General features: G+C 43.2%; 57 protein-coding genes and 4 pseudogenes (2 of these 61 running past the window's edge). 2 read left to right on the top strand and 59 right to left on the bottom strand.

Features of this window, described 5'->3' with window-relative positions; genetic code table 4:
- The 55 genes and pseudogenes from rpoA to F539_RS00820 all read right to left on the bottom strand — a co-directional run.
- Positions 1 to 935: the 5' portion of a DNA-directed RNA polymerase subunit alpha gene (gene rpoA / locus F539_RS01085; RefSeq protein WP_014325393.1), read on the bottom strand. Its footprint begins 49 nt before the window's first position; only the first 935 of its 984 coding nucleotides appear in the window; its start codon is at positions 933 to 935; its stop codon lies beyond the left edge, outside the window.
- A gap of 5 nt (positions 936 to 940) precedes the next feature.
- Complete coding sequence (gene rpsK / locus F539_RS01080) at positions 941 to 1,306, bottom strand: 30S ribosomal protein S11 (protein ID WP_010874547.1); 366 nt, start codon at positions 1,304 to 1,306, stop codon at positions 941 to 943.
- Entirely contained in the window at positions 1,306 to 1,680 is a 375-nt protein-coding gene (gene rpsM, locus F539_RS01075) for a 30S ribosomal protein S13 (protein ID WP_010874546.1), read from the bottom strand. The genes rpsK and rpsM overlap by 1 nt, the downstream gene beginning before the upstream one ends.
- Positions 1,680 to 1,793, bottom strand: a complete 114-nt coding sequence (gene rpmJ, locus F539_RS01070) for a 50S ribosomal protein L36 (RefSeq protein WP_010874545.1) — start codon at positions 1,791 to 1,793, stop codon at positions 1,680 to 1,682. The genes rpsM and rpmJ overlap by 1 nt, the downstream gene beginning before the upstream one ends.
- A 10-nt stretch (positions 1,794 to 1,803) precedes the next feature.
- Positions 1,804 to 2,040 (bottom strand): translation initiation factor IF-1, encoded by a 237-nt coding sequence (gene infA / locus F539_RS01065; RefSeq protein WP_010874544.1) that lies wholly within the window; start codon positions 2,038 to 2,040, stop codon positions 1,804 to 1,806.
- Complete coding sequence (map, locus tag F539_RS01060; RefSeq protein WP_010874543.1) at positions 2,040 to 2,786, bottom strand: type I methionyl aminopeptidase; 747 nt, start codon at positions 2,784 to 2,786, stop codon at positions 2,040 to 2,042. The genes infA and map overlap by 1 nt, the downstream gene beginning before the upstream one ends.
- Entirely contained in the window at positions 2,786 to 3,433 is a 648-nt protein-coding gene (locus F539_RS01055) for a nucleoside monophosphate kinase (RefSeq protein WP_010874542.1), read from the bottom strand. The genes map and F539_RS01055 overlap by 1 nt, the downstream gene beginning before the upstream one ends.
- Entirely contained in the window at positions 3,427 to 4,860 is a 1,434-nt protein-coding gene (secY, locus tag F539_RS01050) for a preprotein translocase subunit SecY (RefSeq protein WP_014325391.1), read from the bottom strand. The genes F539_RS01055 and secY overlap by 7 nt, the downstream gene beginning before the upstream one ends.
- Entirely contained in the window at positions 4,860 to 5,315 is a 456-nt protein-coding gene (rplO, locus tag F539_RS01045) for a 50S ribosomal protein L15 (RefSeq protein WP_014325390.1), read from the bottom strand. The genes secY and rplO overlap by 1 nt, the downstream gene beginning before the upstream one ends.
- Positions 5,316 to 5,318: 3 nt before the next feature.
- A complete protein-coding gene (gene rpsE / locus F539_RS01040; RefSeq protein WP_010874539.1) occupies positions 5,319 to 5,978 on the bottom strand; it encodes a 30S ribosomal protein S5 in 660 nt (219 codons plus the stop codon).
- 3 nt (positions 5,979 to 5,981) lie between these two features.
- On the bottom strand, positions 5,982 to 6,332 hold the full coding sequence (gene rplR, locus F539_RS01035; RefSeq protein WP_010874538.1) for a 50S ribosomal protein L18: 351 nt from the start codon (positions 6,330 to 6,332) through the stop codon (positions 5,982 to 5,984).
- Positions 6,333 to 6,887 (bottom strand): 50S ribosomal protein L6, encoded by a 555-nt coding sequence (gene rplF / locus F539_RS01030; RefSeq protein WP_010874537.1) that lies wholly within the window; start codon positions 6,885 to 6,887, stop codon positions 6,333 to 6,335.
- A gap of 6 nt (positions 6,888 to 6,893) precedes the next feature.
- Positions 6,894 to 7,322 (bottom strand): 30S ribosomal protein S8, encoded by a 429-nt coding sequence (rpsH, locus tag F539_RS01025; protein ID WP_010874536.1) that lies wholly within the window; start codon positions 7,320 to 7,322, stop codon positions 6,894 to 6,896.
- A complete protein-coding gene (locus F539_RS01020) occupies positions 7,316 to 7,501 on the bottom strand; it encodes a type Z 30S ribosomal protein S14 (protein ID WP_010874535.1) in 186 nt (61 codons plus the stop codon). Before F539_RS01020 ends, rpsH begins: the two co-directional genes overlap by 7 nt.
- A 1-nt stretch (position 7,502) precedes the next feature.
- Positions 7,503 to 8,045 carry a 50S ribosomal protein L5 gene (gene rplE / locus F539_RS01015; RefSeq protein ID WP_014574904.1) on the bottom strand — a complete coding sequence of 181 codons (543 nt, stop codon included), beginning with the start codon at positions 8,043 to 8,045 and terminating at the stop codon, positions 7,503 to 7,505.
- A 2-nt stretch (positions 8,046 to 8,047) separates the two neighbouring features.
- Positions 8,048 to 8,383 carry a 50S ribosomal protein L24 gene (gene rplX, locus F539_RS01010; protein ID WP_010874533.1) on the bottom strand — a complete coding sequence of 112 codons (336 nt, stop codon included), beginning with the start codon at positions 8,381 to 8,383 and terminating at the stop codon, positions 8,048 to 8,050.
- A complete protein-coding gene (rplN, locus tag F539_RS01005; protein ID WP_010874532.1) occupies positions 8,383 to 8,751 on the bottom strand; it encodes a 50S ribosomal protein L14 in 369 nt (122 codons plus the stop codon). The genes rplX and rplN overlap by 1 nt, the downstream gene beginning before the upstream one ends.
- A 3-nt stretch (positions 8,752 to 8,754) precedes the next feature.
- Positions 8,755 to 9,012 (bottom strand): 30S ribosomal protein S17, encoded by a 258-nt coding sequence (gene rpsQ / locus F539_RS01000; RefSeq protein WP_014574903.1) that lies wholly within the window; start codon positions 9,010 to 9,012, stop codon positions 8,755 to 8,757.
- Positions 9,012 to 9,347, bottom strand: coding sequence for a 50S ribosomal protein L29 (gene rpmC, locus F539_RS00995; RefSeq protein WP_010874530.1), 336 nt, complete (start codon positions 9,345 to 9,347; stop codon positions 9,012 to 9,014). Before rpmC ends, rpsQ begins: the two co-directional genes overlap by 1 nt.
- The gene (gene rplP, locus F539_RS00990) at positions 9,347 to 9,766 is read right to left on the bottom strand and encodes a 50S ribosomal protein L16 (RefSeq protein WP_010874529.1); all 420 of its coding nucleotides are present in this window, start codon (positions 9,764 to 9,766) and stop codon (positions 9,347 to 9,349) included. The genes rpmC and rplP overlap by 1 nt, the downstream gene beginning before the upstream one ends.
- The gene (rpsC, locus tag F539_RS00985; protein ID WP_010874528.1) at positions 9,766 to 10,587 is read right to left on the bottom strand and encodes a 30S ribosomal protein S3; all 822 of its coding nucleotides are present in this window, start codon (positions 10,585 to 10,587) and stop codon (positions 9,766 to 9,768) included. The genes rplP and rpsC overlap by 1 nt, the downstream gene beginning before the upstream one ends.
- A gap of 1 nt (position 10,588) precedes the next feature.
- Positions 10,589 to 11,068 (bottom strand): 50S ribosomal protein L22, encoded by a 480-nt coding sequence (gene rplV, locus F539_RS00980; protein ID WP_014574902.1) that lies wholly within the window; start codon positions 11,066 to 11,068, stop codon positions 10,589 to 10,591.
- Position 11,069: 1 nt separating this feature from the next.
- On the bottom strand, positions 11,070 to 11,333 hold the full coding sequence (rpsS, locus tag F539_RS00975; RefSeq protein ID WP_010874526.1) for a 30S ribosomal protein S19: 264 nt from the start codon (positions 11,331 to 11,333) through the stop codon (positions 11,070 to 11,072).
- A complete protein-coding gene (gene rplB, locus F539_RS00970; RefSeq protein WP_010874525.1) occupies positions 11,333 to 12,196 on the bottom strand; it encodes a 50S ribosomal protein L2 in 864 nt (287 codons plus the stop codon). The genes rpsS and rplB overlap by 1 nt, the downstream gene beginning before the upstream one ends.
- Positions 12,196 to 12,909 carry a 50S ribosomal protein L23 gene (locus tag F539_RS00965; RefSeq protein ID WP_010874524.1) on the bottom strand — a complete coding sequence of 238 codons (714 nt, stop codon included), beginning with the start codon at positions 12,907 to 12,909 and terminating at the stop codon, positions 12,196 to 12,198. The genes rplB and F539_RS00965 overlap by 1 nt, the downstream gene beginning before the upstream one ends.
- Before the next feature lie 2 nt (positions 12,910 to 12,911).
- Positions 12,912 to 13,550, bottom strand: coding sequence for a 50S ribosomal protein L4 (gene rplD, locus F539_RS00960; protein WP_014325387.1), 639 nt, complete (start codon positions 13,548 to 13,550; stop codon positions 12,912 to 12,914).
- Positions 13,550 to 14,413 (bottom strand): 50S ribosomal protein L3, encoded by an 864-nt coding sequence (rplC, locus tag F539_RS00955; protein ID WP_014574901.1) that lies wholly within the window; start codon positions 14,411 to 14,413, stop codon positions 13,550 to 13,552. The genes rplD and rplC overlap by 1 nt, the downstream gene beginning before the upstream one ends.
- Before the next feature lie 13 nt (positions 14,414 to 14,426).
- Positions 14,427 to 14,753 (bottom strand): 30S ribosomal protein S10, encoded by a 327-nt coding sequence (gene rpsJ, locus F539_RS00950; RefSeq protein WP_010874521.1) that lies wholly within the window; start codon positions 14,751 to 14,753, stop codon positions 14,427 to 14,429.
- 93 nt (positions 14,754 to 14,846) lie between these two features.
- Positions 14,847 to 15,272 (bottom strand): MPN163 family protein, encoded by a 426-nt coding sequence (locus tag F539_RS00945; protein WP_349675614.1) that lies wholly within the window; start codon positions 15,270 to 15,272, stop codon positions 14,847 to 14,849.
- A 159-nt stretch (positions 15,273 to 15,431) separates the two neighbouring features.
- Entirely contained in the window at positions 15,432 to 16,394 is a 963-nt protein-coding gene (locus tag F539_RS00940; RefSeq protein ID WP_014574899.1) for an MPN162 family protein, read from the bottom strand.
- A gap of 121 nt (positions 16,395 to 16,515) precedes the next feature.
- Positions 16,516 to 17,853, bottom strand: a complete 1,338-nt coding sequence (locus F539_RS00935) for a DUF2130 domain-containing protein (protein WP_014325384.1) — start codon at positions 17,851 to 17,853, stop codon at positions 16,516 to 16,518.
- Positions 17,854 to 18,006: 153 nt separating this feature from the next.
- Entirely contained in the window at positions 18,007 to 19,140 is a 1,134-nt protein-coding gene (locus F539_RS00930; protein WP_010874517.1) for an MPN160 family protein, read from the bottom strand.
- Positions 19,127 to 20,401 (bottom strand): CNNM domain-containing protein, encoded by a 1,275-nt coding sequence (locus tag F539_RS00925; RefSeq protein ID WP_010874516.1) that lies wholly within the window; start codon positions 20,399 to 20,401, stop codon positions 19,127 to 19,129. Before F539_RS00925 ends, F539_RS00930 begins: the two co-directional genes overlap by 14 nt.
- 25 nt (positions 20,402 to 20,426) lie before the next feature.
- A complete protein-coding gene (gene ribF, locus F539_RS00920) occupies positions 20,427 to 21,236 on the bottom strand; it encodes a riboflavin biosynthesis protein RibF (protein WP_010874515.1) in 810 nt (269 codons plus the stop codon).
- 12 nt (positions 21,237 to 21,248) lie between these two features.
- The gene (locus F539_RS00915) at positions 21,249 to 22,457 is read right to left on the bottom strand and encodes an MPN157 family protein (protein ID WP_017532796.1); all 1,209 of its coding nucleotides are present in this window, start codon (positions 22,455 to 22,457) and stop codon (positions 21,249 to 21,251) included.
- A gap of 15 nt (positions 22,458 to 22,472) precedes the next feature.
- Positions 22,473 to 22,823, bottom strand: a complete 351-nt coding sequence (rbfA, locus tag F539_RS00910; RefSeq protein ID WP_010874513.1) for a 30S ribosome-binding factor RbfA — start codon at positions 22,821 to 22,823, stop codon at positions 22,473 to 22,475.
- Between the two features lie 2 nt (positions 22,824 to 22,825).
- The gene (gene infB, locus F539_RS00905) at positions 22,826 to 24,679 is read right to left on the bottom strand and encodes a translation initiation factor IF-2 (protein WP_014325382.1); all 1,854 of its coding nucleotides are present in this window, start codon (positions 24,677 to 24,679) and stop codon (positions 22,826 to 22,828) included.
- Positions 24,666 to 24,935: a YlxR family protein gene (locus F539_RS00900; RefSeq protein WP_015344887.1), complete on the bottom strand. Its 270-nt coding sequence runs from the start codon at positions 24,933 to 24,935 to the stop codon at positions 24,666 to 24,668. Before F539_RS00900 ends, infB begins: the two co-directional genes overlap by 14 nt.
- A gap of 24 nt (positions 24,936 to 24,959) precedes the next feature.
- Positions 24,960 to 26,647, bottom strand: a pseudogene (gene nusA / locus F539_RS00895) (transcription termination factor NusA).
- An 11-nt stretch (positions 26,648 to 26,658) separates the two neighbouring features.
- Positions 26,659 to 30,000: an AAA domain-containing protein gene (locus F539_RS00890; RefSeq protein ID WP_010874510.1), complete on the bottom strand. Its 3,342-nt coding sequence runs from the start codon at positions 29,998 to 30,000 to the stop codon at positions 26,659 to 26,661.
- Positions 30,001 to 30,086: 86 nt separating this feature from the next.
- Positions 30,087 to 32,561 (bottom strand): P68 family surface lipoprotein, encoded by a 2,475-nt coding sequence (locus F539_RS00885; RefSeq protein WP_014325380.1) that lies wholly within the window; start codon positions 32,559 to 32,561, stop codon positions 30,087 to 30,089.
- 282 nt (positions 32,562 to 32,843) lie between these two features.
- The gene (locus F539_RS00880; RefSeq protein ID WP_014574897.1) at positions 32,844 to 33,326 is read right to left on the bottom strand and encodes a DUF16 domain-containing protein; all 483 of its coding nucleotides are present in this window, start codon (positions 33,324 to 33,326) and stop codon (positions 32,844 to 32,846) included.
- 401 nt (positions 33,327 to 33,727) lie between these two features.
- Complete coding sequence (locus F539_RS04705) at positions 33,728 to 34,399, bottom strand: MgpC family cytadherence protein (protein WP_080998167.1); 672 nt, start codon at positions 34,397 to 34,399, stop codon at positions 33,728 to 33,730.
- Between the two features lie 1,158 nt (positions 34,400 to 35,557).
- Positions 35,558 to 35,812 (bottom strand): MPN146 family protein, encoded by a 255-nt coding sequence (locus tag F539_RS00865; protein ID WP_017532795.1) that lies wholly within the window; start codon positions 35,810 to 35,812, stop codon positions 35,558 to 35,560.
- 271 nt (positions 35,813 to 36,083) lie between these two features.
- Positions 36,084 to 36,875, bottom strand: coding sequence for a lipoprotein (locus F539_RS00860; RefSeq protein WP_014574894.1), 792 nt, complete (start codon positions 36,873 to 36,875; stop codon positions 36,084 to 36,086).
- A gap of 165 nt (positions 36,876 to 37,040) precedes the next feature.
- Positions 37,041 to 39,356, bottom strand: a pseudogene (locus F539_RS04150) (P68 family surface lipoprotein).
- A gap of 265 nt (positions 39,357 to 39,621) precedes the next feature.
- Complete coding sequence (locus F539_RS00845) at positions 39,622 to 40,161, bottom strand: DUF16 domain-containing protein (protein ID WP_014325374.1); 540 nt, start codon at positions 40,159 to 40,161, stop codon at positions 39,622 to 39,624.
- A 370-nt stretch (positions 40,162 to 40,531) separates the two neighbouring features.
- Positions 40,532 to 40,657 (bottom strand): annotated as a pseudogene (locus tag F539_RS04650) (hypothetical protein); the annotation flags it as partial.
- Positions 40,633 to 40,713: pseudogene (locus F539_RS04645) on the bottom strand (hypothetical protein); the annotation flags it as partial. The pseudogenes F539_RS04650 and F539_RS04645, both read right to left, overlap by 25 nt.
- Before the next feature lie 4 nt (positions 40,714 to 40,717).
- A complete protein-coding gene (locus tag F539_RS00840; RefSeq protein WP_014574891.1) occupies positions 40,718 to 42,130 on the bottom strand; it encodes an adhesin in 1,413 nt (470 codons plus the stop codon).
- A gap of 79 nt (positions 42,131 to 42,209) precedes the next feature.
- Positions 42,210 to 42,350, bottom strand: coding sequence for a hypothetical protein (locus F539_RS04240; protein WP_015344882.1), 141 nt, complete (start codon positions 42,348 to 42,350; stop codon positions 42,210 to 42,212).
- Positions 42,351 to 42,352: 2 nt separating this feature from the next.
- Positions 42,353 to 42,880, bottom strand: coding sequence for an MPN143 family protein (locus F539_RS00835; protein ID WP_014574890.1), 528 nt, complete (start codon positions 42,878 to 42,880; stop codon positions 42,353 to 42,355).
- Positions 42,881 to 42,996: 116 nt separating this feature from the next.
- Entirely contained in the window at positions 42,997 to 46,452 is a 3,456-nt protein-coding gene (locus F539_RS00830) for an MgpC family cytadherence protein (protein ID WP_053344056.1), read from the bottom strand.
- A gap of 5 nt (positions 46,453 to 46,457) precedes the next feature.
- On the bottom strand, positions 46,458 to 51,362 hold the full coding sequence (gene mgpA / locus F539_RS00825; RefSeq protein ID WP_053344055.1) for an adhesin P1: 4,905 nt from the start codon (positions 51,360 to 51,362) through the stop codon (positions 46,458 to 46,460).
- A 12-nt stretch (positions 51,363 to 51,374) separates the two neighbouring features.
- Complete coding sequence (locus tag F539_RS00820; RefSeq protein WP_010874497.1) at positions 51,375 to 52,349, bottom strand: bifunctional oligoribonuclease/PAP phosphatase NrnA; 975 nt, start codon at positions 52,347 to 52,349, stop codon at positions 51,375 to 51,377.
- A gap of 250 nt (positions 52,350 to 52,599) precedes the next feature.
- On the opposite strand from F539_RS00820, the gene F539_RS00815 reads away from it, so the two are divergent.
- Together F539_RS00815 and F539_RS00810 are read left to right on the top strand one after the other, a co-directional pair.
- Entirely contained in the window at positions 52,600 to 53,091 is a 492-nt protein-coding gene (locus F539_RS00815; RefSeq protein ID WP_014325369.1) for a DUF16 domain-containing protein, read from the top strand.
- A 236-nt stretch (positions 53,092 to 53,327) separates the two neighbouring features.
- Positions 53,328 to 53,903 carry a DUF16 domain-containing protein gene (locus F539_RS00810; RefSeq protein ID WP_014325366.1) on the top strand — a complete coding sequence of 192 codons (576 nt, stop codon included), beginning with the start codon at positions 53,328 to 53,330 and terminating at the stop codon, positions 53,901 to 53,903.
- Positions 53,904 to 54,319: 416 nt separating this feature from the next.
- On the opposite strand, the gene F539_RS04235 is transcribed toward F539_RS00810, so the two are convergent.
- The 4 genes in view from F539_RS04235 to F539_RS00795 are tightly spaced (at most 2 nt apart) and all read right to left on the bottom strand, a layout consistent with a single transcriptional unit that may run on beyond the window.
- The gene (locus F539_RS04235; RefSeq protein WP_014574887.1) at positions 54,320 to 54,478 is read right to left on the bottom strand and encodes a hypothetical protein; all 159 of its coding nucleotides are present in this window, start codon (positions 54,476 to 54,478) and stop codon (positions 54,320 to 54,322) included.
- Between the two features lie 2 nt (positions 54,479 to 54,480).
- Entirely contained in the window at positions 54,481 to 55,440 is a 960-nt protein-coding gene (locus F539_RS00805) for a carbohydrate ABC transporter permease (RefSeq protein ID WP_010874493.1), read from the bottom strand.
- A complete protein-coding gene (locus F539_RS00800; RefSeq protein WP_010874492.1) occupies positions 55,412 to 56,401 on the bottom strand; it encodes a carbohydrate ABC transporter permease in 990 nt (329 codons plus the stop codon). The genes F539_RS00805 and F539_RS00800 overlap by 29 nt, the downstream gene beginning before the upstream one ends.
- Positions 56,394 to 57,671 carry the 3' portion of an ABC transporter ATP-binding protein gene (locus F539_RS00795; protein WP_014325365.1) on the bottom strand. The gene runs 483 nt beyond the window's last position, so 1,278 of the gene's 1,761 nt are visible here — the last part of the coding sequence; its start codon lies off the right edge, out of view; its stop codon occupies positions 56,394 to 56,396. The genes F539_RS00800 and F539_RS00795 overlap by 8 nt, the downstream gene beginning before the upstream one ends.

The following is a 57,671-nucleotide window of genomic DNA, read 5'->3' as shown; positions in this document are numbered from 1 at the left end:
CGTTCCGATTTCTTACCGAGGTTACGGATTTCACGAATATCAGCTAATGACTTGGACAACAACTCTTGTAAGGTGTGGATCCCACTACGCTTCAAACAGTTAAAGGTACGCACGGTAAAGTCCAACTCTTCAATTTGCTTCGCAAACGAACGGACACGGCGTTCTTCGGCTTTCTCTTGGATAATATTCAACGCCTTAATCGATTCGTTGACATTAACAATCGGATTGAGGTGTTCGATCAAGATCTTTGCAGCCATTGCAAAGGCATCCACAGCGGATATGGCACCGTTAGTAGCAATTTTGAAAGTTAAGTGATCAGTAATCTTTTGCTTGGAAGTTTTCAATTCCTGTACTTCATAACCACAGTGTAATACCGGGGAGAAGTTCGAGTCAGTGGCAATAATCCCCAAAGAATTAATCATTTCACGGTTTTCCAAGAAAGTAACAAACCCCCGTCCTTGTTTCACATACACGTTAACTGTTACCTTTTTGTCAGTTTGCAACGAGAACAGGTACAAGTCCTTGTTGACCACTTCAAAGCCAGCTGGGCACTCCAAGTCCTTCGCATACACCGGTCCCGCTTTCTCAGCTGTTACCGTTAACAATGGTCAACGTTCTAGTGGTGGTTCGACCATTTCACCATCTTCAAACAGAAGGTCAGAAATCTTCACTACCAATTGCTTGAAGTTTAACACCACTTCAGTGACATCTTCCTTCATCCCTTCCACAGCAGCAAACTCTTGCTTGGCACCCGAAATTGAGAGTGCAAACACACTGGCACCTGGAATACAGCTCAACAGCACCCGGCGCATAGCATTACCGATGGTAATGCCAAAGCCCGATTCGAGTGGTCCAACTTCAAAGATGCCGTAGTTGGGGTTAGCGCGTGCTTGTTCGTTATTTACCTTTATTTCGTACTTTAAAAACTTTTCCATAAATCTTAGCGTGGTCGTTTTGGTGGTTTGCAACCGTTGTGGGGAATCGGGGTCTTTTCGTTAATTTCAGTAATAGAAAGTCCCGCATTAGCAAAGCTGCGAATGGCGGTATCCTTACCCCGACCTGTACCCTTGACAAAGAGCTTAACGGTCGCCATCCCCATTTCCTTGACGGTTTTGGCCACCTTATCGGCTGCTATGCCGGCTGAGTACGGGGTCTTTTTGCGCGATCCCTTAAAGCCCATGGTACCACTGCTAGCTCAGCACAACACGTTGCCCCCCGGATCACTAGCGGATACAATTGTGTTATTTGGGGAACAGGATACGTGGATAATTCCACTAGATACATTAATCTTTTTCTTCTTAGCCATTACTTGCTTTCAATCTTCTTGTTAGCCACGGTCTTACGTGGACCCTTTCTGGTGCGGGCATTGGTACGGGTACGTTGTCCGCGCACTGGTAAGTTCTTGCGGTGGCGCAAGCCCCTTCATGCTCCAATTTCACTCAAATGCTTAATGTTGAGTGCAATTTCACGACGCAAATCACCCTCAATCTTGTAAGCACTAGCTACATTCCTAATGGCAACAAACTCCTCTTCGGTTAAGTCTTTGACCCGTTTATCGGGGTTAATGTTCGCTTGCTTTAAGATGGCTTGGGAGCGCGAAAGCCCTATACCAAAAATATAGGTTAACGCAATTTCTATGCGTTTCTGGTTGGGAATGTCAATACCTAAAATCCGTGCCATTATCCTTGTCGTTGTTTATGTTTTTGAGTTTTGCAAATAACGCGCACAATTTGGTGGCGCTTAATGATCTTGCAATCTTTGCAAATTGGCTTTACGCTCGCTCTAACTTTCATAGTATTTTAATTATTTTCTACCTATTATTCGACCTAACTTTAAATCATAAGGGGAAAATTCCACTTCAACTAAATCGCCCGGTAAAATTCGTAACCGGCGCATTCGCATTTTGCCCGCTAAGTGAGCATCTACTTCAACGTTGTTTTCCAACAACACGCGAAACTTGTCACCGTGGATGATTTCCAAGATTTTGCCCGTTAAGACGAGTTTGTCCTGCTTTGCTTGGTTATTAAACTTTGGTTGCATTAATTAGTTAAACATTCAAATCCACTTGTGGTGATCACATACATCTGTTCTACATGACAATTGTAACGGCTTTTAGGGGTTAATACATTCCAGCTGTTGTTATGCATTACCATTGCATCACTGTCAGTCATTACCATGGGCTCAATGCACAAGACCATCCCTGGTTCTAACTTAGTACCTGTATCAGGCTTACCATAGTTCAAAATCAGCGGTTCTTCGTGCACCTTAATCCCACAACCATGACCACCAAACTGTTTTAAAAGGTAATAACCCTTAGATTCAAAGTAGGTTTGGATGGCATGGGAAACATTACCAGTGGGGTTATTGGGGCGCAGTTGAGGCTCCACCACAGCAGTAAAACAAGCTTCCGTTACCTCTAACAGCGTTTGCATGGGCTCTGGAGCCTTGGGGCCCAAAACCGTAAAAGCTGCATCGCAAATATAACCGTTAAGGTTAATGCCAATATCCAACGTCAGTTTATCCTTAACACCAAAAACACGGTTGTCCGCTATGCCATGGATTACCGTTTCGTTTAACGAAAGGCAGTTAAATCCCGGGAAATTTTGGTATTTATGAAAGGCACAAGTTGCACCTTTGCTCTCAATAAACTGCTTTAACGCTTGATCAATTGCTGTTAAAGATTTGCCAAGTAGCCTTTCAATTGTAAAATATGCCTTTGCTTCTTGGAAAATCTTACATGCTTGGCGGATCTGTTCGACCTCACGCGCAGACTTTAAATAAACCATTAATGCACTAACTGTTGAACCAAATTGACCTGTTGTTCGAGCGGTAATTGGGCTTCAATGACGGTGAGAATGCCCTGCTTGGTGAAGGCCTCAATTAAGGGTTTAACGGTGTCTTCGTAAAGCGTTAAACGCTTTAAGATTACCGCTTCCGTGTCATCATTGCGCGCTTGTAACGTAGCATGGCAACGATCACACTGATTGGCCTTCAATGGTGGTTTGCTCTGCTTGTTGTATACACTACCACAACTAGGACAAACCAAACGGTTTAAGATCCGCGCTACTAGCACTTGGGGATCACTTAGCTTAAGGTGAAACACCTGGTCTAATTGCAACTTGCTTTGCAAAAACTCGAGTTGGTTTAAGGTACGGGGATACCCATCTAGGATAAAGCCCTTGTGGAGTTCATTTTGGTGGGTAGTGACAAAGTGCCAAAAGGTTTGGTTAGTCAATTCATCAGGGACATACAAACCCTGGTTCATATAGTGCGCTAGCGTTTGACTCAACGCACCCTGCTCTTGCATCACACTGCGAAAGATGTCACCAGTGGAAAGGTGAAACAATCCGGTGGTGTTGGCTACTTGCTTAGCTAGTGTACCCTTACCCACACCCGGAGCGCCTAAAAACAAGAACTTATTTTCCATTACCAGAGGTTACCAATACCAGGGGTTTCAGCGCGCAGTTGTTCCTCCTTGTCTTGTTGGGCTGTTTTTTGCACTTCAATCGCCAAGTTGCGGCGCAGTTGTTGGTAGTTAGTAGCGGTGGCTGCAGAGCGGAGTGCTGACATAAACTCAACCACAGCGGTAACAATGATAATAATCCCCGTACCCCCTAAACTTAAGGAGTTGGGTAAGTGGATTAAGGCTGACACTATGTAAGGAATAATGGCAATCACCGTTAGGAAAGGGGCGCCAATAAAGTTAATCCGCACGAGTACTCTGGCAATGTGTTTCTCAGTATCCTTACCGGGACGAATACCCGGGATAAAACGCCCGGACTTCTCGAAGTTTTTGGCTAACCGTTCTGGATTGATCTGGATGTAGCTGTAAAAGAAGCTAAAGAGAATCACCAAGATACCATACAGGACAATGCCAGTTGGTTTGGACAGTGAAAGATAGTCCTCCACAAACCAGCGTGATTCGGTTTGCGGTTGGAACTGGGCAATCGTCACCGGAATTGACATAATCGAAGACGCAAAGATCACCGGAATTACCCCGGCGGAGTTGACCTTAATTGGGAGGTAAGGTAACGCAGAGGATTCGGTTACTAAACCCTGACCGGATTGTTGAATCGGAATCTTCCGGGTCGCTTGGGTAATAAAGGTAGTGGCAAACAGTAATGCCAAAAACGCCATGAAGTAAATGAAGAAGCTAATGGCAGTGGTTAAGGTTGCGTTAATGGTTACCACTACACCTGATAACACGCTGTAAGCAGCTATAAATCCTTCGGGTAGCTGGGCTAAAATCCCCGAAAGAATTAACAGGGTGATCCCGTTACCAATTCCCTTTTTGGAAATGGTGTCACCTAAAAAGACCGACAGGTAGGTGCCAGCAGTCATGGCAATGATGTAAAACGCGACAAAATCCGAACCGTTGTTTTTTAAGGTAATAGGTGAAGAACCGCCACCGGAATTAGTGGCAATTTGGATCACAGCAAACGATTGCACCAACGCAAACGGTAGCGTAATAATCCGCGTAATCATCTCGATTTTACGCCGACCCACTTCCCCACTGTTCACCAGTTTAGATAACGGGGGAATTAAGTCCGTTGACAACAGCTGCATAATAATTTGCGCCGAAATATACGGACTAATTCCCACCGCAAACAGCGATAGTTGGTTCAATCCACCCCCACCAAGTAGGTTAAACAGTGAGAAGAAATCGTTTGAGTTTTGGTCTAGCCCGGTTTGGTTGACTTGGATGCCGGGGAGCGGAATAATCGCTAAAACACGAAACAAAACCAACAGCACGACCGTTATTAAAAACGAGATCATGAAGTCACGGTTGCGCAACAAAGTGAACAAACGTTGCCCAAAATTCTGTTTTTGTTTAACTGCAGTTGTTGGTTTGGCTTGCATTATTTCTCTAACAGCTTCACACTACCGTTGGCGTTTTCAACCGCTTTCAAAGCTTGCTTGGAAACCTTGTGCACCTCAAAGTGCAACGGCTTTTCGAGCTTAGTGTTGCCAATTAGTTTAATTGGTAATTGGCTCTTTGCGCTAATTACTTGCTTTTCAATTAAGCTAGCGCGGTTAATTTTGTCGAGCTTTAATTTAGCAATTTTATTGAGGTTTAACACCACCCACTCCTGCTTTAAAAAGCCCTTGCGTGCGTTACCAAACTTCGGTAAACGACGGTACAGTGGCGTTTGTCCTCCTTCAAAACCAGGACGGGTTAAACCGGACTTGCGCGCTTTTTGCCCCTTCTGGCCTCGACCAGATGTTTTACCTAAACCCGAGCCGTGCCCACGACCTAAAGTTTTGGTCTTGTGGTTTCGCGCTTTGGGGACACTTTTGAGTTGATTGAGTTCCATTGTCTAAAGTTCGTTGAGGTTTTTGTTACGTAAGATCGCTACCCGACGTGGAGAGAGCTGCTTTAAGATCCCATCCATGGTGGCATGGATCATGTTAATTGGCGTGTTGCGACCGAGGTTCTTGGTGTAAATGTCACTGTAACCAGCGAGCTCAATAATGGCCCGAATGGCACCACCAGCAATAATTCCCGTACCTTGAGGAGCGGGTTTGAGCAACACGCGACTCGCCCCACTACGGCCAATTACTTCGTGGTAAATTGAACCCTTGTGGATTTCAATTGTGTGGAGTGAGTTGTGCGCTGCTTTAATGGCTTTCTTAATCGCATTCGGTACTTCCAAGGCCTTAGCAATCCCATAACCGATCTTGCCCTTGCGGTTACCAACTACGACCAGCACACTAAACCGCATGTTCCGTCCACCCTTAGTGGTTTTAGAAATGCGCTTTAGTTTGACGATGCGTTCTTCAAACTCACTCTTGAAAGCCGGTTTTTGGAAGCGACGGTTTTGGTTGTTACGGTTGTGACCACCACCTTCCTTTTTGGACACGGCTTTCTTAATCCCTTCAGAGGAAGGACGGAGGTTGTGTTTACGCTGTGCGTGGGCTTGGAGGTTAGTGGTTTGCAAGCCGTTACCTTGATTTGCTTTTTGGTTTTGATCAGTCATAAATTAGAAGTTTAACCCCCTTTCGCGGGCTGCTTCGGCCAATGCCGCAATCCGGCCGTGGTACTTACTACCACCAGTGTCAAAGACAACGTTGGTTAGTTTGAGCTTCACTAGTTTATCAGCAATGTCTTGCCCCACTAACTTGGCATTGTCCTTGTTACCATTCTTTAATTTTAAAGCAAGTGAGGAAGAGGACGCTAAAACAATGTTCTGGGAAAAGTCCCACGCTTGCACACTAATATGGTTTAAGGACTTAATCACCATTAACACAACGCGGTTGTCGTGGTTAGTGGCGCGGATCTTCTTCACAATCCTTTTATGGCGTAAGCGCCGTTGTTCTGTTCGTGTTTTCATCTATTTTTTACCCTCCGCGGTTTTACCAGCTTTACGGACAATCACTTCATCAAAGTACAACACTCCCTTACCCTTATACGGTTCGGGTTTGCGTCACTTGCGCACCTCAGTGGCAAACTGACCCACTAACTCCTTACTAATTCCCGAAATGGTAATCTCGGTGTTCTTTTCTACTTTAACTGTTAAGCCTTTGGGAATCTTTTCCTTAATGGGATGGGAGTAACCCAACTGGAGGTTGAGCGTTTCCCCTTCCACGTTAGCACGGTAACCCACACCGACTAAGCGCAGCTTCTTTTCAAAGCCTTGAGTAACCCCAATAATGGCGTTGGTAATTAACGCGTTGTAAGTACCATGGAAGATCTTGGATTGCTTTAACTCGTTGTTCCGCGTAATTTGGAGGTTATTATCCTTCAGTTCAAACTTGAGCGGTAAGTTAGGGGGTAGTTTGAGCTCAATTTGACCCAAAGGACCCTTAACGGCAATGTGGTCCTTCTGGAAGTTAAGGTTGACCTTAGCGGGGTCTAGTGTAATCGTTCTGTTTCCTATTTTTGACATAACTGTTTACCAAACGTAAGCGAGAATCTCCCCTCCAATTTTCTTTAAGCGCGCTACCTTATCAGTCATCACGCCATCACTAGTGGAAATAATGGCAATCCCAAGACCGTTTAAAACTAACGGGAGCTTTTCAAAGGGCCGGTAGATCCGCAGACCCGGCTTGGAAATTTGTTTCACCCCGTTAATGGAGGGAATCCGGCGCTGCGTGTATTTTAAGTTAAAGGTGACAATCCGCTTGGTCTTGCTCTTGTTTTCCAAGACCTGGAAGTTAGCTAAATAACCTTCCTTGACCAAAATTTCCAAGATGGCAATCTTGAGCTTGGAAGCAATTGTGGTTACCGTCATTAACTTCGCTTTGCGCGCATTGTTAATCTTCGTTAGTAAGTCAGCCACTGGATCAAAGTGGGCTTTAATTGGTTTTGTAGTTGTTATCATGATGCTTTTTTAACTCCTGGAATTGCGCCAGCGTATGCTAGTTCGCGGAAGCACAAACGGCACACACCAAAGTGGCTTAAAACTGCCCGGGCTCGACCACAACGCTGACAGCGGGTGTAAGCCCGTACGGCAAATTTGGGGATTCTAGTTTGTTTTACTTTTAATGATTTTTTGGCCATATTATCCTTTTACAAGTGGGAGGTTTAACGCTCTAAGTAAAGCTAATGCTTCGCTGTCCTTATTGGTTGAAGTTACCAGAGTAACGTCAAACCCGCGGATCCGTTTAATGTCGTCATAGACAATTTCCGGGAAAATAATTTGTTCTTTAATTCCAATGGTATAGTTACCCCGACCATCAAAAGACTTTAAAGAAAGGCCGCGGAAATCCCGCACCCGAGGTAGGGCAACATAAATCAGTTTTTCCAAAAAGGCCCACATCCGCTCACCGCGCAAGGTAACCTTACAACCGATTAGTTGACCAGCGCGCAGCTTATAGGTGGAAATGGCGTTTTTAGCCTTAGTAGCAACTGGTTTTTGACCGCTAATGAGGTGGAGTTCGTTTAAGGCTGATTCCAAGAACTTACTGTCGCGAATGACGTCACCCACCCCCATGTTAATCACAATTTTTTCCAAGCGCGGTACTTGCATAATCGAGGAAAACGCAAAGCTCTTTTGCAGCTCTTTGGCAATTGTTTTTTGGTAATGTGCTTTGAGATTATTCATAACTAGAGCGTGTTGTTGGATTTCTTAAAGACCCGGGTCTTCTTATTAGTCTTAGGGTCCATAACGTACTTAATTTTGCCAATTGTTTGTTGTTTTGCCTTTTGGTCAAATAAAGCTAACTTGCTCAAGAAGATTGGCGCTTCTTGTTGCACTTTACCGGTCGATTGTTTAGCAGCGCGCTTTGTGGTTTGGTCCTTCTTTTTGTGGCGTGTTACTTTGTTGAGTCCCTCTACAATTGCTTGTTGGCGCGCGGGCATAATTTTCAAAACAATGCCACTACCACCCTTATTCTTACCGGTAATTACGACTACTTTATCACCTTTTTTAATTCGTTGCATTACACTACCTCCACTGCTAAACTCAAAATTTTGTTGTAACCACGTTCCCGTAGTTCACGCGCTACCGGACCAAAGATCCGTGTGCCTCTTGGTGACTTGTCTTCCTTAATTAACACACAAGCGTTGTCATCAAACTTAAGGTGGGTACCATCCTTACGTTGTTGGCCCTTTTTAGTGCGGACAATTACTGCCCGTAGCACTTGACCCTTTTTGACCATACCGCTAGGGATAGCATCCTTAACTGATACCACTACCACATCACCCAAAAAGGCATAACGTTTCCGGGTGGAACCTAATACCTTAATGATGCCCACTTGCTTGGCGCCCGTGTTATCGGCAACATTTAGTCTTGTCATGAAACTTACCATAGTCTATTTAACCCTCTCAATAATTTTGGCAATGCGGAAGCGCTTGGTTGCAGACAACGGTCGCGTTTCCACAATTTGTACCTTGTCCCCGTCCTTAGCGAGTACTTCACCCTCATTGTGGGCTTGGTACTTCTTGTGTCGCACTACGGACTTATGGTACAAAGGGTGCTTAAACCGTGATTCTACTTGAACCGTAGCGGTCTTGGCGTTTTTAGTACTTTTAACAATCCCAATTAGGACCTTTCTTTGATTACGTTTCATTATTTCTTGCTAGCATCCTCGCGTTTAGCACGTGACTTTAACAGCTTCGCTTTGTTAGCTTCTAGGTGTTGCTTCCAAGCATTCACAGCTGCTTCGTTCGTTTTTTTAGTGAGCAGTTTGTACTTAGCTTGTTCTTCTTGTCAGTTCAACTTACGCTCGGTAAGAATCGTTAAAATGGTAGCCAATAACCGCCTGGTTTGGTTAATTAAGTGCGGTTTGTCTAGCTCCCCGTGTGCTAACTTAAAGCGGTACTCTAACAGTTCCCCTTTGAGCTTAATCACGAGTTTTACCAACTCTTCGGAACTCTTTTGGCGTAATTCTTTTGCAACGGTCATTATGCACTTACCTCCTCGCGTTTGAGAATCTTTCAGGTCACGGGTAACTTGTGACCAGCACGGGTTAAAGCCTTAATCATTTGGCTTTCAGGGATGTTAGCTACCTCAAACATCACCGTGCCCTGTTTTACTACTGCTACCCAGAATTCCGGGTTACCCTTACCAGAACCCATCCGTACTTCTAACGGTTTTTTAGTCTTGGACATGTGGGGGAAGATGCGGATCCACATCTTACCGGTTTTACCCAAACACTTACTAATGGCAATCCGGGCTGATTCTATGGCACGGGCATCGATCCAGTTACCCTTAGTAGCTACTAGACCATATTCACCAAAAGCAACATAGCTGTTGCCCTTAGCCTTGCCCTCGTAACTCACGTTGTGAGGTTTGCGGTACTTTGTTCTTTTTGGTTGTAACATTATTGTTTGTCCTCCTTGTTAGGCTTAGTAAGTGCTTGGATACTGCTGGTCTCCACATCACTACCAGTTAACTTATTAGCACTCAACACCTGGCCCTGGTTAAAGTGGCGTGGTTGTTGGTTTTGGCGGTTTGGTTGTTTCTTTTGTGGGTGGAGAATGTGGGCCGGGGTGCGGTTTAAGCCCTTGGTGTAAATCATGCCGCGATTAATCCATACCTTAACACCAATGACACCGTACGTAGTTTGCGCTTTTTCCAAGGCATAGTCAATGTCAGCACGCAGGGTTGACAGTGGCATATTGCCCTCGATGTACATCTTGTCGCGCGCAATTTCGGCACCGTTTAACCGACCCGATACCAACACCTTAATCCCGTTAGCGCCAGCCTTCAACACCTTAATTAAGGATTGGCGCATTGCCGTTCGTAACGGTACCCGTGCTTCAATCGCGTTGGCTAGATCCCGCGCAATAATGCGCGCTGATAACATAGGGGAGCCAATTTCGTTAATGGTGAGGTCTAAATTGGTGGTACGACCAATAATTTGCTTAATTTGCTTGGTGATCTTTTGGATGTTCTTGTTTTCACTACCAATGAGAAAAGCGGGTTGGGCGGCGTACACAAATACGTCCACGGTTGCTTGAGTACGTTCAATCTCCACGTTCGAAACTTGGGCATTGCGGTAGTTGACAAAGAAGAGGTTACGAATTTTTTCGTCTTCAATTAACCACTTGGCAGTCTGGGCGTGGGAGTTAGCGGTTCAACGCGAAATCCAGTTTTTGTTAATACCAAAGCGCAAGCCGTTGGAGTTTACTTTTTGTCCCATATTACTTTTGTACACCTCCTTGAGTTTTACTTGGCGCTTTTACCACTGGTGTTACTGCTTTTTGACGTGCCATCTTTGCTTTTTGTTGACCTTCGACCCGTTTTTTAACTAGGGCCTTTTGTTGTTTAATTAATTCTTGACGTTCATTCGGGTTATCCGATAGTTTCACCACTAAATTAGAAGAGCGCTTGGTAATCATGTTACTCGAGCCCTTAGCGCGGGGAATAGTGCGCTTCATACTCGGACCTTGGTTAGCCACACACTCAAAGACATAAAGGGCATCCCCATTCATGCCGTGGTTATTGGTAGCGTTGGCAATCGCACTGTTGAGTAGTTTAGCGATTAAGGTAGCCGCTTTTTTGGGTGTATTGGAAAGGATGTTTTGGGCATCAGCGGTTTTCTTACCCACAATGAGTTGACACACTAAGCGGGCTTTTTGGGGTGAGATTCTCACACGGAATTGTTTTGCAAAGGCGATCATACTAACGGTTAGCGGTGTGTTGTTTGAAGTTACGGGTCGGGGAGAACTCACCGAGTTTGTGCCCCACCATGTCATCAGTTACATAAACATTAATGAAGGTCTTGCCGTTATGTACAGCAAAGGTATTACCGACAAATTCGGGGAAGATGGTACTACGACGGGACCAGGTTTTGATCGGACGTTTTTTCTCTTGTTTGTTCATATCGATCACTTTCTTTAAGAGGTGAGCATCAACAAAGGCTCCTTTTTTAGCACTGCGTGACATTAGTATTGTTCTCCTTTCCGGTTACGAATAATTAAGTTAGTGGATGCTTTCTTCATGTTGCGGGTCTTCACACCCATGTGGCGCTTACCCCATGGAGTCCGGGGTGCATCCCGACCCACGGGACTACGACCTTCACCACCACCGTGGGGGTGGTCATTGGGGTTCATGGCCGAACCACGAACGGTTGGACGGATGCCGCGGTGACGGTTGCGACCAGCCTTACCAATGACTACGAGGTTGTGGTCTAAGTTAGAAACTACTCCCACAGTAGCACGGCACTCCTTTAAGAACTTGCGTGTTTCACCACTTAAAAGTTGCAAAATGACATACTTACCAGTTTCGTCTTGACCCAAAATGCGGGCATAACTCCCCGCACTCCTGGCAATTTGACCACCTCCCTTAGGGTGGAGTTCAATGTTATGCACTTGGGTACCTTCAGGGATAAAGGCTAAGGGCATACTAAAGCCCGGTTTAATGTCAATCGGGTGTTCGGAAGCCAAGATCTTATCACCTACCTTAATGCCATCAGGGCTAATGATGTAACTCTTGGCACCGTTAGCGTAAGTAATTAACGACACAAAGCAAGAACGGTTCGGATCGTACTCGATCGACTTAACGGTCGCTTCGATGTTGTCATAGTGCGTTCGTTTAAAGTCAATAATGCGGTACTTGCGCTTGTTGCGTCCACCCTGGTGGCGCACCGTAATTTTCCCTTGGTTGTTGCGACCCCCGTGTTTTTTAAGGGTAACTAACAACGACTTTTCTGGTTTGTTCTTATTGGTGGTTAATAACTTCTTATAGTCAATTACCGTGGAGTGGTGGATCCCACTGTTAGAACGACTAATAATTTTCTTAATAGGCATTACTTTTTAACCTCCTTTTTGGTGGTTTTAGTTTTAGTAGTTTTTGTAGCTGTAGTTTTGGTAGTTTTAGCTGACTTTTCAGTTTTAGTTTCCTTAGCTACTTTGGTTGTTTGAACTGACTTTTCAGCTTTAGTTTCCTTAGCTACTTTGGTCGTTTTAGCTTCTTTTGCTACCTTTGCCGGTTTGGTTGGTTTTTCCACTTTAACCGGCTTTTCTACCTTAACTTCTTTAACTTCTTTAGCTACCTTCACCGCCACGGTTTGTAGAGGGGCGGTGGTTACAGGAGCGGCAGTTGGTTTAATTTGCAACGCTTCCACAGCAGTTTTCACAACAGCTTCTGGACTGTTTTTGGTGTCCTTAATCTCCTTAACAGTACTTTCCTTAAGGGTGGTTTTGTCCGCTGGCTTATCGGTTTTTTCTGGCGCTTCACCAGTAACTGAAATGGCAATACCCTTTGGTAAGGTAATCACAGCCAACTTTTCTAGTTTGCTCAAACCAGGAAAACGGCTCCCACCGCGAATGGTGGTTGGTTTTCTAATTAAGGTGTTAACCTTCAGTGGCTTAATGCCATACACTAATTCAAAAGCTAGTTTAACGCGTGTTTTACTTGCTTTAGGGTTCACCACAAAGACGTACTTCTTGGTTTCACCCATTTGGTTGAAGTACACCTTTTCGGTTAGAACTGGTTTTAGCAGTACGTTCGTTACATCCATGGTTATTTAAATTTGCCCTCCAAAGCTTTTAAAACTTCTTTTTCAACTAAAAGAGCGTTAGCTAACATCAGATCCCTTACAGAAACCTTGTCTAGGTGTTTGACCTGCACGTTTTTAATGTTGCTGGTGCTTTGTTCTAAGTTGGTGTTAAGGGTATTAACTACAAACAACACGTTTTTGTCCAAGAGCTTGGCACTCTTTAAAAATTGCACCATCACCTTGGTTTTACCCTCAGTTTTGTTAAAGAGGTTTTGGTCCACTAGGTGGGTGTTGTCTGAAGCTAACTTTTCACTCCAAACAGTGTGCAAGGCTGCCGTGTGCGCTTTCTTGTTGAGTTTTAAGCTGTAGTTACGATTGGGCTTGGGACCAAACACAATGCCACCACCAACAAAGTGGGGGTTACGGGTTGAACCTTGACGCGCTTTCCCGGTGTGTTTTTGTTTGTAAGGCTTCTTACCACCACCACGGACTTCGCCCTTTGTTAAAATGGAATGGGTGCCTTGGCGTCAGGAAGCTTGTTCTACTAACACGGCATCAAACACCGGTTGTTGTTTGAGTTCCTTAGCAATTAAACCAGGGCTTAGTTTCACTGGTTCAGTTTCAAAGGAACCGTCGATTTTAATTAGTTTAAGCTTAGCCATTATTTATCTTCCCCTTTCTTTTCTACAACTGGTGCTGCTTTTTTAACTTCAGTTGGTTTTGGTTCTACTACTGGAGTGTCTACCTTAGCTTCAACAGTTTGCTGGTTAGCTGCTTGTGCTTTCGCTAACTCCTTGGCTTGTTTCTTTTTGGAAAGCTTGGCCGGTTTTGCTTCCGGTGCCTTTTCGGTTTGAACAGCTAACTCAATTGGTTTCACTACCCCCGGTTTTTTCTTAGCGGTACGGATGAAGACCACACCACCTTCAGGACCTGCGATCGCCCCTGATACTAATACCAACATGTTAGCTTCATCAAAACCAACAATGCGTAAGTTTTGTACCGTTACTTTTTCATGACCATAGTGTCCGGACATCTTTTTGCCCTTAAACACTCTTTGTGCACTCGCACCCCCACGACCAGCTTGGACTGAACCTTGGAAGCGGTGGGGATAACCAGCCCCATGACCTAACGGACCGATCTTAAAGTTCCAGCGCTTAATGGCACCAGTAAACCCACGACCTTTACTAATGGCACTTACATCAACATACTCACCCACTTGGAAGAGATTTTGCGGTGTGATTTGTTGCCCCATTTCAAACCCGGTCATATTGCGGATTTCCTGTAAGTGCTTGGTTGGCTTTAAGTTGTTTTTTTCAAAGAAGCCTTGTTGAGGCTTGTTGAGCTTTTTGTTTTCAACGGTGTCAAAACTCAACAAGGTAGCACTGTACTTGTCCTTAGCCTCATTCTTAACACCTGCTACCTGGTTAGGTTCACAATAAATAACGGTAATAGGTAGGCGCTCATTATTGGTTGTAAACACCTGGCTCATGCCTACTTTAACCCCAAAAATACCACGAATTTCCATACTCTCTCTTTAACTACTTTGAAAATCTTAAAGTTACTCCAACGGGGATCTTGATCCGCTTCAAGCTGTCAATCGCACCTTGGTTAACATCCACCAAGATCATTAAACGTTTGTGGCGGTTTTTTTCAAACTGTTCGCGTGATGCTTTATCCACATGGGGTGAACGGATGATCGTAATTACCTCTTTTTTGGTAGGTAGAGGCAATGGACCTTTAATTTTGACATCGACACCCTTTACTACCTCCACTATCTTTTTCGTAGTGAGGTCTAAAAGGGTGCTGTCATAGGACTCGAGCTTAATCTTGAGCTCAGGGTATTTAACTGCGTTAGCGGCGTTCATATCTCAGTTCTTAAGGGTGAAATTTGATGGTCAAAATGACTACGCTTGTCGGTGTATCCACTTCGACCAAAGCCTTAAGATTGTAGCAAATAATTACTGCTCTAACAACATTTCTTCAAGCATGTGACTCTTTCTTAAACTACCTAAAAAGGAGAAAGGAAGCAGTTCATCAGCCTTAACATCAAGCACTAAGAGTAAATAACGTGACTTTTGCTCAATCTGTTTTAAGCCTTTAATGTACATCGTCAACAGGTAGCTCAAAAAGAGGATGTTGTAAAAAATGATGAAGACAATCGTTGCGATAAAAGCAAAGGCAAACTGTTGGGTGATTTCGGAAATTAAGTAAATAATCAGAATTAAAAAAGCCACAAATAAAAAGACTAAGTTAGTGAGCAGAAAGCTCAAAATAGACCAGAAAAACCGGTCAATCATGCTTTTAGCAGTCACAATTGAACTGACTAATTCCTTATCTTTTTCCAAACTAGTTTGCCGCTTGCAGGCCTTATTATTTTCCCATAATCATTGAAATTAAACAACTTCAAAAAAGTAGTAACCCCGCTTTTTGGCGATCTTATTGTGTCACTTTAAAAGACCCATTTAATTGTTAAAAGAAGCTTACTAACAGCAAAAAAGCTCCAAGCTAAAAGCATTGGGACTTGTTTGCGCTAGTTAAGCCGTTTACTTAGTTGGTTTTGGTGGATTAAAGTCAAAGTCGACAATCGTGTACTCGGTCATACCACCGTATTTTTTGCCTAAATTTTTAAATTCGGTTTCGTTATTGTGTGCCGTTTTGTGGTGCATAGCACCAGTAAATTCCAGGATGTTAAAGCTTTGACCAAACTTGTAAGCCGTGGTACTGAGGCTCAGCTTTTTGTGATGATGTTCGTGTTCCTCCTTCTTCTCCATTTTTTGTTCGGATTTCATTTCCTTAGACATCATTTCAGTTTTGGTCATCATCACCATATCTTTACTGTTCATTGACATTTCAGATTTTGCTTCCTTCTTCTCTTCGTGTTTTTCTTCCTTAAGATCCACAACTAAGAAGAGACCATTAGCAAAAGAAAGGGCACGACCAACGATTACTTCCTCTTCACCTTCGTGGTGATCATGATCATGTTCGTGAGTTTCACCATTTTTATGAGTATGGCCATGTTCATGATTTTTTTCCACGGTCAAGTTACCACCGTCTAAAATCACCTTATCTTCGGTAATGAGTTGGATTTTTTGAGTAGTTGTACTGTTATTAGTCTTAGGTGAGAAAAGTAAACCAGAAAGGTGGTCAACTACTCACAAGATGTAGTCACCAAAGAGGGTATCTAGTTTGTATCCGGATGCTGATTTGTTTTCGGTAGTAGTTGTAGTCTTAATATCAGTATCAGTTTTTTTAAGTTCTATTGAAGCAGCTTTGGTAGAAGTTGCTGTTTTTTCTGCTGTTTTGGTTTCTGCTTTTGCAGCAGTCATAACAGCATTTGCACCTATACTACCCTTTTGAATGTAGTTTTGTCGTTCGTCTTCTTCAACTAGTTGAATCAAGGCAGCGCGTTGTACTTCGTAAGTGTTAGGTGTGGCGCAACTAACAAGGAAAGCACTAGCGGCAACGACGGGTAAAAAATAGCTAGGAAATCGCAGATTTAGTTTCATATATTCAGATAAAAGACGGTTTAATTATATTTGCTTATTTTGAATTTTTAAAAATAAGCCTCTAATTTAAAACCGTTTTTGGAAACTAATTTCTACCCTAAAAAGACTACTTAAAAGAACCTTATTCAAGCTTTTTAACAATGTCTTTATTGAGCTTAAATTCAAACTTACGGATCTTTTCTTCCCAGTTATTTAAACGACTATTTAAGGCCTTTTCATTAGCGGCTTTCAACTTTGTTACTAATCCTTCAATCTTTTCTAGTTCATCAATGTTGTTTTGAAAGACCTTGTTGAGATCAGTAAAGGTTTTTTCAAGTAAGCTTTTCTTTAAATCGCTAAAGCTAGCATTTAAAGCTTCTTTATCTAAGTACTCGCTGTTTACATCAACTTGGGCAAACATCTTTTTGGCCAAAAAGTAAAACAACCGCAACATCACAATGAAGAACATTGGGCGCACTAGGTAAACCTCCACTTCACTGTTCGAGGTATGCATCCGTTGCACTTGGACATCGTTTTCAGTGTTGAGTTCCAATTCACTTACTAAAAAACCGTATTGGCACTTAGCGCGCTTAGCGTCGGCAATCAGTTTTTTGACATGATCTTCGTTTTTAGTGCGACTCTTGCTTTCAGTAAACTCTGTTTTCATTTCACAGCAAATTGAAAAGAAGGGTTCTTTGTCATTATTGGGATTAAATACCTGAAAGATAAAGTCAGCCTTTTCGTTAATATTGCTCTCATCGTCTTCTACACCTATGCTCTTTTTGGCACCCTTAACTAGCTCACTGTAAGGGGCAAACACACAGTTTTGGAACAACTCTTCGTAATTTTTGTAAGCTTCCCAACACCACTTTTCCAATTCCTTCCCTTTTTTGGCAATTGCTCACTTACTAAAACGCTCTTCACGCGTTTTGAGCTCTTCAATGTCCTTTTGGGCTTGTTCTAACTGTTCTAAAAAGTACTGGCGTTGTCTTTCTAATTCTTGTTGATTTTCTTCCTTAGTTTTATTTGCTTTACGTTCGTATTCCAAGTCTTTTTGACTTTCGGTCTCCTTTTTAATGCTTTGGAGCTGCGTTTCTAACTTAACTATTTGTTGTTGATATTCGTTATCCTTTTTACTTTCAGTTTCCCTTTTGATGTTGTTAACCTGATTTTCTAAGTTAGTAATTTGTTGGTATAACTGTTGGATTTGCGTGTTGTGCGCTTGGTTTCAAGCTGCTTCTTGCTTTAAAAAAGTGTTGTCTTTTTCACTCAGTTCTTTGGCCAACTTAGTTTGGTAACGGCTTTGCGCCTCCCTTTCGTATGCCTCGCGTTGTGCCTGCTCCAAAGTGTTTAAGATGTTGCTTTGATCAACCTTAATAATTTGATCTAACCTAATTTGTTGACCCTTTTTGCCATCTTCCTGGAGGCGAATGGTGTTTTTATCGACAATTTCGACCTGTAAGTATTTGACGTCACTCATATGGCATTAACTTTAAATTGTTTGCCAGGTGAAACAATGGTTTAGCTGTTTTCTGCAAATTAACTCCCCTAGAACCCCTATACTATCGTTGTATTACCTTTTTTATATATAAAGGAAATTGCTGATTAAACAAAAAGCTAAATTATTTACCTTTTAATACAAACCAAAGTGGCGCGAAATGTTAAGTATACCCTTCTCGACACTGTAAAAGAACAGTAGTTCAAACAGGTACTTTAAGCTAAAAATGGTGGTAGTAGTGAGTAAGAAATAGATCACGTTAGCACTGTTAATTAGGTCACGGTTAGCTTGACTGTCATAGAAAATCTTATGCCCTACACTACCAAATTTACCCAAAATCAAGAAGTAACCGACATAGAAACCCAAACCCTCAATAAAACCACAGATTAAATTAACTGGAATTAACGCCAAGGCCTTGGCTACCTTCGTTTTGTGGGTGTTGACTAATTGACTAAACTCCTTGTTATTGACAACCGTAGTGGTTTGTTTGACTTCGGCCTTAAAGATGTGGTAGTAAAAGAAATAGAATATTCACAGAACTACCAAGTCATTGCCCATGTAAAAAACGGTACTAATCGGGGTATGAACGGGGTGAAGGAGGAGGTGAATCCATGGAGTAATAATCGCAATTAACGATGTGGAGAGTAACCCAACAAAGCGAATCGCAATAAACAAGATGGCGGTGTTAAAAAAGCGGAACTGGATTGAACTGCCCCACGGTAGAACAATGCCGGGGATTTCCACCATACTGAGCGCTAAATTCAGCGAAATTAACACACCAATGAGACAAAAACGGTACAGTTCATTGCGAAAGGAAAACTTACTTTTACCCAAAAAGTCCTGTTTGAACTGTTGTTTAAAGTGTTGCTTTTCAGCGCTAAACACACAGTGATCCCCTACCTGAAAGTGATCACAATCAGCTTGCAATACCACGGCTTGGGGAGCAGGATTGCTGTTTGCTAGCTTTATGTTTGTTCTATCCACTTTTGGACCTTGGAGCAACTTCCAGCAACCCAGCCCAAACAAGGCAACAGTTAGCGCAAACACGACACTCGCTACCACAAAGGTAACTAACTCTTCGGTCGTTAACACAAAGCGCTCACGTAAGTGGAAGTGATCACCATGATCAATTCGACCACTGGAACTAAACAACACTAAACCGTACGTTAGTAAGGTTAACGATATTAGTAAGGGAATTGCAAGTAACCACAACAAGCGGCTTTGCTTATTGGTTTTTAACTCTAAGATTAAGGCTCTAGTCCACAACATCACTCTTTTTGCGAATTTCGTACCGAATTTGCTCGGGGTTCTCGCTGTCGACAATTGCTTCAGCAATAAACCACGGCGTTTCTAGTTTATTCTGGGTGTTTAACCCATCATTTTCAAACGATGCCAAGTAACGTTGGATCGTCATGTTTTTTGATTTTACTAAATCCCGTTTAATCCACTTGTTAAAGAAAAAGGCGGCTTTTACGTTCGGTAACACTAACCAGGTGTTGTTGTCCAACGTTTGCACTGCCTCCACCTCATCATGTTCATCGTAAATTTCCCCGACTAATTCCTCAATGATGTCTTCCATAGAAACAATCCCGATCGTGTGGTGGTGTTTGTCCTGCACGACCGCTAAGTGGGCCCGGTGTAACCGCATTTGGCGCAAAGCTTGCTTGATGGGTGTGGTGTTACTTACTAAAACAGCTGGATACAATAACTCCTGTAAAACAAACGGCTCGTTGCTCTTTTCGAGTGAACTAAACAAGTCCTTGAGGTGGATAAAACCAACCACTTCATTGCTTGTCTGGTCGAGTACGGGCATTCTGGAAAACTGGCCGTGCAAGAACTTTTCCTTAATGGTCTTGACTGGATCACCTTCATAACAGTACACCACCCGGTTTCACTTAATCATGATTTGGTCAACTAAGACCTGGTCAAAGATTAGGGTCCGTTTAATTAGCTGCCCGTCTTCTTTGGTAAATAACCCGTTTTGCTCAATTTCATCAATAAAGAAGTAAACATCACGGCGGGAAACTGGGGGTGCCTTTTCGTATTTGGCAAAGATAATGCTGGCTAACTTGGTAATTGGTCAAAAAAGGATGTAGAAAAAATACACTACCACCGCAAAGTAGACCAAGACGCGGATGATGTTAATCCGTGCTAAGGTTTTGGGAGTAATTTCACACAGCATTAACAATAACACCCCACTAATTAAGAGGTTCAAGGCACTGGAAATGGCCGGATTCTTAATCGATTGATCTAAAGCCAAAAAGAGGATGTTGGAAACCAAAATGGCGACAATGTTATTGGCCACTAAGATGGTAATTAAACAAGCCGAATAGTTCTTTTGGAAGTGGTTAACAATCTTGGTCGTTAACTTCTTTTGCTTGTTATGCGTTTTGACATAGTTGCTCCACTTGTATGATGTAATTGAGGTAATGGCGGTTTCGTAAGCCGAAACCACGGCACTAATACAAGCCAGGAGGATAATACTGATAATAATTAAGGCCAACAGGCCACCACTGGGGGCACTTTCCATAAGTTAAATTAGGTTTAAATTTTATTTAATTTGTTGATTGAGCAAACCACTTCTGCGCTTGCTTTAAATCACCACTAATCGCTTTTTGCAACGCTTGCACCCCACTAAACTTTTGCTGGGGGCGAATAAACTGGTTGAAGGTAAAGCGTAGTTGTTTACCGTAAAGATCACCACTAAAACCAATTAAGTGGGTTTCACAGACTAACTGGTCGTTTTTGTAACTGATAAACCCTACACCCGGGTAATTGGTTTGGTGGTAAGTCACCGTAATCACATAGCTCCCACAGCGCAACGGCACCATGTACGGCTTTAAGGTAATGTTAGCGGTTGGTCAGCCCAAAAACCGGGCTTGCTGGTTACCACGAATAACCACCCCTTCCCTAAAGTAGGGTTCCAATAACACGGCGTTGGCTTGTTCTATCTGGCCCTGCTTTAACCATTGGCGAATGGTAGAACTGGACAGCGTTTGACTGTCTTTGGGAATAATCGTGGTATTGGGAAATAAACGTCTTAAAAAATCAGCATTCTGGTTGTCTTTACCAAAGCAAAAGTCCGCACCCACGACTAATTGCTGACACCGTAGTGGGCTAATGATTTGATCGAAAAACGCTTGGGCACTAATGTTGTGTTCAATCACATCATAGCTGTGCACCACGGACTGAAAGTGTTGTTGTAACTGCACTTGCCGTTGCTTCGGTTCGTATAGCCAGTCACTTTGTAGACTGGGAATGTTAGCAATTAACAAGGCCACCACTGGACCACTAGCCGCTTGTGCTAACAATTGATGACCCTTGTGTAAACCATCAAAAGCACCGATGATCAAGGTTTGCTGCATAGAACTCAAGCCCTAATTATTCGGGTCTAAAGCCTGAAGGTTGCGTCAGATGTTGTAAATGTCTAAGTTAGCATAAGCAGCAGCCAGTAAACAACAACTAATTACTAAGAAGGTAAGGTTTAACAACATTAACACCCAGATGAAATAGTGCACTGGCCGACTAGCATGCACATCTCTGACCCCAGTCAAGAAGAGCACGAACATCGTAATGAAGGGTAGAGCAATGTTGGCTATCACAAAGATCGCAATCCCCCACAACGCATTGTTAATCGATACTTGTAGTGATACAGCAGGATAGCTTTGTGCTGGGAGGGTCACAAATTTATTCATGATTGCTAACAGTGGAATGAAGAACAGAAGGATTAAACCGTGGATTCAACCCACAATCTTCCAATCACGGTTACGGGTCTTTTTGTCCTTCAGTAAGTTACCAACTTTTTGGTTAAAGGCGCTAAAGTGCTTTTTGGCGGTGGGGTCATCAATAAAGCGATCCTGTTGGTCTTGGAGATTGAGCTTTTGCTTGGGTTGTTTAGCGTCATCTTTCTGGAATGCCTTAAACAAACCAAAGCGTTTTTTGCTTTCCGGTTCTGCTTTTACACCTGGTGGTAGTGGTGCTGCTTTGACTGGGAAAGTAGGTTCTGGTTGTAATGGTACCGTTGGTTGAGCTGACACTGGTTTTTCCACTACCGGCTTAGTCGGTACACCGCCCGGTGGTTTGACCTTAGTTGGTTCTACCTTAGGTGAGGTTGGTTCAGTTTTTACTGGAGTAGCTGGCTTAGCAGGCTCCTTTTTGACATCTTTGTTCTTATCTTTTTTGAAGAAGCCAAATAAACCGCCCTTAGGTTTATCTTTTTTAGGATCAGGTTGTTTAACTCCTGGTGGTAACGGTGCTTCCGTTTGGGGTTTTAACTCTACAGGGGTAACCGTACCCTTATCGCTGTGGGGAATTTTAGCCGGTGCAACATCCGCTTTGACTGTCTTAGGATTGGCTTTCGGATTCAATTCAGCTATCGCACTCTTAAAGGCATCTTTGGGTTTGGCTGCTTTAGCTGGTTTTTCCGTTTTGTCTTTTTTAAAGAAGCTAAACAAACCACCCTTATTTTTGGGTTTGGTGTCAGCTACTTTTTTGGTCTCTTGACTAGAGGTAGCTTTGACTACTCCAGCTTTAGAATCAGTTAGCTTACCAAACGGTGGGTTGACTGGCTTTTTAGGTGGTTTCATTAAACAGTATTAATTTTAATTAGGCTTTGATTTTTTAAGGGAGTTGATGATAGACTCAATGCGCATTGCGTTATCAATTGCTTTGTCCTTGACAAAATGGATTTGCACGGCTTTGGCTAAGTACAAATTGTGTGCTAACACGCGGCTAAACACCCCTTTGGCCTGGTTAAAGGCACCCACCACGCGGTCAATTTGCTCACGGTTATAACAGTCTAGGTAAACTGTTACATGGAGTAAATCATCCGATAGTTTCACGTGGGTTACATGACCGGTTTTGACCGTTTCGTTGTAGATTTCGTGAATAACAGTGCGGTTAATTAAACGAATAATGTCGTTTTCCAGACGTTCCTTTTTGTAACTAGCCATCGTTAACTTTTGGACTTGACCTCCTGCTTTTCGTACACCAAGATAATGTCGCACACCTGAATGTCCTCACACCCATTAATAACAATACCGCAGTTCTTCCCCGCTTCCATCTGGTTGACCGGGTTCTTTTCACTCTTCAATGAGTCCACCCGGCCTTCATAGATGGTTTCGTTACGGCGTAACAGCTTACACAAGGCGCCCCGTTTAACCTTACCTGTTTTAACTAAGGTACCAGCAATGTGCCCCACCTTGGAGTGGTACCAGAGTTGTAACACTTCAGCACGCCCCAGTTCCACGTCTTCGTACACTGGTTCTAACTGGCCCTTTAAGATGTTTTCGATCTCTTCCGCTAACTTAGGGATGTGGTAGTGGACATCGACCTTCACTCCTTGAAGACTAGCAATGTTCTTAACAACTTGACTTAAACCGAGGTTCAAGCTAAACAGTAATGCCCCGGACGCCTTGGCTAACATAATGTCGTTTTCCGAGATTAAACCAACACCTGAGTGGATAATGTTGACGCTCATCCCCGGCACATCAATGCTCTGCATAGCTTGTTTAATGGCCGCTAAACTACCATCACTGTCAACCTTAAAAATCAGATTTAAAACCTTAATTTCCTTGCTCTTAATCTTTTGTTTGAGCACCTCGTTAATTTGGGTGGTATTGAGCTTTTGTTTTTGCTGTTCGCGGAACTTATTGGCAATTAACTTCGCATCCTTTTCATCGTCAAAGACAATGAATTTTTCCCCAGCAACTGGGACAATGTCAAACCCCGAAATTTGTACTGGTTTAGAGGGCATAGCTTCTTGGAGATGGACTCCGTTTTCGTCTTGCATGGTACGAACCTTACCCCAAGCGGGACCCAAGACAACGATGTCACCAATCTTTAGGGTACCACGTTTAACAATAATGGTAGCGGTGGGACCCAACCCCTTGGTGGTTTGCACCTCAATCGCATAACCCGATGAGTGGGCGTTAAAGTTGGCCTTGTAATCTTCCACTTCCGCTACTAACAGAATACTGTCCAAGAGCTCCTGGATCCCCTCTTTGGTTAAGGCACTGCCCTTGACAAAGATGGTATCACCACCCCATTCTTCAGGGACTAAATCAAACTTGTTGAGCTGTTGGATCACCATGTCGGGGTTAGCGGTTGGTTTATCCATCTTGTTAATAAAGACAATGATCGGGGTTTTGGCACTCTTGGCGTGGGAAATCGCTTCCTCAGTTTGTTGTTTTAAGCCATCATCACCCGCTACCACTAAGACAACAATGTCAGTCACTTGAGCACCACGGGCGCGCATGCCGGTAAAGGCTTCATGACCGGGGGTATCAATGAAGGTAATCGTTTTGCCCTCCTGGTTTTTGACCTGGTACGCCCCAATCTTTTGGGTAATGCCACCAAACTCTTTGGCTGCTGTATTAGTTTGGCGAATGGCGTCTAACAAGGATGTTTTCCCGTGATCCACGTGACCCATAATGGTAACGATCGGGGGTCTTGGACTTAACTGGGTGGGATCATCGTCAAACTTAATGTTGGAGATAATGTTGTCGTGGGTGATTTCGGTTTCTACCTTAAAGTCAAAGCCAAAGTTAACACAAGCGTCAGCTAGTTGTTCGGTCGATAACACCGAATTTAAGGTTAAGGGAACCCCATTTAAAAAGAAGTGCTTGATGATGTTGGCCGTCGGAATATTGGTTTTGAGACAAAACTCACTAACAGTGAGTGGTCCCTTATAGACAAAGACACCATCTTTAACACCGGTTTTTACCTGGCGAAACTGTTGTTTGGCACTCGTTTTAGCCCGGTTGTCAAACTTATTCTTTTGAAAATGACGTGGTTTATGCTTTGACATCGCTTTCCCTTTCCTTTAAACAAGCAATAATGTGATCTAGCTCTGCGTCAGAACAGCTTACCTTTAAGCGTTTTTGTAACAGTGCTTTAAAGTTTTTCCGCTCCAGTTTTAAAGCAGCTACACTTAAATAATACCCCCGACCTGGTAGTGTTTGCGCTAAATCCACCCGTAGTTGATGCTCTAATTTTACAAGACGCAAAAGTAGCGGCTTAGCAAAAGACTTTCTGGTAACTAAACATTGGCGCCAACTTTGCATAGTGTGAAATGGTTAGATTAACGACTAGAGATCGTCAAAGTTATCAAAGGTTTGTTTCGTTTGTGGGGTGTTAGTTTTAGCGCTTGACTTTTCTGGTTTAGTCTTACTGTCATCCGCTTCAACCGTAATCGAAAAGACTGATTTTGGTTTAACCACTGGCTTGGGCTTATTGACCTTGGGGATTGGCTTAGGTGTAACGCTTACTGGTGGTGGTACTGGCTCAACTTTAGTTGGTGCGGGAGTTGGTTGGGGTGCAGGGGTTGGGGTTGGAGCAGCTACCTTAGGGGTTGCTTCGAGGTTAAGTTCTTGTTGTAATTGCAACTCGGGTTTAGTTGCTTCCTGCTTGATTTGCTTGACCCGTTTGGCTTCCGCTTGCTTTGCTAGATCGACTATGATCTCATCATCAACCACATTGGCCTTCGAAGTGTAAAACACCTTATCAGATGCGAGCTGTTGGTTGTTGTTGCGTGGATTGTTGGAGATCTTGTCGCGGCGCTTTTTGATGCCAAAAATACCTTGGGGTTGAAAGTTGACCCGGGTGTATTCAATCCCTTGTTCAGCGGCATCTTTTTCGGTGTAAACGTCCACACTACTCCAACCCGTTAGGTTACTAATTAAGCGAATGTTAATTCCTTTAAAACCAAAGACGTTGGCAATCTGGTTGGCGGGTACCACGATTTCAATGCTGGTATCGCGCTCATCGTCTTGAAGGATGTTGTAACCGACCACTTCAGCCGGTAAAACAGCGTTGACCAAGAACTTTAACTTGTCCTCATTTCAGATGACAATATCAATGATCTCACCGTTAAACTCTTCACTAATGCCGCGAATGCGCTCGCCCTTGGGACCCAAAATGGCCGCAATCGGATCAACTACTGGGTCTTTGGAAATCACGGCCACCTTAGACTTGGTACCAGGAGAGCGTTCCATCTTTTTAATTTCGATCGTACCGTTAGCAATTTCGGGAGTGTTGGAATTTAGCAAGAATTCCAGTAAACGCGAATCACTCCTGGAAAGCGTAATTGGTCACATCGAAGATTGCTTTTGGATTTCCTTAATCACAAAGAGGTACTTCTTGCCAATATCTAGCTTTTCGCCCTTACTCAACTCACGTTTAGGCATGTAACCCTTGGTGGTTTCCAAGTTAACAATGTAACCCTTCAATCCACCATCTTTGTTCGTATCAATGTCCTCTACTCTAGCTTCAATTACCTGACCGACTTCATTAATGAAGTCACTCATCACCGTTTTAAAAGCTGTTTCGTTAATCTTTTGGTTGAAGAGTAATACCATTTTGCTAATGAGATCGCCCTTAATGTCTTTGAGTGAAACCGGTTTGCGCAACACCCCGCCAACTTCTAGGTTCGGATTGAGCTTCTTAGCCTCACTTAAAGGCATTTCCAAAAAGTCATCATAATCCTCATTGTTATCATCTACAACATCGAAGAGCTGTTCAATTTGCATTAAGCCCTTGTTAAAGTCAATGTTGACTTCCACATTGACATAGTTCAAATGCTTCTTGTATGTTTGTTCTAATGCTGTTTTAAGACACAAAACAACATCATCGATGGCTAAATTCTTGGTCTCGGCAACGTTCTTAATCAGTTGTAACAAAGGATTGGTAAAGTGATTTGATTGATTGTTCATAATGTGATAAAGTGGGCAAATAAAAAAGAAGTGCCTAGCGACACTTCTCTTAAATGACGAGAAATATATCGTTTAATTATATTTCTTCAAACTCATTTTCGCTGTGAGTTAGACAATTTCTAAGCTTTTGCAACACACCACCTGGATTGAGTTTTCACTCGTCTAACCAAATGTTAACGAGGTTCCATTTCCGCTTTTTCAAAAATTGTTCGCGGTAAATAATGTTTTCACTCACTTCCTTTCTGGAGTGGGGTAAAGCAGGGTTAAAGTCAACCGCTAGGTAAGGGTTTTCGTTAAAGTAAAAGACAAAGCTAAAGCTGTATGCACCCTCATTGACATTGCGTTTAATCGTAAACTGCTCACCAAAAATAAGTTCCAACTCATTAAAGAACTGGTTCTCCAATTCCAATTCGTACTTGGCCTTGGGTGCTTGTTTTTGGGTTGCTTGGAAGTCTAAGCTCTCACCCTGGTTGTTGGCCATTGCCTCACAGTACAGTAAGTATTCCACCAATAACTTACTACCCAAGGAATTGGAGCTCAAACCATTGTAATCACTAGCACGGTTAGTCTTGAACAGTTCAATCCGCTGCTTAGCACGGGTAATCGCTACATTCAAACGGTTCTCCCCACCTTGCTTGGAAATCGGGCCATAGCTGTTGACAGAACGGTCATAGCCCAACGAGAAGATAATAATGTCCCGTTCATCACCCTGAACGTTTTCAATGTTTTTGACAAACAAACCGACATACTCGCCCTGAGCGTTCACCCGGTCACGTCACTCATTGAGTAGCGGATTGTTCTGCTTGTCAATCATGTACTCAATTAACTCGGCCTGATTTTTATTGAAACAGATCACCCCTAATGATTTTTGATATTCCGCAGTTTGGGTCAACTGTTCTAAGCGTTGTACGACATCGCGTGCTTCTTGAAGGTTACGGTTGTTCCGTCAAATACCATCGATGACATCATGGACAATAAAGACCTGCTTGTCAGCGGTTGCTTTATTCATAAAGATGAGCTCGTTGTTATAAATGCGGTTATTAGTAAAGGCAATTAGGTTAGCGGAATCACTGCGGTAGTGGAATTTGAGCAGCGTTAAAATGCGCGAACGGTTCTTCAAAAAGTGTAGTAACGAAGTCGAGTGCACCGCAGCTTCAACGTTACCATCTTCAAACTCTTCATCCACATCATACTCAGCCCGGGCTTGGAAGAAATTGGATGGTTTTAATTGTTTGGTGTCTCCAGCAATAATGTACTTAGCGCCACGGTATAAGATTGGAATGGCACGTTCTAGATAAACCTGGCTAGCTTCATCAATCACCACATAGTCATACAAACGGCGCTGGTTCGGGGTTAATAAGGCGGCTGATTCAAACGTCATAATGTGGACGGGGAATAGCTTTGATAACAGTGCAAAGTTCTTCTTAAACCACCAGGTAATTTCCTTTAAAACAGGGTTTTTGGCTTCCCGACAGATATCCAATAGTTCATTCTTATTGGTTTGGTACAACTCAAAGAAGTTGGCTAAAATGGTAGCTTTGAGAATCCGTTTACAACTAACTACATACTGCTCAATTTTGCTTAAGTAGCTTTGCTTAGCCTTAACCAATTGCTTTTGGGTTTGTACGAGATTTTCCAACAGTGTTTGCGCGTGTGTTTGAATGAATCAAGAAAAGAAAAAAGGCTTGGCGTTTTGTGCTAGTTTGTTAGCTAAATTGAGCTTAATTGTTTCAAACTTAGCAGCCGATTTAAAACGTTGCAAGCTGTTGTACTTAGCAACGTCTTGCTGGAGTTGGTGCAACTGCTTTTGCCCGCGTTCAGTGGGGGTATAGAGCAATACCCGCTTCGGTTTGATTATGCTGTTGTTCTGCTCGAAGTAATCCAACACATAGCACAACACGCGGATGTTCTTTCTTTTTTCCAGTAAGTCTTTTAAAGCGTAGAAGTTATCGATGTTTTGCCAGCGTTTGCTCAGTTCCGCTTTAAACGCTAAGTAAGTTAAGTGTTTTTCTAATCAAACTTGTGAGGAAAATACCCGCACTCATTCATCAAAACGATCGTGTTCCTTGATCTTAATGTAACTGACATCAAGTATTGGAAAACTACTTAGGATTTCCTTGAAGGAATAGCTCTGGTTACCCGAATTAATTTGGGTATCGTAAATGTTTTGAAGGTTAGTGAATTCACTTAGGATCTTATCAACCCACTGCCCGTCAAACACCGGCATTTCGTTAACTAAATCCTTCTTGGAAAAGTTATCGGTAAAGAAGCTTTCATAATCAGCGAACTGGCTGTAAAAGCGCTTCTTCTCACTCGCTACCGAAGCATTAAATAAGGCAATGTGCTTAAAGCTACCTAGCCGGTTGTAAACGACATCTAAGGCAGTTACCTTTTCTGACACAAACAACACCTTCTTTTTGTTTAAAGCGAGGTTGACCAAGATGTTGACAATCGTTTCACTCTTACCAGTACCAGGTGGACCTTCAATAATGACATCCCCATCAAATGCCTGTTTGACAGCGTACTGCTGGAAGATGTCTAAGTGGCTAAAGAGGTAAGTGCCCTTTAAGTTAAAGTTTTCACGAAACTCACGGTTGTCGTATAAGAGATCGCGGCGATCCTTTAACAATTCATCCAAAACATCAGGATCAGTGTTTAGAATTTCGTTAAAGTTTTGGAACAGTTGATCCCCCTTAACGTCAAAGATTCCTAAAAGAACGTTATTAGTGAGGAAGTTAGTCCGTTTTTCAGTGTTAAAGTCACTCTTAGCCTTTTTGGAAAAACTTTTTAACTCCGAGGTGAGTGGCATCCGAAATTGGTATTCCAACTCACGAAAGATTTCCAATGCCTGGTTAATATCAACCTTAGTGGTGTCATAGTTATTTTTAAACAAGCTGTTACGCTTGTTAATTTCAACCCCGATGATGGTCGGATTTAAAAAGATTTCCTCGCGGTTTATTTCCAATCAAAAGCGTTCAAGTCGTGGTGCTACTTTTAACTTAACCCCCACATAGAGTAAAGGAGCACGAAAGACATCGTTAAACTCGTTAATGCCCTCAATTACTGGTAAACCTAAAAAGAGACTTTCCGAACCAGTTTCGCGAAAGTGTTTGCGCGTTTGCTTGTAAAAGCGACTAAGTTCAGTTTGGAAGTGTTTGTAAACATTACCTTCAATGCCAAACAACTGTCGTGCATCCTCGCCATCAATTTCCTTTAACCTTGTTAAGTTAAATTCGAGTTTTTCTTGTTGATTTATAAGATCAACTAACCCATTAATGGAAGTATTCTTTAAATCCGAACAACATTTAATTAGTTCAGCAATATCTAAGATGGTGCTGGTAGTTTGGGCTAGCCAGAAACTAACAGCCTTAGTTTTGGCGTTAACCAGCCGGTTTTTGAGTCACTGTCAGTCGTTCATGGAGTCGTCTAAATTGCTTTAAAGCATTATTTGATTATAAAGCGCTAGCTTTATGAAACCCTTGACTGGACTGCAAAAGTGATTAGCTAAATATCACTACCTAAAGTTGCAATAAAGTTTTGAACAAACTTTTCAAAAGATGCTTTAGAGCTTACTGCTGCGTTAAAAGTGGCACCTATTCCATCACGGAAACGACCACTCCTAAAGTCACTTGGGTCACTGTAACTTACTATTTGATCGGTACTAATACCTCTAAATAGTTCCAAGGCCTTTTCGGTGTAGAGGTTAGTTTGTTTACCTCTACCATTGCTTTTACTATCTTTTTGATCGCTGCCTTCTTTCTTTTCATTCTTTTGCTCAAAAATTTCCTTGAGTGGCAAGATATAAGAAGCCGATTCAGCAAAGAATTCAGCTGCGGTTTTATTAGTTTGTTCTTTACCTTTTCCCTTACCCTCTCAAGTTTGCGGACTGTTTAAGAATCAATCCACAAACTTTTGTGTTTCTGCATTTTCCTTTTCGTTGGCGTGAATTCCAATGATATTCGGACCTTGGGTGATGGTTACTTTGTTAGTGTCAGTACTTTTGTACTTAGAGGGTGCTGGTAAAACAATGGCTTCATTGGACTGCAAAGTATTCGATTTATCGAGTGTTTCTTCAGTGGCACCAACAATAATTTTGCGGTCAAAATTTCGATCAGATGTAAGTTTGTCAATTGGGAAAATGTGTTTGTTGTCTTCGTGAACATTGCCAGTGGTAGTGTAACCGATGATTTTGGGTTGTTTTTGTTCTGTTACACTTTTACTTTGTATTTGTGTCTGTTCTGTGGTAGATTCGCCACTCTTCTTATCTTCTTTTTTAGCCGCACTTTCTAGTTGTTCCACAATAGTTTTGTTATCTATAAGAATTGCATTTTCGCCTTTATTTTTTCCAGATGGAATTGAGTTTTTATAAAGGTAAATAGTTGTTTCTTCACCTCCGTTTTTGCCTTGATTTTGAGCGCCTTCGCCTTTTTTGCCTTGATTTTGAGCGCCTTCGCCTTTTTTGCCTTGGTTTTGGTCTCCACCACTAGTTTTGCCTGTTTCGGCTTTAGTGCTTGATTTGGAACTTGAAGATTTAGATTTATTAGAGCTTTTTATTTTGAAAGTGCCTAAAAGATTGGCTTCATTATTTGTGGTTTGATCGCCACTCTCTCCACCACTTTGACTATTATTTTCAGGCGCATAAATTGCTTGAGTAAATCCAGGAAACTCAATAAAATTACCGCCATCAAACTTCAAGCGCTTTGAGTTTTCACCAGCAAACGAGTAGAAGAAGCCGGAAGTCGAGGAAATACTGTAAGCTAATTGGTGAAACTTTTGGAAGTTCGATGAATAAGAACCACCCTTATTAACAAAGAGACCATTGCTGTCAATCAAGCCTTTGTAATCACCATAAACTTTTTGTAAGTTTTGGTAAGAAGTGCCTTTATTCTTAAAGTTACTAAAGTCAGCCCGACCGTTTGCAACCTTATAAAAGAAGTTGTCATAGTTACCGCCACCTGCAGCAAAAACAGAGGTAAATAAGGAGTTAGGAGTGCTATCGATTCCCAGAACACCTTGAATATCGGTGCCCTTTTTATTGGTGTTAGTGTTTATATTGCTAAATGACTTAGCTACCCTATTAGAAAAGTCAAGCAAATCGTGTCAGTTTTCAAACACACTGGCTTTGAAGGTGTAATCTTTTAAACCACCTTCAACCTCCTGATATTTACCCCAAGTCTTTTCTATCGCCTGGTCGCTTTGATTAGCATCGTTACTATTGTCAGTAGGTTGAGTTTGAGTGCTCATTTGTTTAGAACTACTTAAATTTCTTTTTCTTCTTGAAGAACTCGTTTTCTTACCGTTTTCTTTTGCCTTGTTTTCTATTTCTTCTCAAAGTTTCTTTGTAGATTCATTTTCTTTATCAATCTTCAAAGGTTTTGTTACTCCATTATTATTTGTTGTTCCACTACCAGAAGCTGCTGTTCTTTGCACCGAAGTGACAGAACTAACCTTTCCTTGTGCACTATTCAAAATATAGTGCAAAACGGGTCCATTAATCGATAAAACTTCGGTGGATAAAGAAACCGGAATGCCATAAATGCCCTTTTTGGAAATGGCACTAATACGGTTGTTGAAATCCAAAAAACGGTCAGCTAACTTATCAGTTTTAACCTTATCAAAAGGTAGTTCCATCCCAACACGTCCCAAAGTGGAAACTAAGTCGGGATAGTTCAAGATGAGGTTATAAAAATTAGTCGTGTCTTTAACGTTAACTCGGGTTTGTAGATCAGTCCGCCCGCCATCATAACCGCCAGCAATTTGGGTAATTTCAATGGGGTAATCATTTACGCCTTTAACCTTGTTGTACTTTTCAACAACTTTTTGTAAAGCTGTTGACGCACTTCTGGAAGTTAAAGATGAAGCTAGCTTAATCTTGCCATCATCAACTTGGTTAAATTTGCCCCTTGCCCCACAGGCAGCTAAAATGGCCGAAACGCCCAAAAGACAACTAAAAACAATAGCGCCGTACTTAAATTTCATAAACACTAGAAACCCGAAATTTAGAGAAATATTAACAAAGTTTGTAGATGTTTAACCCTTGAAATTTACTAGTTTGAGTTACTGAAGTAAAAGTATTTTTAAAAGCAAATTTTGACTGTTTTTAATTAATTAAAAGTTGAATGTTTAAATGGTTCTACTCAGTGTGTTATTATTTTTTTTTGAAATTACTTTTAAAACCAATTTTGGTCGTTAAATCGTTTTAGCTTTTTTGTGAATAAAAATACCAAAAACAGTTTAGCTGCTGGTATTTTTAGCTTAAAACTATTTAGGTGGATCGATTTTGTCTAAACGAGTTTCCATTGAATCGAGACGACCATCCATAGAGTCCAAACGAGTTTCCATTGAATCGAGTCGTTTACCAAAATCAGTCAAAGTGTTTCCGATTGATTCCAGACTCTTAAGCACAAGGCTTTCAAAGCGATCCATGCGCGCGTTAAATTCAACTCTTTGTGCTTTTTGCTCCGCTTGAAGTTCTTTAATTTGTTTTCCTTGGAGGAACACAATTTGAACTAGCTGACTAATTTGCTCACCTTGGGCAGCCAAAGTAGTTTCAATCTTTATGAGCCGTTGGTCGTTTGAGTCTTTATATTCGTTAAACTGCTTTTGGGTAACATAACCACTTTTTCGTTTTTCCATATGGTTTAAATTGCCATTAAATTCCATGTCGTAGCTACCATCAGGTAACTCTTCTTCCCAAACATGACAATTATTAATCTTATCTTTGTTGAGTCTTTTCTTAAACAAAGTAAGTGAAATTGTGCGTTTAATGGTGAAGACCTCCTTTATTATTGATTGGAAAAACGTAAAAATGTTTAAGGAGGTGGTTCATCACTGGTCACTGAACGAGTTTGAAACCTAATTGGAAGTTGTTAATTTTTAATTTAAACATTATGAGTCTTTACACTAACTAAATTGCTTAAAGTTAGTAAAGACACCAAAATAACTTCAAAACTTTTTTGAAAGTAAAAGTTCCTATTAATAGTTAGAAGGGATTACAAACCCAAATTGCAAAATATTCAAACTTTTTGACTACTTTGAAAATCTTTCTCAATTTATTTAGTGGGAGCAGGCAGAGTGACTTGTGTTGAAAAAACGAGCCTGCTCCCGCTGATTTAAATAAATTTAGTAAATTCATAGTTTTGCCTCTACATCAAACTAACAGCTTTTGTTAGTTTTCAATCGTCAAAAATATTTTGGAGCTGTCTGCCTTTCACCTTAGGTGGATGGCTTTTTTTATCCCCATAACTGTTGAGTGGACTGGCATTAATTAAGGACGCAATTTTGGCGGAAGCCTTTTGGTCGGACTTGACCGGATAAGTCGTTTGCACTGCCTCCGTATTCTTACTCCCCCCTTTCATCCCACTCACCGGGGTCACATACGCAAAGGTGTCGAGCAGGGTAAACAAGCCGTTAATCGGGCCGTTGAGCCCGGCCGTGTTTTCCACCAAGGCCTTACCCCCCAGCACTGTCCAACCCGGCCGTGGTCGACCAGGTGAGCGCTTGGTTGTAGGTCGAAGCGTTCGTATCAGTCGCATATCATACCCCACCGCGCCGGCTCGAAAGGCCGCAAAGACGAGGTGGTCGGCCACAACGTCAAGGCCACTGATGAGGTAGGCGGGTTGATGTAACAGCGCTTTTTTAAAGTTATGCGAGTCGGTGGCGCTGGTTTCATTGAAACCAAGCTGATTCTCCACAAACTCCTTCTGCTTGTCGGTGCCCCAGTTCAACTCGGTGTGGGCTCATCAAGTACCCCTTCCGGACGTGGTTCGCTCATCCACGACCCAATACCACAAACTCGGTACCGCGTTCGAACCCATCACAACGATCTGGCCATTTAAGTAAGCGAGTTGGGCGGTTGAAGTATGGTATAACTGGGTGATTACATTCGGTAGATCTTCATTTGTGGAAGACGATTGCCGGGTCGCTGCTTGGACTGAAACACCACCAGCAGCACGGGTAGCGATTCCAGTACTTGTTTTCCCCCGCCCACGTTTCCAAAGATGGCACTATCACCCCCATCTGGTGCAGGGCCTGGGTGGTGTTGAGGTATTTTTGGAATTTGTTGTCGGTTGTGCCTTGGCCTTGAGAACCAGAAGAGTCACTTTTTTGGACAGCAACAGTAGTGGAGCGCTGGGCAAGCGATACCAATCCATTGTTATCACCTGATTGCTGACTGTCTGTGACTGCAGCCATTTGACTCCCGGTTGATCCCACCAACGGGGCATCACTTTCCGCCGTTGTTTTTTCCGAACTGTTCCAAGAGCTCTCATCCTTCCCCTTGCCATCCTTGGTCGAATCCAGGGGTTCATACACCGGTCAAGCTTCATTTAGCTTCCGGTACGCGCGGCCCTTATCGAGCTTAAAGCCGGTGACGACTTTGGGTCCGGGGTTGTTTTTAAGGACTTTTTGGGAACGTTGGGAATTCCAACTCGATTCTTGACCCGAACCAAAATGAACCGTATCCTGAGCAGCCCCATTCACCCGGGCTAACCCCGCATTGGGCGTGTAAGGGGTCACGGGTTGTTCGACGAGGAGGTCTTGGAGGGTGGTGTAGAGGGAGCCACTGTTAGTTGTGGTGGAGTCCCCTGCTCCCGATTCGTTTTTAACGTAGGGCAACTCTAACTTAATCTTCCGTTCAAACACCCACGTGGCCCTGGGCGCGGCTTGGAAGATGAGGATGTAGCTGGCGAAGTCTTGGGAGTTAGACCCGGAAGTGTCAGAAGATCCACTCTGCGAGCCATTAAGTGCCTTCTGTGATTCTTGGGTATCAAAACTCAAGGCATTTTGATTCGTATCTTGGTTATTAGAATCCGAACTCGTCCCATCATTAAACTTCACCCTGACCAACGCTGAGCGGACCAGCGCCACTAACTTGGTATCACCCACCCGCTTTCAGTCCACGAGTTCGTATGAGGGGTTTAGTGAAAGAATAAAAATACCAACAGCCATGCATTAACTGCTGGTATTTTATACTGCTAGCTTTTTCTCTGCTCTTTTAAGAATTCAATAAACTGATTTAAAAACAATTCAAGCTCTAAAGACATTTTATCTGGCTTCCTTTGAGTGTTTGAATCTTTGTCTTTAATGTTCATCGTTACATAAATTTCATTAACTCCATCAGCAGTGTATTTATTACTTAATAAATAAGATAAAATTTCAGAATCACTTAATACTTCTATCATTCTTTCAACAGAAGCTTTCTCTGTAACCTTTACTTTTTTAATGGTCAAATCCTCCTTTCTTTTGATTTTTTAAAAAATAACTAACACTTGCAACTCGGTTGCCAACAGGGATCAGACGCTTTGCTGATCAATTTCAAAAATTAAAGATTTGCATTTTGCTCCTCCACTAAATAAATTGAAATGAGCTTTTGGAAGTGTCAACAAAATTGCAAAAAAGTTTTTGATGAAATTAATTTGAATAAAAATAAAAAGCCATCTGTTCAAGGCGAAAAGCAAGTGGCTAAAATTTTTCCAAGTACAACCAAGCAATCACAACAAATTACCTAATTAAATACTCCAAATAACTAAAGAGATTAATATCTGATGAGTACCCTGATGTGTTATTAGCATAGCTATCTAAAAATTGTTTCACACTTTTTTCACTAGCATCATCTTTGCCTTTTAATGATCAGCTAATTGAAGCACCAAACTCAATTCACTCTAAATTTCTTGTAGTTTCTTGTCCATCAATAACTGTTGAGTTTTTTTCTTCAGTTTTAAAATTTGCAGCCTTAAATGATTTGTTGGGATCAGGTTTGATTTTAAGGAAAAGATCGAAATAATGCTTGTCACCTTTCTTAGCAGTGAAACCACCTGAAGAATAATCTCCAAATCAATTAAAGGTATAGCTCAACTTAGCTTTAATTGATAAATCCTTAAAACTTTGGTATGTCATTTGGAAATGATCAACCTTTCGCTCCATTGTAAAAGGATCTTGGGTTTTGGGATAAGCTACTTCAAAATCAAGATCCGCAATACCTATTTCACCTTCTTCAAAGCTCTGTTTTCATGCGTCTAACAACAATTTTGTTGTATCTTTCGGATTAACTCCGTAAGACTTTTTTAAAGAAGTTATTATCTGTTGTTTGCCTTCTGAAGTTTTGATTGTTTTAGATAAATCAATATCTTGTTTAATTGTTTCTTTAAGAAGACTTTTTAGATCAGATTTAAAACTTTTTACAGGATGAACACTTTTTGTGGACTCTACTTTGCTACAAGCACTCAATACTGTTCCTAAAAGCAAAAACAAAGAAGCAAAGGAAGTTCTTGATAAAAACTTCTTTTTGTGCATCAAAAGTGAAAATAGCTTTTCTATTTTACTTTTTTTTTGGAAAACCTTTTGAGGAAAAGGAAATTAATTGAAATTTCGGGTTAACACAATCAACCTTAGCAGTGAACTGCTGTTACTTTTGCCCTTTAGATTAAGCGCAATTGAAAAGAAAAATTTTCTTTAAAATTAACGCTCAAAACCAGACCCTAAAGAAGCTTTAAAGTTTTCAAAAAACTTGTTAAAGTCAACTTTAGAACTGATGGTTGCGTTAAAAGTAGAACCAATAGTATTGCGGAACTTACCACTCCTAAAGTCACTTGGATCATTAAAACCAAGCACTTTTCCATCATTAACTTCTTTGAAGAGATCAAATGTTTGTTTAGTGAAATAGTTAGTGTTAACAGTGCTATCTTTTGTTGCACTTTGATCTGCTTTAAAGTTATTTTTTAAAGGAGTGATGTAAGAGGACTGTTCGGCAAAATATTGAGCAGCAGTTTGCTTTTTAGTTGTAGTTGAACCGCTGTTTTGCACAGATCAACTCTCTTCTTTATTGAGGTATCAGTTAATAAACTTTTGTGTTTCTTTGTCCTCTTTTTCGTTGGCATGAATTCCGACAATATTCGGGCCTTGAGTAATCATGACCTTGTGTGAATCAGTACTTTGGTACTTACCAGGTGCTGGTTTAATAATGGCTTCATTAGCTTGCAATGTGTTTGCTTGATTTAAGGTTTCCACCGTGGCACCGACAATGATTTTGCGCTCAGACTTTTCGTTATTTAGCTTCTTCACATCAAAGATATTTTTCTTATCAGCTTTCAATGAAGCAGTTGTTGTGTAGCCGATAAACTGACTAGTTGTACTTTGGTCAGTTTCACTTTTATTGCTTTGCTTAAAAGTTATAGCTGCAGTGTTAGCTTTATTTTGTGAACTACTAGTTTTAGCGGCAGTTTGTAATTGATTAATGAGTTGATTATCGCTAATTAGAATTGCATCAGTGCCTTCAGTTTTTTCTTTAGGAATCGAATCTTTATAAAGCGAAATTGTCTTTTTATCTTGACCATTTCCTTGTTTACCGTTGCTCTCACCTTTTTTGCCGTTACTCTTTTCCCTAATGTCAAAAGTACCTAAGAGATTGTCGTTATTGGTGCCACCATTCCCATCACCACTTTGACTATTATTTGTCGGTACCTTAATTTCAAGCGTATCGTTAGGATACTCAATGGCACTATCACCAAACTTTAACCGTTTAGCAGTTTCATCAGCAAAAGCATAGTTATAACCAGAGCTAGAACCTACATAAAAAGCTAACTGGTGGAACTTTTCAAAGTTAGATGAGTAAGAGCCATCTTTGCTAGCAAAAAGACCGTTGCTACCGATTAAATTCTTGTAATCGTTGTAAACCTTCTCTAAGTTTTTGTAAGAAGTACCTTTATTTGCAAAATTACGGAAATCAGCCCGGCCATTTTCTACCTTGTAAAAGAAGTTGTCATAGCTACCACCACCAGCTGCAAATACTGAAGCGAACAAAACGTTTGGTGTACTGTCTAGACCTAAAACACCTTGGATGTCAGTGCCTTTTTTATTATCGATACCACTAACTTTATCCTTAAATGATTTCGCTACCCTAGTGGCAAAATCAACCATTTCACTTTAGTTTTCAAAGACGCTTGCTTTGAAGGTATAGCCCTTAAGACCACCATCTACTTCTTGGTAATTGCCTCAAGATTTTTTGATTTCTTTATCACTTTCTGAAGCATTGCCTTCGGTTGTATTTGCAGATCCTTCTTTTAGTTGGATTAAGGATGTACTTTGTTTTGCATCTCTTTTTGTTTGTTCTTGGGTAGTTTTACCGTTAGTTTTAGCGGCTTCTTCAATCTTTTTTCATAGTTCAGTGGTTTGTTGATCGTTATTTACTGTTAACGTTCCTTCGTTACCATTGGAATTACTTGCGTTTTTCTTAGTTACTGCACCATCTTTCTTTTTTGCACTATTCAAAATATAGTGCAATACCGGCCCGTTGATTACTAGGATATCAGTTGACATTGATACCGGAATGCCGTAAATGCCTTTTCTGGAAATACCACTTATGCGGTCATTAAAGCTCAAGAAGTTTTCTGAAAACTGTGATACGTCAACGCTATCTAATGGTAGTTCCATGTTACTGCGACCTAAAGTAGAAATGGTGTCAGAATAATTCAAGATCATGTTGTAAAAGGTTGTTTTATCCTTGACACTCAACCGCGTTTGCAGATCAGATCGACCACCATCATAGCTACCGGCTATTTTGGTTATTTCAATCGGATAATCGTCCTTGGCTTTGCGACTGTTATATTTGTTGAGCACTTCTTTCAGTATCACATCGCGCTTACCGGTAAGTGAAGAAGCTAGCTTAATTTTGCCATCATCAACCTGGTCAAAACGCCCTTTAGCACCACAACTAGCCAACATCACTGCTAGACCTAAAAAGCCACTAAAAGCAACTGCACCATATTTAAATCGCATACTCAAATACCCCTGAAATTTAGGGGAATGATAAAAAATAATATTTGATTTGATGTGTCAAAAATAATTTGGCACATACAAAATAAATAAAGATAGTTTAGCGATTTATATCTAAGGAATTTTTAAAAGGTGGTTGTACCTCAGCATTTTTTAAAAATTATTGACCTTTTTGAGTTTAAACAAATGATTTTTCTCTTCAAAGTGAATAAAAATACCAGCAACTAATCTCTAAGAATAACTGCTCGAATTTTTATTTCCATTAGAACTACTTGGACTCTAGTTTGTCAAGACGGTTTTCCATTGAGTCCAAGCGGCCTTCCATTGAATCGAGTCTTTTGTGGATAGATCCAAGGCTTTCAACTACAAAATTCAAAGTTTCATTAACTTTTTGAATTTGTTGTCCTTGAGCTTCAATTTTCTCGCCCTGTTTTTCAACAGTTTGAGTCAGTTTGTTAATTTGCTCGCCGTGAACTTTTATCTGCTCACCCTGAACCATAACAATTTGAATTAGTGCTTCTAACTTTTGGTTAATGCGTGCTTCCGATTCTTTAAGATCAGTTTTAGTAGCAAACGTGTCGTGCAACTCAACCATCAGATCTTGCTTGAAATCTTTTAATTTCTGATCAAGCTGTTTATGGGTTACGTACCTAGTTTTACCGGGTGTTTTCACGATTTCTTCAAAAACTCCATTTAATGATAATTCAAGCTTACCATCGGGTCTAGTTTTGCAATTTGACTGGTAGTTTTTCGAAGTGTATTTTTGCAAAATAGCAATAATTTCCTTAAGTGAAGGTGAGTAAGACATTAAAAATCACCTCCTTTCTTTGTAAGGTTTGGAAAGTAACTAATACTTGCAGCACTGCTGCCAACGGGGATCAATACCATTGTTGATTCATTTAAAAAATTCAACATATTAATTTTTGTGTCATTGCTAAATAAATTGATCGGTTTATTTAAAGCTGCCAACAAAATTGCAAAAAGTTTTGGCTAAACAAAGGAACAAGTTGCAATTGAACTTGTTTTAAAAAGAGGTGAAGCCTCGCTAATTTAACTAATTTCATACTTTTTGGGTATTCGTTCACTAAATTGCTTAAAGTTGGTAAAGACACCAAAATAACTTCAAAACTTTTTTGAAAGTAAAAGTTCCTATTAATAAGAAAAGTTCCTATTAATAGTTAGTGACCACTCACCCGTTCAACGGGGGAGAGGTCCACACCAGATTGATCTGAGCCTGAAGAACCCCCTCCAGCACCCCCACCACTAAGCACACTGCCAATGTTACCACTACTCGTCCCAAATACCGGTGTCGTTGTTTTGAGCGATTGGGGCTGGGGCTGGGTGGAATGGTCTGTACCAAAGCTTTAGCGCAGCTTGGTGCGAACCTGGTTGGGGTCCAACAGGTTTTTTAAGCCCTGGTCGAGTTGGGTCGTGCTTTCGACTTTCTTAGGTTTAATCAAATGGAGGTAGGGGGAGGTGTTTGAACTTGACCCGGAACCCGAACTTGAGGTTGAAGAGCTGTAAGCACTCGCTTCCACCACACTCATCTGAAACGCCAAAGCATTCGGGTGCGGTGCCAAAGCTGACCCGGAAGCTTCACTTGTAGCTGCTTGCGCGGCCAACTGAGCTTGATCCGCCCACACCCCCTTTAAATCCCACACACTCTCCACGCGGCCCAGCCGGTTGACCCAACTGCCACGAAAGGCCGCTCAGGGCCGCTTGGCCCAAATTAACTCCCTTTGGTCGCTGTCACTGGCATCCAGGCCACTTAACTGGAGGCCCAAATAACCCGCGCGGGGTTTGATAAAGTCCGTGAAGCTGACCAGCCACCCGCCGAGCTGGAAGCTCAAGCTGGTACCACTGACAACGAGGTTACCGACGTCCTGGGGCGTTCAAGCCAACCCGGGGGTGATCAGGGTGGCTTTGGAATCATTATTTTGTTCGGGAATTTTAAAACCGATACCGGGTGAACTGGTCGTGTTGGACCCCGAACCACCCGCTCGCGTGTTCCCAAAATAGGTTTCCACCAACGCCGGATTCAACAACCCATTCACCTCACCGTAAGCGGGGAGGTTCAGTTTGGTTTGGTCCGACTGTAAGTCGGTGTAGGACCATTTTTGGTCGGTGGCTTGGAATTTGTTGGAATCGGACCCACTTCGATTCACCAACACCGGGATGCTGCCCAACAAGCCGCGAAGGAAGAGCTGGGCGCGATGCGCGTTGTTCTTGTTGGTGAATGACAGCGCGTTCGGTCAATCAGCGGTGGGGGTGAGGTTGGGGGGGAGGTTGGTGTAGTTGGTGGCCTCTTGTTGACCGGTCGCATTGCCGTCCTGCGTGGTTAAACTATCCCCACTCTTACTAATCTTATCCTGCTTTAACGAGTCTGGATTCCCCGCGGAGGTACCTGATTGTCCCTGCTGGCCCATCCCCGTAGCGCTTTTAAAGGTGGTGTGGTTTTCGTCACTTTGTCCACTTGAAGCCTTATCATTCCTTCACCCCGCCCCCGTTCAGAGCTGGAGGTTGGCTTGGTCGAGGGTTCTTCAAGGCGAACCGCCCACAGTCGTCGTCTGACTGCCCCCGAGGGTGGCTTGGACATTCGCTTTGAGGCCAACGCCGATGTTGGAAAACGTCGGGAAAAAGGAACGCGAACCACTTGTGTTCGTACTAGTTCCGCTGGACGACCCCGCGCTGGTTTGAGGCGCGGTTATATCATCCACGCCCCGGTGGTTATTCCCATACCTGTACCCATTCCCAATCCAGGGAATATAATCCAACACCTGGTCCAGAACAGACCCCACAAGGTTGAACCCGGTGGAGAAACGGGAAAGCGTGGGGGAGAAGTGGGATCAGGTGGTGCTAACTCTTTCAAGTTGGCTGCATCACTTCTCTCTTAGGTGGTTGATAGCACTTAGCGGACATGCGCTCGCGGCGTTGCTTGGAAACCTTGTTTAACCAGGTCTTGCGCTTTAAGGGTTTATAGTGTTTAATCTTGTGCATTGTTACTGACGGTATTTGTAAGTGCGTTGTCGCGTATTAGCAGCCCGTTTGGCCTGCTTTTGATTAAAGCGCTGGATCATTGGGTTATGTGCAACTTCATTGAGAAAGCTGTGCATATTTTCGTGAAAGAAGCGCTTTTGGGATTGTTTCATTTGCTGCAAGGCTTTGGCCTCTTCTGGAGTAGTTTTACTGTCCTTGTACGTAAAGTACGGTTGAAAACGCTTTTTCGGTTTACTTTCCTTAGAGATTCAACTACCCAAGCTTTTGTTGTACTTAAGGCTGGTTTTATTGACGCCAGGTTGCTTAGAAAGCCAGTCCTGGAAGTTAGGACTACCTTCTTTTTCCAGTAAGACCTGGTTGTCTTCATGCAGCTCTAAGGCATGCTTGAGGGTACGCTTACTACTATGGTTTAAGTAACGGGCGTGCTTTAAGGCATGCCTGAGTTTATGACTACTTTGTTTCTTTGCAACAGGGGAACTCGAACTTAACAACTGAGGGGCTTGAAGCCCATTAAAATCTTTATGACTCATACACCTTCTAAATTGCACTAGGAAGGTAATGTGCCAACAAAAAAGCAAAAAGTTGTAAATATGAAAAAAAACACAACCTTTTTACAGTTGTGCTTCTTTCTGTTGGGGCTTAATCGTTAAGCCTTTTTAGGTGGTTGGACTGGTGGTCTTGGAGCTGTTGGAGCAGCTGGTTTAACTGGTGCTTTAGGAGCAGCGTTATTAGCAGCTTTCAACGCACTAGGAGCTTTTTTGATCACACTCGTTTGGGTGATAATCTTCTTGTACACGCTACCCACAGCGGTTGTCAACGTATCCACCTTTTTAAACACATCAACAAAGCTGGAGTCTTGAAGCTTGCGGACCTTATACATTGGAATTCCAATACCAAGGCCTAAGATGAGCAGGATTAAGAGAATGCCCACCGATGAACCGACTGATACCGGAATGACCCAGGACGGTAAAGCAGCAAAGCCAGCAAAAATCCGGGAAGGGAAATCAATGTTGAGCGGAATTCCAGCAATCTTGGAATCCTCACCATAGAAGTTACCATCCAAGTACTCAATCTTCGGTTTAACCGTTAAGGTAGTATCCGATGTCTTTTCCCCCACTAGCATTGCTCTTTGGTTATCAAAGGCTGGGGTAAACTTAAAGAAGCTTTGGAGGATATCGGGGTTATTGATCACCTCATCAACCGTTTTATCAGTGAGGTTACGCGCTTGCAAAACACTGTTGGCAGCAAAATCCACTCTGCCCCAAATATCGACGATACCTTCGTTGTAAATAGGGACCAAACCGTTGTCACGCCTCTTCACGTTTTCCGATAGCTGATCATCCTTTTCAAACAACCCGTTGGTGTTCTTATAGATATCAACCTTACCGGTCCATGTTTGATCCTTGGTAATCACAGCGGAGAACTCATCGGATAACGGTAGGATGCCTGTGAGGTCGTCCTGACTGGAAGCAATCCCGTTTTGGACAGCCAAAGCAGCTGGGGCTTGGCTTAAGGTTGTGGTATTAGCGTCCTCGTTAAATTCAATTCCGGTACGTGATACGGTAATCACAGCATAACCCTTGCGGTTTTTGACCTGTTGTTGTTTACCATCGTACGTTGGTTTTTCACCATTGTCAAAGGTATAGAACCACAGACCACTTTCAGCAATATAGGTCACATCCTTCAACGTGGTGAGGTCTACGGCACTTTCAGCAGACCCAAATGGGGTATAGGAGAAGGAGATAGGTTCACTGTTTTTGTCAGTAGAATCCAACAGTTTATCAGTATCGGGGTTAAAGTTTAACCTTACAACGCCACCACGCACTAGTAGTACTGCACTATAGTTCGGTTTATGACCCCGTGCTACTGGAGCTGGGTCAACACCGGCTTTAAGACCGGTACCAAAGTTAAGTAACGAGTTGGCAAAGCCATCAGTGGCTTGCGATTCCAAGGTGCTAATCTTCACCCCATTCCGCTGCTCCGCTCGCCTTCTGTTACCCGCTTCGGGGAAATTGGCACTGTAGTAATACGGCACGGGGAGGTAGTGCGAGGCGGTGTTGGTTCACTTGACTTTGGTGTTTGAATTATCATCGGAGGTCGACTGGGCATTTTCCCGTGCGGACTTCAGTTCACTTTCGTTTACAATCCCATACACAAGCAGTTGGTCGGTGCGCGATGGCAAGCGCTCCTCGTTCAACTTAAAGTTAAAGTTAAGGCCCAGGGCATCAAACACGGTCACCCCATCATCCCCATAACTGTTGAGTGGGCTGGCATTAATTAAGGAGGCAATTTTGGCGGTGGCCTTTTGGTCGGACTTGACCGGGTAAGTCGTTTGCACTTCTTCATTATTCTGACTCCCCCCTTTCATCCCACTCACGGGGGTCACATACGCAAAGGTGTCGAGCAGGGTAAACAAGCCATTAATCGGGCCGTTGAGCCCGGCCGTGTTTTCCACCAAGGCCTTGTACCCCCCATCACTGTCCAACCCGGCCGTGGTCGACCAGGCGAGCGCTTGGTCTTTGGTGGAAGCGTTCGAATCAGTCGTCATATCATACCCCACCGCGCCCGCTTTGAAGGCCGCAAAGACGAGGTGGTCTTGGACAACGTCAAGGCCGGCGATGAGGTAAGCTGGCTGAGTTAAGCCTTGACTCTTGAAGTTTGTCAAGGAAGAATTTGAGTCATCTTTAAAACCAAGCTGATTCTCCACAAACTGCTTCTGCTTGTCGGTGCCCCAGTTCAACTCGGTGTGGGCTCATCAAGTCGCCCTCCCGGACGTGGTTCGCTCATCCACGACCCAATACCACAAACTCGGTACCGCGTTTGAACCCATCACAACGATCTGGCCATTTAAGTAAGCGAGTTGGGACGTGGAGGTGTGGTATAACTGTGTTATTACATTCGGCAGATCTTCATTTGTAGAAGACGATTGCCGGGTCGCTGCTTGGACTGAAACACCACCACCAGCACGGGTAGCGATTCCAGTACTTGGTTTACCAGGTCACGTTTCCAAAGATGGCACTATCACCCCCATCTGGTGCAAGGCCTGGGCGGTGTTTAAATATTTTTGGAATTTGTTGTCGGTTGTGCCTTGGCCTTGAGAACCAGAAGAGTCACTTTTTTGGACAGCAACAGTAGTGGAGCGCTGGGCAAGCGATACCAATCCACTGTTATGACCTGATTGCTGACTGTCTGTGACTGCAGCCATTTGACTCTCGGTTGAGCTCACCAACGGGGCATCTCCTTTGGCCTCACTCGCCCCGGAAGTGGTTCACCCATCTTTATCCTTCCCCTTGCCATTCTTCGTCGAATCCAGGGGTTCATACACCGGTCAACTTTCATTCAGCTTCCGGTACGCGCGGCCCTTATCGAGCTTAAAGCCGGTGACGGCTTTGGGTCCGGGGTTGTTTTTAAGGCCTTTTTGGGAACGTTGGGAATTCCAACTCGATTCTTGATCCGAACCAAAATGAACCGTATCCTGAGCAACCCCATTCACCCGGGCTAACCCCGCATTCGGGGTGTAAGGGGTCACGGGTTGTTCGACGAGGAGGTCTTGGAGGGTTTTGTAGAGGGAGCCCTTACCATTGGAACCTTGATCGTCGGAACCCTGACTTTCCTGCTTAACGTAGGGCAACGCCAACTTAATCTTGCGTTCAAACACCCACGTGGCCCTGGGCGCGGCTTTAAAGATGAGGACATAGCTGGCGAAGTCTTGGGAGTTAGACCCGGAAGTGTCAGAAGATCCACTCTGCGAGCCATTAAGTGCCTTCTGTGATTCTTGGGTATCAAAACTCAAGGCATTTTGGTTGGTATTACTTTGATCCGAACTCGTTGTGTCCTGGAATTTCACCCTGACCAACGCTGAGCGGACCAGCGCCACCAACTTGGTATCCCCCACCCGCTTTCAGTCCACGAGTTCGAATGAGGGGTGTAAATGGGCGGCGCGCACGACATCCAGCCCCCCATTGAGCGGTGTCGTAAAGGGCGTGTAGGGGGTGAGGGTGTTGTGGTCTTGGAGGAGGTAGGTGTTGGCTAGTGACAACGTCCCTAGCGGTAAAAGTGGTAAAAACAGTAAATAACGTTTTAACTTTAGCTTCGATTTCATAAATACTAAGCGGGTTTTTTAGGTGGTTGCACTGGTGGCTTAGGAGCCCCTGGCTTTGGTGGTACTGGTGGGCGGGGTGCTCCTGGTTTAGCCGCACTGGTTTGTTTCAAGCGTTTTGGCGCTTGACTGATACCTGTGCGGTTAATGATTTCCTTAAAGACACTACCAACCGCTTTGGTCAACACATCAACCTTTTGGTTTGATAGCGCAAACCCAGCCTTCAAGGCCTGTTTGTTCTTGTGCATTGGGATTCCAATGGCAAGTCCTAAGGTAACACTGAGCACAATCACAACAATAGGTACAGTGATCGCTAACGGCAACACGTAATCAGGTCACTGGTTAAACGGACTAAACAAGGTTTGGGGACCTTGACTGGAGGCCGTTAACAGTGGTAAGAAGTCACCGTTATTCGGATTGACCTGAACGTTGTTGTTTGGTTGGGTATCTTGATCAGGTTTAAAGAACTCTAAGCGGAGACCTAAGCTCTGTTCGTTGGTGTCAAAGCTCAAGACCTTTAAACGAACCATTTTAGGGTTCACACTTGCTGGGATATCAATAAACAGCGGTATGTACTGGTCATACACCAACATAGTTACCGGATCAAACAGATCGGTGACTGGGTGGGTAAACAAGCGGTTGAAGTCAATTTGGTCAGGAGACTTGAACTTCACGCTTTGTGGACCAGTGTCAGCTGTTTGTCCTTCCCCATCTAACAGTTCAGCGAGTGGGGTGCGTACAATACCATCAACATCGTCGTTCATCTTTGCGGCGTTGCTTTCAGAAAGTCGACCAACCCCCACCACATCATTCCCCGTATTAGTATTAGGCGCGAGGTTGTTGGTGGAGGAGGTGTTTCCGTCACTCGTGCTTGGTAACTGCCCCACAAGCCACCCACTCACTTTTTCAACGGGGGAGAGATCCACGCCAGATTGACCTGAGCCTGAAGAACCCCCTCCAGCACCCCCACCACTAAGCACACTACTGAGGTTACCACTACTCGTCCCAAATACCGGTGTCGTTGTTTTGAGCGATTGGGGCTGGGGCTGGGTGGAATGGTCTGTACCAAAGCTTTGGCGCAGCTTGGTGCGAACCTGGTTGGGGTCCAACAGGTTTTTAAGATCGTCGTCTAACTTGTCGGATTGGATAACTTTCTTAGGCTTCACCAAGTGCAGGTAGGGGGAACTGTTAGTGGATTGGGTTTGGCCGGAGCTCGTGTTTGGCTTGTAAGCACTCGCTTCCACCACACTCACCTGAAAGGCCAAAGCATTCGGGTGCTCCGGTAAGGCGTCCCTTGTTGCGGTGGTGGTAGATCCTTGCGAGTCGGACTGAGCTTGATCCGCCCACACCCCCTTCAAATCCCACACACTCTCCACGCGGCCCAACCGGTTGACCCAACTGCCACGAAAGGCCGCTCAGGGCCGGGGGSCCCAKTTGAGAGCGCGCTGCGTCGCATCACTTGCATCCAAGCCCGTTAACTGGAGCCCGAGGTAACCAGCGCGGGGTTTGATAAAGTCCGTGAACGTAACTAACCACCCGCCGAGCTGGAAGCTGAAGCTGGTGCCACTGACAACGAGGTTACCAACGTCTTGCGGCGTTCAAGCCAACCCGGGGGTGATCAGCACAGCCTTCGACGTTGTGTTTGTGCCACTTTGTTCGGGAATTTTAAAACCGATACCGGGTGAACTGGTCGTGTTGGACCCCGAACCACTCGCTCGCGTGTTCCCAAAATAGGTTTCCACCAACGCCGGATTCAACAACCCATTCACCTCACCGTAAGCGGGGAGGTTCAGTTTGGTTTGGTCCGACTGTAAGTCGGTGTAGGACCATTTTTGGTCCTCCGCCTTAAACTTACTGTTATCATCTTGGCCGGACTTATTAACCAACACCGGGATGCTGCCCAACAGGCCGCGCAGGAACAGCTGGGCGCGCTGCGCGTTGTTCTTGTTGGTGAATGACAGCGCGTTCGGTCAATCAGCGGTGGGGGTGAGGTTGGGGGGGAGGTTGGTGTAGTTGGTGGCCTCTTGTTGATCCATCGCATTGCCGTCCTGCGTGGTTAAACTATCCCCACTCTTACTAATCTTATCCTGCTTTAACGAGTCGGGATTCCCCGCGGAGGTACCTGATTGTTCCTGCTGGCCCATCCCCGTAGCGCTCGTGAACTTGGTGTGGTCGTCACTTTGTCCACTTGAAGCCTTATCATTCCTTCACCCCGCCCCCGTTCAGAGCTGGAGGTTGGCTTGGTCGAGGGTTCTTCGAGGCGAACCGCCTGTAATCATCGTCTGACTGCCCCCGAGGGTGGCTTGGACATTCGCTTTGAGGCCGACGCCGATGTTGGAAAACGTCGGGAGAGAGGAACGCGAACCACTTGTGTTCGTACTAATTCCGCTGGACGACCCCGCGCTGGTTTGAGGCGCGGTTATATCATCCACGCCCCGGTGGTTATTGCCATACCTGTACCCATTCCCAATCCAGGGCACATAATCCAACACCTGGTCGAGCACCGACCCCACAAGGTTGAACCCGGTGGAGAAACGGGAAAGCGTGGGGGAGAAGTGGGATCAGTTTGTTCCTTGGGTAGGAGCTACCGTTAACTTCTGGTTAAAGCGCTCGTACTCGTTAGCAGCAAACTCGTTTTCCTTACCGTATTTAACCTTGTCGGGAAGAGCTGCTAACAATTCCGGATTGAGAATAGCAGCAAACAAGGAGTTTGGTTGGTAAGCATTCTCATTGACAAAGTCAGCACTTAATGGTTGGTCAGTGAGCTTATTGGACCAGTTGTATACCTGTCAAGCTCACATGCCACTGTAACGGTAAGGGTAGATGTATTTGGCATCATCCTTACCGTTCTTGTCCTCTCAGGGCTTAATAAAGGCATCAACCACACTTTGGATTGGACGGTCTTGTCAATCGGGGTTATTGTGGAAGTAGTAGGGTGCGTTGTGACTACTACTACTACTACTTCAAGCCCCGATTGGTAAATCCGGACGATTGGCTCATCCGTAGGGTGTGAAGAGTTGCAAGTCTTCGCGTAAAAGACCTTGGCCTTGCGCTACTAAGTTCAGGTTGCTTTCAAGTTCATCGTACAGTAAGCGAGGTACGGTAGCGGTATCACCCATGGTAATGGTACCCGCTAAAACGAGTTCCCTACCAACGAACTTAGCGCCAGCAACTGCCATCCGTGGTACATATTCAAACCAGCGGTTATTGTTAAAGGGTAGATTCTTTAACCCGTCAGTTTGTTTGTTGACCATGCCTGAGAACAGTAAGGCATATGGTCAACCAGTTACAGTAGCACTGGTACCAGTTGCATTATAGCGCACCCTAAAGACACCTATACTCAAAGGCGCGGTGTGGGCCGACTTGGTAACATGGCCATTGCCACCAAACACCAAAAGCGCTTGCCCGAACCAGGTGAGGTTGCCAATGTTGGCGAAGTACGCTTCAAACGGGAGGGCGATCGGGGCCGACTTGTCGGAGTCAGCTTCCTTTTGAAAGCCCTGCTTGGTGTTTTCAGAGTTATCCACATCAAACCCGGTCTTTTCGTTATCCGCGACCGTCTGCCCGCCATCAAACCACTCGGGGTGGCGGCGCGGGTTGAAGAACCCGGTGGTTTGGAGCAAAACATCGCGCGCCTTTCAGTCCCACAAACCGTGGTGGTTTCACTTGGGCGTTCTTCAACTGGGCGGATAGTTCGCGGTCATGGCCTTGGGATCCAAGTGATCAACGCGGTCAATGGCGGTACGGTTGCGCGCATAAGGCGCATCGTACAGAATCAGGATCGAGGCGGCGAATTTGGCGGGGTCGTTGTGAATTTGCTCAGTCGTTAACCACGGCGTTCAGGGGGTGGGGGTGCCATCTTGGGTGCCTGATCCCGAACTGGAAGGGGCAGTACCAAAATCGTCCGCCTTGAGTTGGACTTGCTGGTTGTTATTGGAGCCCCGTTTAATCGGGGCGTTGGCTAAATCATTAGATTCAAGTTCCACCTGTTCGGTGCCTTGGTCACCGGAGTTGCCCTGACTCCCGGATTTCTTTTTCACCGCCACCTGCAACGCCTTGACTTTGTTTTCATTTGACGAACCCCCACGTTGGGTGGTGGAGGTGGAAGATGTGGTGGAACTGGAACTCGATTCTTCGCCCTTTAAGCTTTCCGTTGATTGCTTCGAACTATCCACGGTTGCATCCTTCACCTTCAAGCCAAACATTGCGCCTGTTTGGTTAGTGCTGTCTGAGCCTGACGAACTCCCTTGGTTAGGGAGCGCTAACCCCCGCTGCAACTGCTCATAGTACACCACGCTACGCGGCACGAGTAAAACGGCAAACCGATAAGGATTGGAGGGGTCTTGCGCCACCTCGACGGGGACCTTGTTTTTGACCTCGTTTCACTGTTGGGGTGCAGCCCCACTCAAACCAAAGCCGCCAAAGGGGTTAAAGGTGATCTGCCCGGTTTGGTCGCGCGTGGGCGTTTGCGGGTTTAACTTCGAAAAATCGAGGTCGTATAAGGCGCGCCCGGCGAGGTCATACCGGCGTAACGCAAAGGTGGTTGATGCGGTCAAAGCCGCTTCGGTTCGGGTGGGATCATACGTGGTTTGTTGACTGCCACTGCCGGCAGTGATGCCCTTAGCGCTGTTGTCGCGCACTAAGGCCCACGCCCCGGGATTTTCACCCGTGAGGGGGAGGGAGGAAAAGCTCGTGTTACGATACGTTCACGGGGTTAAGCGCGGGTTGATGGCATTGGTGTGGCGCAGCGCGACCTCGTCAGGGCGGGTGTAGCTAAATTGCTGGCGCTTGAGCGTCGTGGTGGTACTTGTGAAGTGTCCCACTACGGTGAGTCCCGTCGCGAGGGAGGCGGTGGCGGTGAGGATGAGAATCCAAGTGGACTTGGACAAGGCAGTTTTTTTGGTTTGGTGCATAGTTGTTAAAAATTATACAGCAATTTGCTTTTGGCAATCTTGAACTACACGAATTATGTCGCGCTTGCTTTTAAGAACTGCACCGCTGGCCTGAATATGACCCCCGCCACCATACTTTAAAGCTACTTCGCGTACGTTAATTCCGTTACTACGGAATTCGACCCGATAGTGGTTCTTACCCTCTTCTATAAAGAACAGCCAAATGTGGAATTGTTCAATGTTAGCTAGGATATTTACCCGTGCACATTCTAAGGGTGTTACCTTTAATTTCTTTTGGAACTTCTTATCGGCCACAAAGTAAATAACATTCTGAAAGGTCTGAAAGTTTTTAAAGACATATTGTTTAAACTGGATGTCCTTTAAGGAAGTGTGGTTTAACTCATCATGGATCTTAGCTATATTAGCTTGAGCTCTATATAGCATAGATCCTAGATATAGTGTTCTTCATGATGTATTACTATATAGAAACCTATTACTATCTGTATAAATACCTAAATACAGCGCCGTAGCCGCTGGGGGGCTAAGCTTCCATTTGGCCTGCACCGCTAGATCTACCACTTGTTCAGCCGCGGCAATGTAAGACGCATCAACGAAGTTATGGGTCGTATTGAGATCGTCCTCATTGGGGTGGTGGTCAATCCGCAATACTGCCTTAAACTGGTTTTGGTCTAATAAGTCCCGGCACTCAATCCGTTCCTTATAGTTGGCATCAACAATAACGGCTAAGGCTTGTTGCATTAACTCCGGGGTAATCTGTTCCTTTGGAGTGAAAACCATCTCCAATCAGGGAAAGTTGTGTTTGGGATCACCAACACAGAAGACCTGCTTGTGGGGAAAGTTAGTTTGGATTAAACGCGCTAAGCCGTGTTGTGCGCCCAAACAATCGCCATCAGGACGAATGTGGTGGAAGATCACGATCTTATCATGAGCTTGGATGGCACTAACTGCTTCTGCAATAGAGCCCTTGCGGTGTACTTGGCTATTCATTGGTGCTAATTCTGTTTAAGTTTAAAGAATCAAACAGCAACTGTTGTTGTCGTAGTTTGACTGACAACGCCATTTTGGTGCAAAAATAGCTTAAAAACTTTTTTGAACTTGGTTGGCAGTTTTTATGAAGCGGGTCAATTTAGTTAGTAAGGAGCATTAAAACAATGATCAAATTTTGAAAAGTCCAATGACAAAGAGTTGTAAGTAGTAGTTTTTTGAACCGCTTTAATCAGAAAGGAGTTATTGCTTAATGAAAGAGAAAATTCCGTTTTATAACGAAAAAGAATTCCATGACATGGTGAAAAAGACCAAAAAGGGCACTTTTTCGGGTTGATACATCATCAATAAAAATAACAACAGTGTGGAATTCTCTGGCAGTTTCAACAGACAATTTAAACTTAACAAACCAGTTATACCAGTGAACACAGAATACGTAACGCGTAAAGAATTTAACGAGTACAAAGACTCAAACGACCAAAAACTTACAAAGATTGAAACTGAGTTAAAGAGTCAGGGTCAAAGGATTCAAGTTGTTGAGGACAAAGTTGATCGACTAACTGAAGTTGTTATGGTTCAGAGTCAACAAATCAAAACCCAGGGTGAAGCAATGAACGCCCGCATGGATCGCTTTGAAAGTCTTGTGCTTAAAAGTCTAGAATCAATCGGAAACACTTTGACTGATTTTGGTAAACGCCTCGACGTAATAGAAACTCGTTTAGACAAAATCGATCCGCCTAAATAACTGTAGACTAAAAAATACCAATGGCTAAATTGCTATTGGTATTTTTATTCATTTGAAATTTTTTGCAATTTTGTTGGCACTTCTCAATAAGCCGGTCAATTTATTTAGTGGAGGAGCAAAATGCAAATCTTTTATTTTTTAAATTGATCAGTAAATGGTCTGATCCCTGTTGGCAACTGAGTTGCAAGTAGTAGTTACTTTTTAAATTTCACTGAAAAGAAAGGAGTCGCTTATTAATGAAAGAGAAAATTCCGTTTTATAACGAAAAGGAATTTAACGAGATGATGAAAAAGACCAAAAAGGGCACTTTTTCGGGCTGATACATCATTAATCCAGAAAACAAAAGTGTGGAATTCTCTGGCAATTTCAATAGACAATTTAAACTTAACAAACCGGTTATACCAGTGAACACGGAATACGTAACGCGCAAAGAGTTTAACGAGTACAAAGACTCAAACGACCAACGACTCATAAAGATTGAAACCACTTTGGCTGCCCAAGGTGAACAAATAAGAATCCAGGGCGAGCAAATTAGAGAACTTCAAGTGGAGCAAAAAGCGCAAAGACAAGAGTTTAACGCCCGCATGGATCGTTTGGAAAACCTTTTGGTTGAAAGTATAGAATCCACCAATAAACGCTTCGACTCTATTGAAGGTCGTCTAGACTCTATGGATAGTCGTCTTGATTCTATGGAAAATCGCTTGGATTCAATAGAAGGTTGCCTTGATTCTGTTGAAGGACGTTTAGACTCTATGGAAAATCGCTTGGATTCAATGGAAACTCGCTTAGACAAAATCGATCCACCCAAATAGTATTTAGTAAAACCAAAATACCAATTCTTAGTGGTTTCTTAACTGCTAACTTTTGGTATTTTTTACCCTTTTCAGCTTGCCAGAAAATAAAAGCACCCTATATCTATAGAGTGAATTCGTATACAAAGCTATAAAACAAATAAAAAACCACCTCGAAGGGTGGTTATGAAACAAAGCACTTTTTTTACCTAAAACGCTTTTTTTGATTGCAAGTAGTTTCCTAACCTTTTCTTCATTTTATGTAACAAAAATAAAACACCTAAAACCCAAAAAGAGATCTTTAAGTTAGCAAAGTTTACGTTCCTTTACAAACGACCTTCATTCTGTATAGCAACCGCCAAAAGCAGTGAGAACAGCTAACTCAAAAAGGCTAAATATCAATCTGGTGTTTTTATAAAAAAGCTAAGAAAGCTAACTTACAACAACGCCCCTTCTTTGATAATCGTTTCAATGCAAGCAATAATGCCCCAAATGGCAAAGGCACAAAAAGCAATCCCTACTGCTACTATGATTCAAAAGGTAACAGTTTTTGATCACATTACTAGTTGTTGTCAAAAATGCTTTAAGCTGTCCATAACTATCCTTTAATCGTATTGGCACGTGATCCCACGGCTTTCATAATCCTTTTCCTAAACAAGAAGTAAACAATAAACATTGGCAGAATTGCTAAAATGGCTGCTGCCATCTTTAAATTCAACAACACCCGGATTTGTTCGTCACTTTGCCCGGCATTGCCATCAGTCCCTTGCGCCAACACCCACAGGTTAATGTTGAGATCGGGTCTGTTTGTTAGTAACAATAACGGTCATAAGTAAGAATTTCACGCCGCAAAGGCCGTTAAAATACTTACCGTTCAAGTGGTACTACGTACCATTGGAAAGGCAATTTTGAGGAAGTACCTCAACCCTGTACAACCATCAACAAAGGCCGATTCTTTAATTCGTGGTGGAATTGCTTCAAAGGCAGTACGGAACATAAACCCAGAGAACACAGAAGCGACAAATGGCATTGTTAAGCCCAAGATAATCGCTGGTTTTTCTGGTTGATTTCAATTGGCAACTACCACCACACGATACTGACCAATTAGCAAGGCCGATTCGGGTAAAATTAACACTGCCAAAAAGATAAACCAAAACAGCTTCTTGAGCTTTCACTTTTTTAACGAAAAGGCATAGCCCATGCTAACGGTAAAGAAAAGCCGTAGGATAATCGACAAAATTGTTACTAAGCTGTTAATCCAAATGGCATTAAGGTATTTACCATCTTCCAAAACACGGCGGAAGTTCTCGAAGTGCCACCCATCGGATTTGAGAATTGGTTCACGAATGTTTAAGACCACTTCATCACTGGTGAGTGCTACCACCAGCATCAAATAAAAGGGAAAGATGACCATTAAACCAAAGAAGCACAACACCACCGTTTTAAAGATTAAACCCAACAATACATTCGATCAAGATCGATCTTTAATGGTGAGATCTAAACCCTTCTTCCGTTTTTGGACGTAACGGTTATACCAGATTAAGCTTTGTTTGAACATAATGTCTCTTTATCTTTCACTGCGCTCATTCAATTAAGCGAAAACCATTGCGCAACACTAACCCATAACAAACCCCCAAGATGAACAACACCAAGGTAGCAGCACCAGCAAAATTGTTATTCTGATCACGAATCTTTTGGAAGATGTAAAGCAAGATGGTCGAACCCCCATTGGTTACAGCTTCACTATCATTCCCGTTAAACAACGAAATTGGAAACACCTGCATTCCGCCCAAAATTAACAGGGTCAACAGGAAAATTAAGGTTGGGCGGATTGAAGGTAAGGTAATCTTAAAGAACTGCCTAATTGGTTTTGCACCATCTAAGTTAGCTACCTTATATAAAGTAGGATCCACACTTAACATGGCGGTTGATATTACCAGCACATTAAAAGCCATGTTCTTCCAAATTCCAAAGATAAGAATTCCCCATAAGGCATTAAAGGTATCACGTTCCCCCGAATCTAACCACTTAATGTTGACATGAAAGATGTTGTTTAAGATTCCCGAAGAGGAGTCCAAAATATAAATAAAAGCAATCGAAACCGCTACTCCGGAAGTTACATAGGGTAAAAAGAATACTGTTTGTCAAAAGCCCCGTGCTAACTTCCGGTACACAAAGACAATGGCACTAGAAATAATAATTGCTAGCACAATTGTCAGTGGTAGGGAAATAATCGAGTACAAAAAGGAATTGCGCAAGCCCAAAATAAAGTTGGACTCACTAAAAAGGTTAGCGAAAGTTTGAAAGCCAAACTGTTGGGAATCAACCCGGTAGATGTCCTCATTGTGACTAAACCCTTTCTGTAACGTAAGGAAGAACGGTACTAAAGTAAAGAGAAAGGTAGTTAATAAAGCTGGGCAAAACAGCAAAAATGGTTTTCAAAAGGAAACCTTTTGGTCAAAGATTCCCAGCTCCAATGGCGTTGGTTTAGAGCGGTGCTTTAACAATCACTTAAACATGTTTTACCTCCACCCGTTGCGTTGTTTGGGGATCAAAGAAGTGTAAGCCATTAGGCTTAATCGTAAACTTAACTGCATTACCTACTTCAAACTGGTGGCTCAATTCTAAGCGCACATTGAGCTGTACCCCATTGCTCTCCACAACCCCAACCATGTGTTTCCCTAGGTTTTCCACACTTATAAGGGTACCGCTAAATACGGGACTACCATCGTTTTTGGGAGCCGTTACCTCATCATAACGGAAACCAACCCGAATGGCACCATCAGGTAAATCAAACTTTGTTTTAACTAGGGGACTTTCGTTTCACAACAGCTGTCCAGCTTTAACCGTAGCGTTGACGATATTCATTTCCGGGCTACCCAAAAAGGTAGCAACGAACTCATTGGCCGGTTTTAAGTACAACTCGGAAGGGGAGCCTATTTGCTGTACCTTACCAGTTGACATGCAGACAATCGTGTCGCTAATACTCATTGCCTCTTCCTGATCGTGAGTCACAAAGACAGTAGTAATTTGCAGGTCTTGCTGGAACTTACGGATCCATTGCCGTGTTTGTACCCGCAACTTCGCATCTAAGTTGGACAACGGTTCGTCCATAAGTAGAACCTTAGGTCTTCTAACAATTGCTCTAGCAATAGCTACCCGTTGTTGTTGACCCCCAGAAATATTAGCGGGGCGCTTGTGGAGAATCTTAGTAATTTCCAGTTTTTCAGCTACTTCTTTAGCAGTGCGGTTAATGAAATCTTTGAGCGAAACAATCCGTTTTTGCAACTCCTCAATTTGACTTAATTCGCTTTCAGTTAAATTGCCATCTTTTAAGCTGTATTTGGCTTTTAGTTGTTTAAAGTAACTGCGGTACTGCTTCTTTAAATTCAAGGGTTCAAAGTGGATCTTTCACTTCAATTCCTTCAATTTGGCATAGTCATTAGTTTGCTTAATGGCAGTTTTTTCGGTTTTTAATTCGGTCTTAATATTGGCCAACATTTCCCATCAGTAAGCTTTAATGTTGGCCTTTTCATCGTGGTAATTAGCCTTAATTTCACTTAGTTTTTGCTTAAGTTCACTCTTAATGGTCTGCTCCACTTCAGCACTATCAGCGGTTTCCAATGCAGCCTTGGCTTTAGTTTCAACATCCCTTATTTGACTTAGTGTTTCCTTGCTGAGTGAAATAATGGCAAACTGTTTTTTGCGGGGAATTAACTTTAGGTTAGCTTCCAGTTCACTCTGTTTTTGAAACACACTTACCATCAAATCATTAATCTGGTAAGCCAT

The organism is Mycoplasmoides pneumoniae FH (assembly GCF_001272835.1).
Lineage (GTDB): Bacteria > Bacillota_I > Bacilli_A > Mycoplasmatales > Mycoplasmoidaceae > Mycoplasmoides > Mycoplasmoides pneumoniae.
Note: the sequence above shows the minus strand (reverse complement) of the source record. Positions and strands in the feature narration are given on the sequence as shown.